The 57,671-nt window shown below is 48.7% G+C and carries 51 protein-coding genes (2 of these 51 only partly in view); 31 read left to right on the top strand and 20 right to left on the bottom strand.

Features of this window, described 5'->3' with window-relative positions; translation table 11 throughout:
* Positions 1 to 1,010 carry the 3' portion of a methyl-accepting chemotaxis protein gene (locus tag ACKU41_RS13670; protein ID WP_319777943.1) on the top strand. It extends 574 nt beyond the left edge of the window, so only the last 1,010 of its 1,584 coding nucleotides appear in the window; the start codon falls outside the window, past its left edge; its stop codon occupies positions 1,008 to 1,010.
* Between the two features lie 258 nt (positions 1,011 to 1,268).
* Here ACKU41_RS13670 and ACKU41_RS13675 read toward each other — a convergent pair whose 3' ends face one another.
* The 3 genes from ACKU41_RS13675 to ACKU41_RS13685 all read right to left on the bottom strand — a co-directional run bounded on the left by ACKU41_RS13675 (position 1,269) and on the right by ACKU41_RS13685 (position 6,009).
* Positions 1,269 to 2,588 carry a histone deacetylase gene (locus ACKU41_RS13675; protein ID WP_319777944.1) on the bottom strand — a complete coding sequence of 440 codons (1,320 nt, stop codon included), beginning with the start codon at positions 2,586 to 2,588 and terminating at the stop codon, positions 1,269 to 1,271.
* Between the two features lie 12 nt (positions 2,589 to 2,600).
* Positions 2,601 to 4,265: a hydantoinase/oxoprolinase family protein gene (locus tag ACKU41_RS13680; RefSeq protein ID WP_321401546.1), complete on the bottom strand. Its 1,665-nt coding sequence runs from the start codon at positions 4,263 to 4,265 to the stop codon at positions 2,601 to 2,603.
* 211 nt (positions 4,266 to 4,476) lie between these two features.
* Positions 4,477 to 6,009: a sigma-54-dependent Fis family transcriptional regulator gene (locus ACKU41_RS13685; RefSeq protein ID WP_321401548.1), complete on the bottom strand. Its 1,533-nt coding sequence runs from the start codon at positions 6,007 to 6,009 to the stop codon at positions 4,477 to 4,479.
* Positions 6,010 to 6,333: 324 nt separating this feature from the next.
* Here ACKU41_RS13685 and ACKU41_RS13690 point away from each other — a divergent pair, with 324 nt between their 5' ends.
* On the top strand, positions 6,334 to 6,567 hold the full coding sequence (locus tag ACKU41_RS13690; RefSeq protein ID WP_321401550.1) for a hypothetical protein: 234 nt from the start codon (positions 6,334 to 6,336) through the stop codon (positions 6,565 to 6,567).
* Positions 6,568 to 6,649: 82 nt separating this feature from the next.
* On the opposite strand, the gene ACKU41_RS13695 is transcribed toward ACKU41_RS13690, so the two are convergent.
* The gene (locus tag ACKU41_RS13695) at positions 6,650 to 7,546 is read right to left on the bottom strand and encodes a metal ABC transporter solute-binding protein, Zn/Mn family (protein WP_321401551.1); all 897 of its coding nucleotides are present in this window, start codon (positions 7,544 to 7,546) and stop codon (positions 6,650 to 6,652) included.
* 414 nt (positions 7,547 to 7,960) lie between these two features.
* On the opposite strand from ACKU41_RS13695, the gene ACKU41_RS13700 reads away from it, so the two are divergent.
* From ACKU41_RS13700 to ACKU41_RS13730, 7 genes are all read left to right on the top strand, one after another.
* Positions 7,961 to 9,163, top strand: coding sequence for an ammonium transporter (locus ACKU41_RS13700; RefSeq protein ID WP_319777950.1), 1,203 nt, complete (start codon positions 7,961 to 7,963; stop codon positions 9,161 to 9,163).
* A gap of 166 nt (positions 9,164 to 9,329) precedes the next feature.
* Entirely contained in the window at positions 9,330 to 9,668 is a 339-nt protein-coding gene (locus ACKU41_RS13705) for a P-II family nitrogen regulator (protein WP_319777951.1), read from the top strand.
* Positions 9,669 to 12,206, top strand: a complete 2,538-nt coding sequence (locus ACKU41_RS13710; RefSeq protein ID WP_321401554.1) for an ACT domain-containing protein — start codon at positions 9,669 to 9,671, stop codon at positions 12,204 to 12,206.
* Positions 12,207 to 12,264: 58 nt separating this feature from the next.
* Positions 12,265 to 13,941: a methyl-accepting chemotaxis protein gene (locus tag ACKU41_RS13715; protein WP_321401556.1), complete on the top strand. Its 1,677-nt coding sequence runs from the start codon at positions 12,265 to 12,267 to the stop codon at positions 13,939 to 13,941.
* Positions 13,942 to 14,071: 130 nt separating this feature from the next.
* Entirely contained in the window at positions 14,072 to 15,343 is a 1,272-nt protein-coding gene (purD, locus tag ACKU41_RS13720) for a phosphoribosylamine--glycine ligase (protein ID WP_321401558.1), read from the top strand.
* Positions 15,340 to 15,831: a 5-(carboxyamino)imidazole ribonucleotide mutase gene (gene purE / locus ACKU41_RS13725; protein ID WP_321401560.1), complete on the top strand. Its 492-nt coding sequence runs from the start codon at positions 15,340 to 15,342 to the stop codon at positions 15,829 to 15,831. Before purD ends, purE begins: the two co-directional genes overlap by 4 nt.
* Positions 15,832 to 15,909: 78 nt before the next feature.
* Complete coding sequence (locus ACKU41_RS13730) at positions 15,910 to 16,536, top strand: LysE family translocator (protein WP_321401562.1); 627 nt, start codon at positions 15,910 to 15,912, stop codon at positions 16,534 to 16,536.
* 20 nt (positions 16,537 to 16,556) lie between these two features.
* Here ACKU41_RS13730 and ACKU41_RS13735 read toward each other — a convergent pair whose 3' ends face one another.
* The 4 genes from ACKU41_RS13735 to ACKU41_RS13750 form a co-directional block, all read right to left on the bottom strand.
* A complete protein-coding gene (locus ACKU41_RS13735) occupies positions 16,557 to 16,922 on the bottom strand; it encodes a response regulator (RefSeq protein WP_319777957.1) in 366 nt (121 codons plus the stop codon).
* A gap of 95 nt (positions 16,923 to 17,017) precedes the next feature.
* Positions 17,018 to 17,383, bottom strand: a complete 366-nt coding sequence (locus ACKU41_RS13740) for an Hpt domain-containing protein (protein WP_321401564.1) — start codon at positions 17,381 to 17,383, stop codon at positions 17,018 to 17,020.
* A 151-nt stretch (positions 17,384 to 17,534) separates the two neighbouring features.
* The gene (gene htpG / locus ACKU41_RS13745) at positions 17,535 to 19,433 is read right to left on the bottom strand and encodes a molecular chaperone HtpG (protein WP_321401566.1); all 1,899 of its coding nucleotides are present in this window, start codon (positions 19,431 to 19,433) and stop codon (positions 17,535 to 17,537) included.
* A 103-nt stretch (positions 19,434 to 19,536) separates the two neighbouring features.
* Positions 19,537 to 20,151, bottom strand: a complete 615-nt coding sequence (locus ACKU41_RS13750) for a MerR family transcriptional regulator (RefSeq protein ID WP_321401568.1) — start codon at positions 20,149 to 20,151, stop codon at positions 19,537 to 19,539.
* Between the two features lie 369 nt (positions 20,152 to 20,520).
* Between ACKU41_RS13750 and ACKU41_RS13755 the strand changes: the two genes are divergently transcribed.
* From ACKU41_RS13755 to folD, 3 genes are all read left to right on the top strand, one after another.
* Complete coding sequence (locus tag ACKU41_RS13755) at positions 20,521 to 21,306, top strand: type III pantothenate kinase (protein WP_319777961.1); 786 nt, start codon at positions 20,521 to 20,523, stop codon at positions 21,304 to 21,306.
* Positions 21,307 to 21,388: 82 nt separating this feature from the next.
* Entirely contained in the window at positions 21,389 to 22,681 is a 1,293-nt protein-coding gene (gene eno / locus ACKU41_RS13760) for a phosphopyruvate hydratase (protein WP_319777962.1), read from the top strand.
* A 179-nt stretch (positions 22,682 to 22,860) separates the two neighbouring features.
* The gene (folD, locus tag ACKU41_RS13765; RefSeq protein ID WP_321401572.1) at positions 22,861 to 23,721 is read left to right on the top strand and encodes a bifunctional methylenetetrahydrofolate dehydrogenase/methenyltetrahydrofolate cyclohydrolase FolD; all 861 of its coding nucleotides are present in this window, start codon (positions 22,861 to 22,863) and stop codon (positions 23,719 to 23,721) included.
* Between the two features lie 105 nt (positions 23,722 to 23,826).
* Here folD and ACKU41_RS13770 read toward each other — a convergent pair whose 3' ends face one another.
* The gene (locus ACKU41_RS13770; protein WP_321401574.1) at positions 23,827 to 24,489 is read right to left on the bottom strand and encodes a hypothetical protein; all 663 of its coding nucleotides are present in this window, start codon (positions 24,487 to 24,489) and stop codon (positions 23,827 to 23,829) included.
* Between the two features lie 333 nt (positions 24,490 to 24,822).
* Here ACKU41_RS13770 and ACKU41_RS13775 point away from each other — a divergent pair, with 333 nt between their 5' ends.
* Positions 24,823 to 25,641 (top strand): HD domain-containing phosphohydrolase, encoded by an 819-nt coding sequence (locus ACKU41_RS13775; RefSeq protein ID WP_321401576.1) that lies wholly within the window; start codon positions 24,823 to 24,825, stop codon positions 25,639 to 25,641.
* A gap of 296 nt (positions 25,642 to 25,937) precedes the next feature.
* Positions 25,938 to 28,685: an excinuclease ABC subunit UvrA gene (gene uvrA / locus ACKU41_RS13780; RefSeq protein ID WP_321401577.1), complete on the top strand. Its 2,748-nt coding sequence runs from the start codon at positions 25,938 to 25,940 to the stop codon at positions 28,683 to 28,685.
* Between the two features lie 38 nt (positions 28,686 to 28,723).
* On the opposite strand, the gene ACKU41_RS13785 is transcribed toward uvrA, so the two are convergent.
* The 6 genes from ACKU41_RS13785 to ACKU41_RS13810 form a co-directional block, all read right to left on the bottom strand.
* Positions 28,724 to 29,038 (bottom strand): Hpt domain-containing protein, encoded by a 315-nt coding sequence (locus ACKU41_RS13785; protein WP_319777967.1) that lies wholly within the window; start codon positions 29,036 to 29,038, stop codon positions 28,724 to 28,726.
* 62 nt (positions 29,039 to 29,100) lie between these two features.
* Positions 29,101 to 29,898 carry an acetolactate decarboxylase gene (budA, locus tag ACKU41_RS13790; RefSeq protein WP_321401579.1) on the bottom strand — a complete coding sequence of 266 codons (798 nt, stop codon included), beginning with the start codon at positions 29,896 to 29,898 and terminating at the stop codon, positions 29,101 to 29,103.
* A 5-nt stretch (positions 29,899 to 29,903) separates the two neighbouring features.
* A complete protein-coding gene (locus tag ACKU41_RS13795) occupies positions 29,904 to 30,416 on the bottom strand; it encodes a chemotaxis protein CheD (protein ID WP_321401581.1) in 513 nt (170 codons plus the stop codon).
* 141 nt (positions 30,417 to 30,557) lie between these two features.
* The gene (locus ACKU41_RS13800) at positions 30,558 to 31,334 is read right to left on the bottom strand and encodes a thioredoxin domain-containing protein (protein ID WP_321401583.1); all 777 of its coding nucleotides are present in this window, start codon (positions 31,332 to 31,334) and stop codon (positions 30,558 to 30,560) included.
* Positions 31,335 to 31,341: 7 nt separating this feature from the next.
* Entirely contained in the window at positions 31,342 to 31,677 is a 336-nt protein-coding gene (locus ACKU41_RS13805; protein ID WP_319777974.1) for an STAS domain-containing protein, read from the bottom strand.
* A 114-nt stretch (positions 31,678 to 31,791) separates the two neighbouring features.
* A complete protein-coding gene (locus ACKU41_RS13810; RefSeq protein WP_321401586.1) occupies positions 31,792 to 32,508 on the bottom strand; it encodes a SprT family zinc-dependent metalloprotease in 717 nt (238 codons plus the stop codon).
* Between the two features lie 107 nt (positions 32,509 to 32,615).
* On the opposite strand from ACKU41_RS13810, the gene ACKU41_RS13815 reads away from it, so the two are divergent.
* Positions 32,616 to 33,773 (top strand): MFS transporter, encoded by a 1,158-nt coding sequence (locus ACKU41_RS13815; RefSeq protein ID WP_321401588.1) that lies wholly within the window; start codon positions 32,616 to 32,618, stop codon positions 33,771 to 33,773.
* 284 nt (positions 33,774 to 34,057) lie between these two features.
* Here ACKU41_RS13815 and ACKU41_RS13820 read toward each other — a convergent pair whose 3' ends face one another.
* Positions 34,058 to 35,248, bottom strand: a complete 1,191-nt coding sequence (locus ACKU41_RS13820) for a pyridoxal phosphate-dependent aminotransferase (RefSeq protein WP_321401590.1) — start codon at positions 35,246 to 35,248, stop codon at positions 34,058 to 34,060.
* Positions 35,249 to 35,266: 18 nt separating this feature from the next.
* Positions 35,267 to 36,808, bottom strand: coding sequence for a DEAD/DEAH box helicase (locus tag ACKU41_RS13825; protein WP_321401592.1), 1,542 nt, complete (start codon positions 36,806 to 36,808; stop codon positions 35,267 to 35,269).
* A gap of 203 nt (positions 36,809 to 37,011) precedes the next feature.
* Here ACKU41_RS13825 and ACKU41_RS13830 point away from each other — a divergent pair, with 203 nt between their 5' ends.
* Together ACKU41_RS13830 and ACKU41_RS13835 are read left to right on the top strand one after the other, a co-directional pair.
* Positions 37,012 to 37,491, top strand: a complete 480-nt coding sequence (locus ACKU41_RS13830) for a MauE/DoxX family redox-associated membrane protein (RefSeq protein ID WP_321401594.1) — start codon at positions 37,012 to 37,014, stop codon at positions 37,489 to 37,491.
* 17 nt (positions 37,492 to 37,508) lie between these two features.
* Entirely contained in the window at positions 37,509 to 38,036 is a 528-nt protein-coding gene (locus ACKU41_RS13835) for a rhodanese-like domain-containing protein (protein ID WP_319777980.1), read from the top strand.
* Positions 38,037 to 38,101: 65 nt separating this feature from the next.
* Here ACKU41_RS13835 and ACKU41_RS13840 read toward each other — a convergent pair whose 3' ends face one another.
* Positions 38,102 to 39,181 carry a response regulator gene (locus ACKU41_RS13840; protein ID WP_319777981.1) on the bottom strand — a complete coding sequence of 360 codons (1,080 nt, stop codon included), beginning with the start codon at positions 39,179 to 39,181 and terminating at the stop codon, positions 38,102 to 38,104.
* A 189-nt stretch (positions 39,182 to 39,370) separates the two neighbouring features.
* Here ACKU41_RS13840 and ald point away from each other — a divergent pair, with 189 nt between their 5' ends.
* From ald to ACKU41_RS13860, 4 genes are all read left to right on the top strand, one after another.
* Entirely contained in the window at positions 39,371 to 40,477 is a 1,107-nt protein-coding gene (ald, locus tag ACKU41_RS13845; RefSeq protein WP_321401596.1) for an alanine dehydrogenase, read from the top strand.
* A 377-nt stretch (positions 40,478 to 40,854) separates the two neighbouring features.
* Complete coding sequence (locus ACKU41_RS13850; protein ID WP_321401598.1) at positions 40,855 to 42,663, top strand: PAS domain S-box protein; 1,809 nt, start codon at positions 40,855 to 40,857, stop codon at positions 42,661 to 42,663.
* A gap of 2 nt (positions 42,664 to 42,665) precedes the next feature.
* A complete protein-coding gene (locus tag ACKU41_RS13855) occupies positions 42,666 to 43,034 on the top strand; it encodes a response regulator (protein WP_319777984.1) in 369 nt (122 codons plus the stop codon).
* Positions 43,035 to 43,109: 75 nt separating this feature from the next.
* Entirely contained in the window at positions 43,110 to 43,862 is a 753-nt protein-coding gene (locus ACKU41_RS13860) for an OmpA family protein (protein ID WP_321401600.1), read from the top strand.
* Between the two features lie 97 nt (positions 43,863 to 43,959).
* Here ACKU41_RS13860 and ACKU41_RS13865 read toward each other — a convergent pair whose 3' ends face one another.
* On the bottom strand, positions 43,960 to 44,355 hold the full coding sequence (locus ACKU41_RS13865; protein ID WP_319777987.1) for a MucR family transcriptional regulator: 396 nt from the start codon (positions 44,353 to 44,355) through the stop codon (positions 43,960 to 43,962).
* A gap of 462 nt (positions 44,356 to 44,817) precedes the next feature.
* Here ACKU41_RS13865 and ACKU41_RS13870 point away from each other — a divergent pair, with 462 nt between their 5' ends.
* The 10 genes from ACKU41_RS13870 to ACKU41_RS13915 all read left to right on the top strand — a co-directional run bounded on the left by ACKU41_RS13870 (position 44,818) and on the right by ACKU41_RS13915 (position 55,697).
* Positions 44,818 to 47,295: a glycogen/starch/alpha-glucan phosphorylase gene (locus tag ACKU41_RS13870; RefSeq protein ID WP_321401602.1), complete on the top strand. Its 2,478-nt coding sequence runs from the start codon at positions 44,818 to 44,820 to the stop codon at positions 47,293 to 47,295.
* A 175-nt stretch (positions 47,296 to 47,470) separates the two neighbouring features.
* Positions 47,471 to 48,208: an AMIN domain-containing protein gene (locus ACKU41_RS13875; RefSeq protein WP_321401604.1), complete on the top strand. Its 738-nt coding sequence runs from the start codon at positions 47,471 to 47,473 to the stop codon at positions 48,206 to 48,208.
* Between the two features lie 297 nt (positions 48,209 to 48,505).
* Entirely contained in the window at positions 48,506 to 49,267 is a 762-nt protein-coding gene (gene pstB, locus ACKU41_RS13880) for a phosphate ABC transporter ATP-binding protein PstB (RefSeq protein WP_319777992.1), read from the top strand.
* 62 nt (positions 49,268 to 49,329) lie between these two features.
* On the top strand, positions 49,330 to 49,995 hold the full coding sequence (phoU, locus tag ACKU41_RS13885) for a phosphate signaling complex protein PhoU (RefSeq protein WP_321401606.1): 666 nt from the start codon (positions 49,330 to 49,332) through the stop codon (positions 49,993 to 49,995).
* A gap of 407 nt (positions 49,996 to 50,402) precedes the next feature.
* Complete coding sequence (locus tag ACKU41_RS13890) at positions 50,403 to 52,130, top strand: 30S ribosomal protein S1 (protein WP_321401608.1); 1,728 nt, start codon at positions 50,403 to 50,405, stop codon at positions 52,128 to 52,130.
* Positions 52,117 to 52,998 carry a signal peptide peptidase SppA gene (sppA, locus tag ACKU41_RS13895; RefSeq protein WP_319777995.1) on the top strand — a complete coding sequence of 294 codons (882 nt, stop codon included), beginning with the start codon at positions 52,117 to 52,119 and terminating at the stop codon, positions 52,996 to 52,998. Before ACKU41_RS13890 ends, sppA begins: the two co-directional genes overlap by 14 nt.
* Before the next feature lies 1 nt (position 52,999).
* Positions 53,000 to 53,752 (top strand): MBL fold metallo-hydrolase, encoded by a 753-nt coding sequence (locus ACKU41_RS13900; protein ID WP_321401611.1) that lies wholly within the window; start codon positions 53,000 to 53,002, stop codon positions 53,750 to 53,752.
* 43 nt (positions 53,753 to 53,795) lie between these two features.
* Positions 53,796 to 55,133: a tetratricopeptide repeat protein gene (locus tag ACKU41_RS13905; protein ID WP_321401613.1), complete on the top strand. Its 1,338-nt coding sequence runs from the start codon at positions 53,796 to 53,798 to the stop codon at positions 55,131 to 55,133.
* Between the two features lie 76 nt (positions 55,134 to 55,209).
* Positions 55,210 to 55,455: a hypothetical protein gene (locus ACKU41_RS13910; protein WP_319777998.1), complete on the top strand. Its 246-nt coding sequence runs from the start codon at positions 55,210 to 55,212 to the stop codon at positions 55,453 to 55,455.
* Positions 55,452 to 55,697: a hypothetical protein gene (locus tag ACKU41_RS13915; protein WP_319777999.1), complete on the top strand. Its 246-nt coding sequence runs from the start codon at positions 55,452 to 55,454 to the stop codon at positions 55,695 to 55,697. Before ACKU41_RS13910 ends, ACKU41_RS13915 begins: the two co-directional genes overlap by 4 nt.
* Before the next feature lie 59 nt (positions 55,698 to 55,756).
* Here ACKU41_RS13915 and ACKU41_RS13920 read toward each other — a convergent pair whose 3' ends face one another.
* Positions 55,757 to 57,671: the final stretch of a FecR domain-containing protein gene (locus tag ACKU41_RS13920; RefSeq protein WP_321401617.1), read on the bottom strand. The gene runs 2,582 nt beyond the window's last position; 1,915 of the gene's 4,497 nt are visible here — the last part of the coding sequence; its start codon lies beyond the right edge, outside the window; it ends in the stop codon at positions 55,757 to 55,759.

Consider the following 57,671-nt stretch of genomic DNA (forward strand, 5'->3'; position numbering starts at 1 on the left):
TTTTCAAGCATGTTGATGAATCTGATGTAAATATTCTGGCCAACCTTTTTCCCCTGCACGATGTGGTCGGCAATGTCATCGGCGGCTGTTGCCTCTACATCAACACCACCGAGCTTAAGCAGCGCGAAGCGCATATTCTTGAGCAGAATGAACTTATCGCCAGAGCTGCGGAGCAGGCCGATACTGTTGTCTACGAACTCAGCAGCGCCGCCGAGCAATTACGCGGACTGGTCGATGAGGCCCGCAAGGGCGCCATGGTCCAGAGCGAGGAAGCAGGGCAGGCCGCTACCGCCATGGAAGAAATGAATGCTACTGTACTCGAAGTTGCTCGCCATGCTCAGGAAGCAGCAAGTGATGCCGATAAGGCAAAGGCTGATGCTGAAAAAGGTGAAGATATTGTAGCCGGTGTAGTCAGTGCTATTGATGAGGTTTCCGGTCAGGCAAGTTCACTGAAAGCATCCATGGAAGATCTGGATGTGAAAGCCGAAGCTATCGGTAATGTCTTGAGCGTGATTGAAGATATTGCAGACCAGACAAACCTGCTGGCCCTGAATGCGGCAATTGAGGCTGCCCGGGCTGGTGAAGCCGGGCGCGGATTTGCCGTTGTTGCCGATGAAGTGCGTAAACTTGCGGAAAAAACTGTTCAGGCAACAACCGAGGTTCATCAGGCTGTCTCCAATATTCAACAGGGGGCCAAGGCCAACGTGCAGGCCACTGAGGTTGCTGTTGATTCTGTAAACCGCAGCACTCGTCTTGCCGGGGAGTCCGGTGATGCTCTGGCCCGCATTGTATCCATGTCCGAAGAGACCGCTGACCGGATTAGATCTATTGCCACCGCCGCAGAACAGCAGGCTGCCGCAAGCGAACAGATCAACCGTTCAACTGAAACGGTGAACCGTATTTCAAACGAAACTGAGCAGGCCATGGTGGAATCTTCCTCAGCGATTGAAAAGCTGGCCCGTCTGGCCGGGGATCTTTCCGACATTATTCATGGTATGCATAATAAATAATAAAATTAAGCAAGCTAAAATTAAAGCGGGCAAATCCAACTGGATTTGCCCGCTTTTTTTATTAACAAAACATCAAAATGAACAATAAAACGGCGAAGCCTCATTAAAATTTACGGGATTCTTAAAACATTTTAATAAATCCGTATGAAAGCGGATTTGTCAGGTGCCTGAACGCACCGCAATAAAAAAGATTTAAGCCCCCGGAGGTTCCTCCGCCAGGCATTCCCCTCACAACCTGAGGAGTTTACGTTTCTTCGGTCAAAATCCGTAACGCAGGTAATCCTTTTCCCTGCGGTTGATAAGCTGGATGTAGCGGTAGCGGCTCTTTACCTGCGCTTCTTCCAGTAAAGAATAGCCCTGATTACGGCATGAATCGCAGGCGTTGGCGGGAATTTCAAGGCCGAAACCCATGGGACCGCCTTCGCGCTGGCTTTCCACTTTGAGCAATCCCCGGCAGTCTTCGCAGAGCAGCAGGGATTCGGTCTGTGATTCGGTAATGCCTTCTGTATCGTAGAAAATATTGCGGTGCCGTATGGACCATTCCCCGCTGATGACACCTTCGCTGCTTTCTGCCGGAGGATTGAAATAAATATCCTTCACGCCTTCGCAGACAGTAGCGATGTAGTTCATGATTTCATCGGATTCGCGCAGGGTTTCGGGGTTGAAACCCGGTTCTCGCACGTGGGAATAGTCAATCCCGGCCATGGCAAGGCTGATACCGAGGTTTACGTAGGGCAGGGCACCCTGAATGGCATAGCCTCCTTCCAATACTGCTATATCCGGTTTGAGCATGGAGTTGAGTGCTGCATACCCCTGTGCCGAGAAATTCATGTTGGTGATAGGATCGGTGAAATGGTTGTCCTGTCCGGCTGAGTTGATGATCAGGTCCGGCTTGAAATCTTCAAGAATCGGCATAACCGCTTTTTCCATGACCATCATGAATCCGGCGTCTGAAGTTCCGGGGGGCAGGGGGATATTCACAGTGCGTCCGAGGGCCTTGGGACCACCGGATTCTCGGGGGAAACCTGTTCCGGGATAGAGGGTGCGCCCGTCCTGATGCAGGGAGATGAACAGGGTGTCCGGGTCATGCCAGTAGACGTCTTGAGTTCCGTCGCCGTGGTGACAGTCGGTATCGACAATGGCGATACGTTTGGGGCCGTAGTTTTCACGGATGTACTCGCACATAATAGCTTCGATGTTGATGGCGCAGAATCCGCGTGAGCCCTGCACGGTCTTCATGGCGTGGTGGCCCGGAGGACGCACGAGGGCAAAAGCTCGTTCCCTTTCCCCTTCCATGATCAGTTTTGCCGCTTTGATGGCGCCGCCTGCGGAAATGCAGTGTGAGCGGGTGGCAACGGCCGCAGCTTCCGGAAAGCAGAAATGGACCCGTTCAATATCTTCGCTGGAGGCAACTTCCGGTTTATATTCGCGAATGCCTTCTATGTCGAAGAGGCCTTCTTCTCGCAGTTGGTCCTGTGTATAGAGCAGTCTCTCTTCCCTCTCCGGGTGGGTGGGGGATATGGCCCAGTCAAAGGCGGGGAAAAATATTATTCCCAGACTGTTTTCAGCCTTGAGCATTGTTAACTCCGTTTATGAATATGTCCGGTCCACGCCGGGTTTGATCTGGCATTTAACCCTGATGTTGCGTCCGACAGTGCTGGCTCCGTTGACCATATTGAAGGATGAGGAACTTGTGATCTGGGCATTGGAACCGTCTGAAGCCACATGCATTTCGCCAAGGTGGGCCAGCAGGTGGTTCATGGCATCTTTTTCAGCATCTTCGATATTGTAGCTTCGGGGAATGTTTTCGCGGTGGCCGAGGGAGGGAATGAACATGAGTCCTCGCTCGGTGTCGGCGAAAAGTTCCAGCTCGGTGGTGGTGCGGGTCAAGGCTGCGCCGATGGCGTTGGCGACATCGTAGTTCTGCGGCACCTCGGTGGAAAGACGGAATTTGCGGAAAATATCCATCTTCATAGCTTGTGCCGGTCCGCCCATGATGTAAATTTTGCGGGGGATGATTTTCCTGTTATCCAGCAGCTCATGTATTGTATAGACCGGCTGCTGGTTGATTTCATCCACCAGTTCTCGGGTGGAATCGTGAATTTTGTCCACCGCGTATCCGATGGCTTGATTTGCGAGTTGATCCATATCTAGGCCATGTTTCGCGGCAAAAGCGGAAAATCCTGATCTGGATCGTTCGGTATTGCCGCAATCGCAGGAATCTTTCCAGATCAACGCATCCGTCAGAGTCGGGATCTCGCCGCCGAACGCAATGGATGGGCCGAGGCGGTTGGGCCCGACCCGGACTTTGCCATCCAGTATTGAAATAGCAGAATCCCCGCCGATACCGATGGAATGGACTTTCAATGCCCGCACAAGGGTAGGATGGGAGCCGATATTGATGCCTTCCTGTTCAATTAGAGGGCTGCCTCCAGCGAAAATTGCGATGTCGGTGGTGGTCCCGCCGATGTCGTATATGATTGAATCATGGGTAATGTTGCACAAGGCAATAATACCCATAACACTGGCGGCCGGGCCGGAAAAAATAGATTGCACCGGAACTCTGCGTGACAGATCGAGAGGCATGGTCCCCCCGTCTGCTTTGAGAATATTTACTTTGATTTTTCTCAGTCCAGTCTCAGCCAGAGTTTCTGATATGGCATCGGCGAATTTATTGAAAACCCGCCAGACCGCGCAATTGTAGAATGCGGTGGAAATGCGGCGGGGAAAATTCAACCGTCCGGTGAGCTGGTGCCCCAGAGTGATGAAATCTGCATTGTCGCCGACAGCCAGTTCTATTTCTTTTTCATGGGCCGGATTGCGGGGGGAAAATTTTGTAACCGCAGCGTATACTTTAATCCCTGCATTGCGGCAGGAAACAATTGCTTCTTCAAGAGAAAGGTTATCCAGCCGTTTGGTTTCCGAACCGCGATGGTCCAGCGAACCGGGGATGACATGGAAATCCTTACATATCATGAACGAATGGGGGTCCAGTCCGGGGCCGGCGGAGACTATGACACCCACATCTTCGTAATTGCCTTCCACAATGGAGTTGGTGGAGAGGGTCGTACTCAGATTGAGCTGCTTTATGCGTGCCGGGTCAGTGTGGCGGAGAATTTCCCCAAGACTGTTCCTGATAGAAGACAGCAGGTTATCATGTTCAGTGGCGACCTTGACCTGTGCTTCCAGACCGTTAGGGCCTATGGCAACGGCGTCCGTATGGGTCCCGCCGACATCAATTCCGAGAAGGAGCATCTGGTAAATCCTTGAACTGTTCTCCCGCCATGGCGGAAGGCTGGTGAGAATTTAAATGGAGTAATCCGTTTCAGCTATACAAAAGAGCCTGTTTTCGGATTTTAAGCTATCCATTTTTCTAGCACCGGGCCAAGGCCGGAGTCCAGAGGTTTTACCGTCAGCGGTTTAATGCTTCCCGTGAGCGGTTTCTGCTTTCCTGTTTATGGAAGTTTTATCCTTGCTTGTTGATTCCCAGCTTTTTCATGCGTGAATCAAAGGTGGAGCGGTTGATATCTGCAGCGCGGGCGGCCCGGCTTATATTCCAGCGGTATCTTTCCAGCAGCTTCATTACATATGAATACTCCACTTCCTTCCAGGTCATGGAAGTCAGGTCGTGAGCGGAAGGGGGATGCTCCTGCGATGCCGGGGAACTGTTCTGCTGCGTTTTTTGCGGCGGAGTAGTGCCTGGATGTATAATGTGCAGGGGAAGGTCTCTGCCGGTGATGGTGTCTCCCGGAACCATGGCCTGAAATTGTTTGACCATGTTTTCAAGTTCACGGATGTTGCCCGGCCAGTTGTAGGCTCCCATTACCTTCATGGCTTCTGCTGACATTTTTTTAGGCAGCATGTGGCTATGCGCTGCTTCGCGGTTCAGGAAGTGTTCGGTGAGCAGGTTGATGTCCTCTTTGCGTTCACGCAGAGCAGGCAGTTTCAAGGGCAGTACATTCAGCCGATAGTATAGGTCTTCCCTGAATCTTCCGGAGCGCACTTCTTCTTCAAGGTTGCGGTTGGTGGCGGAAATGATGCGGATGTCGATTTTTTTGGTTTGTGTTCCGCCAAGAGGTTTAATCTCGTTTTCCTGCAGTACTCGCAGCAGTTTGGCCTGCAGGTTGATGTCCATGTCGCCGATTTCATCAAGGAATACTGTGCCTCCGTCTGCTGCCTCAAACAGGCCGGACTTATTGGTGGTGGCTCCGGTGAAAGCTCCTTTTACATAACCGAAAAGTTCACTTTCCAGCAGGTTTTCAGGAATTGCGCTGCAGTTCTGGGTCAGGAACGGCTTTTGTGCCCGTGAACTCTGGGCATGAATTGCCTCGGCAAATAATTCTTTACCAGTTCCGGATTCCCCATAGAGCAGTACCGGATAATTCGTGGCTCCGTAATTTTCGACCAGTTTCAAGGCTTTGTTTACGGATTGGCTTTTACCTACAATGGATTTGTTGTCCCTGATGCTGCTCAGGGTGCGGCTGAGCTCTGCATATTCAATGCGTTGTTTCTGGAATTCAAGTGAGTTGCGTAGTGAGATTGATCCGATATCCACCATGTCCTGCAGCATGGTCAGATAAGCTGGGTCTAGATTGAGCTGTTCCCCGCTTGTGCTGGTATCAATTACCTGCACCGCCCCGTACACTTCCTGTCCTTTAAAATGCAGAGGAAAGCATAGGATCAATTTGCTTTTTATTTTGAAATTCCGTTCAATGGAGCTGAAATGGCGTGAGTCTCCGGCTTCAGCGACGGTCATTTTCCCGTTTTTGATGACCCAGCCTACAATGCTTTGTTCCTGCGGGGATATCTGCACTCCTTTTATCTTTTCACTCTTGTTCCCCATGGCTTCAACGCATTCGTACATGTTGTCGCGCTTGAGCCATAGCGATCCTCTTTCAACATTTTGGAGTTTCAAGAGCAGGGCCAGGATCTTGGTTTGCAGCTTTTCCGGGTCCAGTTCTTGTGAAAGAGCTTTATAGTCATTGATGGATATCGTCATAGATGTTGTCTTTGGGTTGGGTTCTTCGATGGTGTTATTTGGTTATTTTTGTGAAATATCGTTAAATTAATGATGAGTCAAGATTTTATACTGTAGGAATGATTATCACTAACAAAGGATATGGAGGGGCAGCCCTTTAGTATAGCACGATTTCAGGTTTAAGGAAAGTTTTGGCACGGAAGGTGCTATGAGGTGGGTAGCTTGTTAGTCAAGTATGGACCGGAGAGCCCACTCCACCTCCCCGACCCCTCCGGGCTTTCCGGTCCATAACCTTTTCAGGAACAAATCCGATTCTATTTCTTTCAAATATACGGAGATGGTGTGATGAGTAGTGTAGAATCTTTAGTATCCATGCATCGTAAGGATATGGTTCTTTTACGTACTGAGGCAAAGCAGGCCAGAAAGCAGAGGCACGGCAGTGAGCGCGAACTGGATCAGGCGTTCAAAGAGTTGCGTAGCAAGCTTTCTTCTGAAATGCCGGTAGCAAGCTCTTTTCCAATGAAACTTTGTGCTCCCATTGCTTTGATGGTTACTTTAGTGGGAGTGTTCAGTATTTAAGATTTTTTGTGTCCGACTGTAGTAGTCGGTAATCGCCGACAAAAAGCCCGTTTACTTTTAAGTAAACGGGCTTTTTGTCGTTTTAATGTCTGGTTGCAAAGGCTCCGGCTGTGCGGCGCAGGTTGGCGGTCCAATCTTCCGCCAGCGGGTCGGCTGTCAGTATCTTAGCTCCGATGGAGTCTGCAATTGCCTGTGCGCTCTTTTTTGAAAACTGAGGCTGAATAAAAATTGCTTTGACGGAATTCTTTTTTGCAAGATTTATAAGTTGAGCCAGTTTCTTGGGGCTGGGTTCTTTGCCTTCAAGTTCGATGGGGATTTGGGTCAGTCCGTAGGCACGGGCGAAATATCCCCATGAGGGGTGGTAGACCATGAAACTGAAGCCTGTTTTATTTTTGGAGAATGTCTTCAGCAGTTCGGAATCCAGCTCATTTATTTCTTCGGCAAAGCCAAGGTAGTTGTGAATGTATGCCTGTTTATTGGCCGGGTCATGTTCGATCAGGGTGTCTCTGATCTGTTGACTTATGATGCGTACCAGTTGCGGGGCCAGCCATACATGCGGGTCCATTATCCTTTTTGTGGTCTGGTGGTCTTCATGTTTACTTTGTTCATGCTGCCCGTCTTCATGGACATGAGCCCTCATAGCGTGGTGAGCTACCCCGGACCCCAGATTTATAATTTCAAGGTGGCTGTTGGCGGATTTGAACCTCGGCAGCCACGCCCTTTCAAATGGGACTCCGATGGCAAAGTAGATTTCCGATTTACTTAACTCGGCCATTTGCCTTGGCTGCGGTTCGTAGGTTGCGGGGCTGCTGCCCGCTTTTACCATGATGTTTGCCTTTACGAGTTCTCCTCCGATTTTTTCTACAAAATATTTTAGCGGCGGGATTGAAACTGTGGTTTGTAATTGGCCGGCTGTGGCTGCAGTGCTGCTGATGAGGATAGTCAGTGCCAGTAATAGTGCTATTTTAAGTTTTGTCATGGAGTTCTCTTTTGTTTTTTTGATATTGATTTTCATTTATAGTTATATGGCCATATATTAAATGATGTCAATCCGGCTTGTCATCTAATCAGCGGAAAATGTTTTTTCTTTATTGACCCAGTTTGCCGAATTATCTCATGCAAGAGCTAAGCGTATATTTGTCTTATTGTTTAAATATGGCAACTGTTGAAATAATTTTTAGTACTAATTTTCCAAATATGTTTTTTGGGTGTATTTTTCTCTGGTTTGTGAGTATGAAGTTCCCTGTTTTGGCACAAGGTGTGCTTAATAAGTCACTAAAGTGCATTTTTGAAGGCTGGATTTTCTAAAATTGTTAAAAAAGAAGCGATAAGAACGATTTTAGAGACATAATTGTAAAACTAGGTGAATGAAATCAACGGGGGTTGATCAAAAATGAATTCGGCGGATACTTCATTTATTCTTGTTTGTGCGGCTCTGGTCATGTTCATGACTCCGGGGCTGGCTCTTTTTTACGGCGGCATGGTGCGCAGCAAAAACGTACTGGCCACCATCATGCAGAGTTTTATCATGCTTGGACTGGTTTCAATTGTCTGGGCTGTTATCGGTTATACCCTCTCCTTCGGAACCGACATCGGCGGCATTATCGGCGGCATGGATTTTTTTGCTCTTAACGGCGTCGGCATGGATACGGTCAACAGTCCTGCCGACAATCTGCCCCATCTTCTTTTCATGATTTTTCAGTGTATGTTTGCGGTTATCACCCCCGCACTTATCACCGGAGCTTTTGCCGAGCGCATGAAGTTTGGTGCTTTGCTGATTTTCAGTTCTCTTTGGGTCATATTTGTCTACGCTCCCATGTGTCATTGGGTCTGGGGAGGCGGCTGGATGGGCGATCACGGTGCTCTCGACTTCGCGGGCGGTGCGGTTGTTCATATGAGTTCCGCAGCAGCAGCCCTTGCCGGTTGCCTGATTATGGGTAAACGCAAAGGATACGGTAAAGAACCTTTTATCCCTCACAACCTGCCTATGACTCTGCTTGGTGCCGGGATGCTCTGGTTCGGCTGGTTCGGTTTTAATGCCGGGTCCGCCCTTGCAGCCGACGGTCTGGCTGCCAACGCTTTTGTTACCACCCATCTTGCTGCGGCTGCAGCGGTTCTCGGCTGGCTGCTTGTTGAAGCCATGCATGCAGGCAAACCGACTACGCTCGGTGCTGCCTCCGGTGCTGTAGCCGGCTTGGTCGCCATCACACCGGCAGCAGGTTTTGTTACCCCTATGGCCTCTATTGTTATCGGATTCGGCGGAGGTATGGTTTGTTACGGCGGTGTCCTCATGAAATCCAAGTTCGGTTATGATGACTCTCTCGACGTTGTAGGTATTCACGGTCTTGGCGGAACATACGGTGCAATTGTGACCGGTCTTTTTGCCAGCATCGGTGCCGAAGGTCTTTTCTACGGCAATGCTTCCCAGCTCTGGATTCAGATCGAATCATGTCTTGCCACATGGGCATACTGCTTTGCGGTCAGCTGGGTGCTTTTCAAGGTTATCGACAAGTTCTACGGCCTGCGCCCCTCCGAAGAAGAGGAAGTTTCCGGGATGGACGTTTCCGAGCACAGTGAGGCCGGGTACCAGATTTAGCAACAGGTTATTGATGCGCTTCGCGCTTTTGTCAGATGATTTCGCCTTCGGCGACCAAAGGCCTATAACCCTTGGTTAAGAAGCTTTGCTTCGAATCATGGTGATATAGAGAGCTGATATGCTTAGCCCCTTTGGAATTCATAATCGCTAAGACAGGATAATTCCAATGAGAAAAGTTGAAATAATTGTAAGACCTTTCAAGGTCGATGATGTGAAAGATGCCATAGCCGCTCTCGGCCTCAAGGGTATGACAGTTACTGACGTGAAAGGTTTCGGACGTCAGGGTGGACACAAGGAAGTTTATCGTGGTGCCGAGTATCAGGTGGATTTTATCGCCAAGACCAAGGTTGAGATTGTGGTTGATGCTGACCGGGTTCCTGAAGTTATAGAAGCCGTCAGTGAAGCAGCCAAGACCGGAAAGGTCGGTGACGGCAAGATATTCGTTATCCCGGTTGAAGAAGTGGTACGTATACGTACCGGTGAAACCGGTCCGGAAGCCATTTAAATGAATGCTGAAAATTCCCCCGGATCGTCCTCCGGCCTATCCGTAGACAATCTGTTGGCGGGGCGTGAAATACTCCTCGCGGCATGCTCCAAGAGCATGCCGCGGGATTTTCCGCAGCAGTTGTGCGGATTGGTGGATGATTATTTCAGGTCGAGAGTCAGGGAGGCTGTATCGGAGGGCATTCTCTCTTCTTATGAAGATCTTTCCATCGTAGCCGTAGGAGGTTACGGACGCGGACAGCTGGCCCCTTTTTCGGATATCGATGTTCTGATCCTTACCGATCTCTCGGCTCAAGATGATCTTGAAGATCTTGCCTCCTTTCTTTTTCATCCCTTATGGGATCTCAAGTTTGATGTAGGCCACGGCGTGCGCACTGTGGAGCAGAATCTTGAGCTGGCGAAGTCTGATTTCAAGGTACTGGCTTCACTTTTGGATTTGCGCTTCATTGCCGGGCGTGAGGAGCCTTTCCGCAGGCTGGTCAATGATTTCAGATCCGGGGTGCTTCCTGTTGCGGGGGACGAATTCTGCCGTATCCTTTGGGAGAATCGTTCCAAGACCGGGCAGGGGATGGACTCTGTAGTTCTTGAACCGGATCTGAAAAATGGCTGGGGAACCCTGCGTGACGTCCAGTTTATTCGCTGGTGCGCCGACATTAAGGGGAATTACTATCCCCTGAATAAAGTCGATCTTATTGATCTATGCAAAGCCGAAGCCCTGCTCATGCAGGCCCGCAGTGCAGTGCATCTGTCGCGAAAGCGTAAACAGGATAAGCTGATAATTGAAGTCCTGCCTGATGTAGCATTGTTATGCGGGGTCAAGGGCTATGATCCGGCAAAGCGCGGTAATGACCTGCTCACATCCATCCATCAGGCCATGGTCAGGGTTCGTTCCATGGGGGACGCTCTTTTCCGTGAATCCTTTGATGTCCAGTCCCGTTCCTTTATTGATCACCGGGGCATTGCCGGTCTGAGAGCCGGGCTGGAGGTTTTCGGTATCAAGTCCCGGACCGGGGCGCCGTTGACCCGTGAAGCCCGCCGTGCGGTTTCCTCTATTAATTCTGCAGAAGGCATCAACCTGACCCGCGCTTTGAAGATGCTTATCGACATATTTAAAGGTGAATTCGGCTGGCGTGCATCAGTGGAAATGCTCGACAGTGGTGTTTTCAAATCATTTCTTCCGGAATTTTCAAAGGTTGCAGACCTGGTGCCTTATGACGGCTACCATCAGTACCCTCCGGGACGTCATTCCCTGCTGACTGTCCACAAGTGCTGCGATATTTTTCGTGATGAATTTTCCGAGGGCGGTAAATGCATTTCCGGTGCGGATTTTGATGCCTTGGTTCTTGGAGCTTTTTTTCATGATATCGGCAAAGGGAAGCGCAACCACAGTGAGCGCGGCGCCGAGATTGCCGCGGATATTCTTGCTCGAACTGATTTTCCGGCCCGTTTTAAGGACGATGTAATCTTTCTTGTGCGTGAACATCTTCTTTTGATCCGCTCTTCGCGCTCAATTGATTTAAGTTCTGTTGAAGCGTTGGGTAAAATTGCGGAAAAAGTCGGATCTCTGCGCAAACTGCGCATGCTGTTCATTCTTTCTATGGCCGATTCCATGGCAACCGGGCCGCGAGTCTGGAATTCGTGGAGTGAATCTTTGCTGCGGGAGATTTATGCCGGGCTGGAACTGGTTCTTACAGATGATCCGTTAATTGATATGGCGCCGGAAGCACAGCTGACCGACACCATGCGCCGGGTCCGTGAATGCGCAGAAGGTGTGGTCGAATCCGGGATGGTTGAGTCCCTGATCAACTGCATGCCGGAACGTTACCTCAGTGTGGAAGATCCGGATGAGATTGTAGAGCATATGCGGCAGGTGCTTGAATTCAATCGGGCTTATGAACGGGATATGGTTCGTAAACCTTCGGGTAAGGGGGGACGGGGGTTGAGTCTGGTGCGACCCTTTGAAACCGAGGATGATAAACGGGTCAAGCTGGTCATAACTGCCAAGGATCAGGATTTTCTTTTCGCCGCCCAGAGCGGGGTGCTGGCCCTGCATTCGGTGAATATCCTTTCTGCTGAAATTTTTTCATGGGCTGACGGGACCGCAGTAAATATTTTCATTGTAGAGGCCCCTTCTGAGAATTGTCCTGATGATATCTGGGGCAGGGTGGAGCGGTCTATCATGTATGCCCTGACCGGAAGGCTGGCTCTTGATTACCGGCTGCATAAGAAACAGAATTCCCTTATTGCGCGATCTGTCCCCACCCGGGTACCCACCCGGATCAGCATTGATAACGAATCCAGTGAGGATTGTACTCTTATTGAGGTTATTACTCAGGACCGTTCCGGTATCCTGTACGATATGGCGGCGTTTTTTTCCCGTATGAACATAAATCTGCGCATGGCCCGTATCTCAACCACAGGGCAATCCGTATTTGATGTTTTCCATGTAGAAGGTGCGGAAGGTGGGCGGATTGAAGATAAAATCCATCTGAAAGAACTGGTGGGTGCCCTCGAGTATACCCTGACCGGAAGCATTTAACTGTCTTTCGGCCTTTTCCCCGGAATATGTATTATTCCATACCCGTAAGGAGTTGTTTATGTCTGGCAGAATGATTTTTCATATTGTGGTGGATGTGCTGGTCCTGCTGGGACTTTTCCTCTTGCTGTTTTTTTACCCTGATTTATTTACTGGAGAAAGCGTTCTTCCATTGCTGGGTCTTTTTGGAGGAGCTCTGGTTTTGGTCTGTGTTTCCGGATTCTTAACCGGGGTCAAGGTCAATGACCGTTATGCCGAGGTTGACCGTTGGATCGATTCCCTTGCTTCCGGTTCCGAGTTTAAAGATGATAAGCAGCCCATTTATTCCATTCTGCCTTCAGCTGCCGGCCTTGAAGGATATATTCAGAACCTTTCCGGTAAACTTGAAGATGCGGATAAACAGTGTAAAATTGAAATTTCGCGTCAGTTGGAAGCCTATAAAATGGCAGACGAAGCACGTGTTCGTGGAGAACAGGCCCGCAGTAAGGGATTGCTTTCTGCTGCCGGAACTCTTGAGATTGCTGTTGATGGAATACGTTCCAGTTCCGCCATGCTGGGGGAATCCTCTTCAAAGGCCAGCGATGGGGCTGAAAAACAGCTCCAGTTTCTTTCGTCCGTTGTAGCGTCTATGGAACAGATTGACGTTTCCATCAAGCATTCCGTGGACCGGGCCGAATCCGCTGCAGTCGATGCTGAGTCCGCTGCAGACCGGGCAAGATCCGGGGAGACTGTACTTGAAAAGACTATTGAATCCATCAATACGGTCATGAGCAATACCAATGAACTTAACGGCAGGGTAGAGACGCTCGGTAAGCAGGCCGAAGGAATCGGCAGTATCATGTCTGTGATTTCCGATATTGCCGACCAGACCAACCTGTTGGCACTTAATGCCGCCATTGAAGCCGCGCGTGCAGGAGATGCCGGGCGGGGTTTTGCTGTCGTCGCCGATGAAGTGCGTAACCTTGCGGAAAAGACCATGGAAGCTACCCGCGATGTAGGTACTGAGATCGGCAGGATTCAGGAACATGTGGAAATGACGGTGGCCGGGGTAAATCATATCAACGAGCTGGCCGGCAATGCTTCCGGACTGGCCACCAGTTCCGGGGAAGCCCTTGGTGAGATTGTGACTCTGGCTGAAAAAAGTTCTCAAGGAGTGCGTCTTATTGCCGAAGAGGCCGTGCAGCAGGCCGAGGCCAGCGACAGTGTGCGTGAGGCTGTCACCGAGGTTCATTCCATTTCCAACGAAACCGGAAAAGCCATGTCCGGAGCCAGTGATGCCGTTTCCGTTCTTGGTGGACGCGTGGCTGACCTTGATGATATGATCGGTGTGTTTAAGTTGGTCGGTAACGGAAAGGTACAGGAAGTAATTGATTCTCTGGCTAAATCTTCCGATGTGCGCTCCCTTGACAGGGGATTGCAGGAACGGGCCATGCGCGCTGCGTTGAGAAAAAATAGTTTTCTTGAGCTTCTGTACATTACCGATAACAGTGGAATTCAGACGGTCAGCAATATCAGCGGTCAGGGGCAGAGTTTTGCCGAGGACGGTTCTGCTTGCGGAAAGGATTGGTCCACGCGGGAGTGGTTCAGTGGAGCAGTTGAGGACCAGACCTTGTATGTGTCCGAAGTTTATGAATCTTCTGCCACCGGAGAAAACTGCATCACGGTTTCCGGTCCTTTTTTCGATTCCAAAGGCAGGATTCTGGGCGTTATTGCCGCTGATGTAAGAGTTAACGGATAATTATTTCAGGCTGCCGCATTCTCTTGCCAAATCTGCAATATTTATCTAAGTGATGCTTGCTGCCAAACTAACAGTTTGGGACGTTAATACCCACAGGTCACATCAGCTCAATCCCAAGAGGAATTATTTCATGAAAATACTTGTTGTAGGTTCAGGCGGAAGAGAACACGCTCTGGCTTGGAAGATCAGTCAGAGCCCCAAGGTTTCTGAAATTTTTATCGCACCCGGTAACGGCGGTACCCGTCTGCACGGCACCAATGTGCCCATCAAGGATGACGACCTGCCCGGCCTTGTCAACTTTGCCAAGGACAACAAGATTGATCTTGTTGTGGCAGGCCCGGAACTGCCACTGGTGCTGGGCATCAAGGAAGCCCTTTCCAAGGAAGGTATTCCCTGCTTCGGTCCCGGAGCATATGCTGCAAACCTTGAAGGCAGTAAGGCTTTCTCCAAGATTACCATGCGTGATTCCGGTGTGCCTACCGCACCTTTTCAGGTTTTTGATGAATACGAACAGGCTAAAAAGTTCGTAGAAGGAAAAGGCGCGCCCATCGTGGTCAAGGCGGATGGCCTTGCCGCAGGCAAGGGTGTGGTTGTGGCCGGAACAGTAGAAGAGGCCGTTGAAGCTCTTGAAGATATGATGGTCAAAAAAATCTTCGGCACTGCCGGTGAACGTGTAGTTGTGGAAGAAGCTCTCAAGGGTGAAGAAGCTTCCTTCCTCGCTTTCTGCGCCGGTGAAGATTACGCCCTGCTTCCTTCAGCACAGGATCACAAAGCTGTCGGTGAAGGTGACACCGGTCCTAACACCGGAGGAATGGGCGCATACAGCCCTGCTCCCATCCTGCCCCGTGAAAAGTATGCCGAAACCGCAGAACTGGTCATCAAGCCCATTCTCAAGCTGCTTGCCGAACGAGGCGAGCCTTTTACAGGCATCCTGTATGCCGGACTTATGTACACAGAAGACGGTCCTTCCGTTCTTGAATATAATGTCCGTTTCGGTGACCCCGAATGTCAGCCCCTCTTAATGCGTCTGGATTGTGATCTGGTCGAAATCATGCTGGCCTGTGTTGAGAACCGCCTCCCCGAAGTGGAAGTGAAGCTCAAAGATGAAACCACCCTTTGTGTGGTGATGGCTGCCGGAGGGTATCCCGGTTCCTATGAAAAGGGAGCGGAGATCCGCGGTTTCGAGGAAGCTGAAAAGATTGAAGGCGTAAAGGTCTTTCAGGCCGGGACAAAATTTGAAGATGGTAAAACAGTAACCAGCGGCGGACGCGTGCTGGGTGTTACCGCTCTGGGGGCGGATCTCGGAGCAGCCCAGAAAAAAGCTTATGAGGCTGTGGAAAAACTCAGCTTCGATAAAGCTTACTTTCGTCGCGACATAGGTGACAAGGGTCTTAAAAAATGAGTGCAAAAGTAGCTATTTTCATGGGGTCCATTTCGGATAAGGACACAATGCAGCCTTGCTCCGATCTGCTGACCAAGCTTGGTATTCCCCACGTGTTCACGGTTTCTTCGGCTCATCGTACTCCGGAAAGGACTGCGAAGCTGGTCAAGGAATTTGAAGAAAACGGTTGTGAAGTCTTTATCTGCGCTGCCGGACTTGCCGCACATCTTGCCGGAGCTGTGGCTGCCAAGACCATCCGTCCTGTGCTGGGCGTACCCATCTGCGGTTCCGCCCTCGGTGGTATGGATGCCCTGCTGGCAACCGTGCAGATGCCTCCGGGATTCCCCGTAGGAACCGTGGCACTTGATAAGGTCGGAGCAAAGAACTCTGCATGGATGGCCGCCCAGATTCTGGCCCTCCATGATGAAGACCTGGCCGGAAAGATCAGGGAAGCCCGTCAGGGATTTATTGATTCCGTTGAGAAGGCTGCCGCTGAGCTGGAAGGCTAAGGGGCTATATCTCTGTTAATATTATAGAGGCCGTGCCCGATTTATATCGGGCACGGCCTGTTTTTTGGGAGTGGATATATGTCCATTGAATTCTGGTCCGTTTACATAATGACGGTTTTTCTGGCTTCCATAATTCCGGGTCCGAGTATGATTTTAGCCTTGAGCCACGGAATTAAATTCGGAGCAAAGCGCGCAATTTATACCGCCTTGGGTAATTCTGTTGCTTCGTTTTTGCAGGCCGTAGTCTCAATAGCCGGATTGGGTGCTCTGCTCGCTGCGTCTGAAACAGCTTTCATGGTGGTCAAGTATGCCGGGGCTGCTTATCTGCTCTGGCTTGGTATCGTTGTACTTTTGTCCGGTGAGTTCTCTTTTGAAGATGAGAGTGCTGATGCCTTTAAGAACACTTCAAACAAAAAACTTTTTTTACAGGGCTTTTGGGTGGCGGCAGGTAATCCCAAGGCAATTGTCTTTTTCAGCGCTTTGTTTCCTCAGTTTATCAGTAGCGGGCAGGCTTCCGTAGAGCATTTTGCGGTGCTTTTGATTCTGCTTACCGCCATCGCCTTTGGGTGTATGATGATTTATGCCTGCGGCGGCGAAAAGGTGAAGGAAATTATTAAGGGAACTGCGGTTTGCAGATATATCAATAAAGTGCTGGGAATAACGTTTGTAGGGTTGGGGGTAAGTCTGGCCTGTTCAAGGCGCTAATTTTCAGGAGAGGGAAGGGATTAAGCCAGCATTCCTTGTACTGTGGCCAGTAAATCTTTTTCGGTGAACGGCTTGACCAGTGCTTCCTTTGCACCAAGTGCCTTGGCCTGTTTCAGGTATTCAAGTCCGGTAAATTCCCCGCCTCCGGATATAACCAGAATGCTGCATTCCGGCTTCTTCTGTTTCAGTTCCATGATGGTTTGAATGCCGTCCATGTTGGGCATGAAAATATCAATTATGACCAGATCCACAACCGAACCTTCAAATAAGGACAAGCCTTCCTCGCCATCCGAAGCGGTGAGGACCTTGACCTCTTCATTTCTGAGGTAATGCTTGAGCAGTTCAAGCATTCTTGCGTCATCGTCAATAATCAGGATCGTTTTCATGTAGATATAAGCCTTTTGGATTTATAGCTGCATAACCTATGACCGATAAAAAGAAAAGACGTGGGATTATTAGCGTTTTTATAAACAGGTTGATTTTACTGGTCCGCCTCCATCGTTGATTCCGGAAGAGTCTCAATTGCCTGAATAACCATTTTTTCCAATTGCGGGTACAATTCTATGGCCTCAGAAATGTGACCTTTTCCTGTTGTTCTTTCCATAGTAAGGCTCACAGATTGCGCTTTTACCGCTCCAACCGCCCCGCATTCACTTTTTAAAGTGTGGGCAGAAGTCGAAGCTTCTTTCAGCGCGTTTTTCTCTAGGGCTGTCTTTATTCCTTCCAAATGCTTGGGCGCTTCTTCCTTGAAAATAGCGATTGCTTCATCAAGCAGTTCGTGATCCTGCGAGAATCTGGCCAGTGCGCTTTTCAGGTCGAAATTTTCCGAATCATCTATTGAAGGCATTTGGTGCTCCGCATGCAAAGGTTGCAGACTTCTGATTGAGTAATTAGAAACTATACTACCGTAAGCCGGAAGCAGCGGCAACATCGTTTTGTATAATGTTAAAAAAAAACGGGAGCATTGGCCCCCGTTTTTTGTCATTTGTCAGTTTATCCTAGTCTTTTTTTTCGAGTTCGGCGTACCATCCTCCGGCCTTTGTCAGCAGGCTCTGAATGCGGCCTACAAGAGCGTGGGGGTCGTTCAGGTAGCCTTCCAGCAGCAGGGCGGATTCAAGTAACTGGTTGGATGAAAGGGCGATAAATTCGTCATCCGGGTTGACCTTGAAGATTTCCAGCATGGAGCGCAGCAGCGGATGGTCGGCATTCACTTCCATGGTTTTAGTGGGTATGGAGCTGTCCTTGTTCATGGCTTTCATCAGCTTTTCCATGGAAGATGTCATGGCTCCGTCCGGGTTGACCAGACGGCAGGGAGAATCGGAAAGGCGTTCGGAAATTTTTACTTCCGCGACCTGTTCTCCGAGGACTTCCTTCATCTTGGCGATGAGTGCGTCCATGTCTTTTTCCTGCTCTTCGGAAAGCGGTTCCGGCTCGTCTTCTTTTTTTGCAGATTCAAATTTGTCCAGCTTTTCAAGGTCGGCGTACTCGGCGGCTACGAAGTCGAAACCCTCATGTTCACGGATTGATTCCATAACGAATTCGTCGATGGGTTCGTAGAGATAGAGTACCTCGATATCTTTGTTGCGGAAAATTTCGAGGTGCGGGTTAAGGTTTGCTGCTTCACGGCTGGCAACAAAAGAGTAGTAGATTTCCTTCTGGTCTTCCTTGGCCCGCTCAATGTAATCGGCAAAAGATACAAGGGTGTTTTCTTCGGCCTTGGACGAATCAAAGCGGAGCAGTTTGGCGTATTTGTCGCGGTTAACGAAATCCATATGTCCGGCTTTGAATATCTTGGAGTGGGCTTTCCAGAACTTTGCGTATTTTTCCGCATCGTCTTTGGAAAGTTTTTCCAACTGGCCGAGGATCTGCTTGGTCAGGGTCGCGCTGATCTTGCCGATGAGCAGGTTGTCCTGCAGGGTTTCGCGGGAGATATTCAGGGGAAGGTCTTCGGTATCGACCACACCTTTGATGAAGCTCAGATATTCGGGAAGCAGGTTCTTGTTCTGCTTTTCAATGAGCACGCGGCGTACATAGAGGTCCAGTCCCCAATTGTCGCGGTCCATGCCGAAGATGTCGAGATCTTTTTCCGGAATGAAGAGCAGGGAGTTGAACTGAACCGGAGCATCAACGGAAAAGTGCAGGGTATCGATGGGGGGCTGCACATCGTAGGTCAGGAATTTGTAGAATTCCTCGTACTGCTCTTGTTTGATCTGGAATTTTGGTTCACGCCAGAGAGCGGAAACTGTGTTGACGCGTTCGCCGCCGATCATGATCGGGAAGGAAACGAAATTGGAGTGGCGTTTAACTATGTCTCTCAGTTTGTCCTCGGAACCGAAACGTTCGGCATTGTCTTCATTGAGCTGAATTTCAATGATGGTCCCGTGATCCATTTCCGGCTCTATTTCAGTCAGCTCGTAAGCATTTTTGCCGTCAGAAACCCACTGGATTGCGGGTTCGTCTTTCAGGTAGGATTTGGTACGCACTACAACGTGGTCGGAAACCATGAAAATGGAGTAGAAGCCGACACCGAAACGGCCGATGAGAGAATCGAGGCTATCTTTGGATTCTGCAGCCTGCTTGACGAATTCTGCGGAACCGGAATGGGCGATGGTACCGATATTGGCCATGACTTCTTCACGGGTCATGCCGATACCTGTATCAGTCACGGTTACGGTCTTTTTTTCCTCATCGTAAGCTATGAGAATCTCGGGGTCCACGTCATCATCCAGCTCGGGATTGCTGTTAATGGCGAAACGCATTTTATCGAGGGCGTCAGATGCGTTGGAAACCAACTCGCGCAGGAAAATTTCGCGGTTGGTGTAGAGGGAGTGGACCAGAATGTCCAACAGTTGGTTTACTTCAGCCTTGAATTCGAATTTTTCTGTCTGTGCAGTCATTTGATTCCTCCGTAAACATAAAATTCCTTCCGGCTATGCGAGACAGCCGGAAGGTTCTTGATTGTATTTTGGGATGTTCCTTCTGGAACGAAAAAGGCAAGGATTACTTAGTAATGTTTTTCAGCTTGTCAAGGAGGAATTTTTCCATTTCACGGCGGTCTTTGCGCAAGCGGACCAACTCAGCCTCCATGATGGAAAGTTTTTCCTTGAGCTGGTCATTTTCATTTCGTAAACCCTCGATACTTTCATTCTGGGCATTAAGGTCCGCTGTGGCTTTGTCCATGCAGGCTTTTACGTCTTCAGTTACCGCTCCGGCGGGCATGCAGGAGAGCATTCCTTTCAGGCCTTCATTGATAGACTTGGCTATTTCTGTTCCCATTGCTGCTGCCAGTTGGATGGCCGGTTCAAGGTTGGCCTGCTGTATCTGGACCGGGGCTACCGGTGTAGCTGGTTGATGATTTTGCGGGTCAAGAGCTACATTTACGGGGTATTTTCGGGACAATTTAGCCATGACATCTTCAGCCGTATGCCCCTGCTTAAGCATGGACGCGATAATTTTAAAAATTTCAACTGCTTCGGATTTGAACCTTTTCTGCCTGTTGCGGCCTGTGCTGGGCAGATACTGGGCGAAACGGTTTTTCCAGTAATGAAGAGTTGATTCGGGGACTTCCAGCAACCGGGAAATTTCCGCAATGGAGAGAAGTTTTTTGTCTGGCACGGCATGCTCCGCATTGGGGTTCATTGAAAATTGAAACTTTTCTGATGATTAATTTTTTTTAATTTTTAATGCAACCCAAGTCAATAAACTATCAGATTATTACAAAAATGTTGCTTTTCGAACATATTTGTGTTCACTTCCGATCAGAAAACCCTATTGATTCCTTTCAAAGAATGGAGTAGGCGGTCACCAGACAGGTCTTAAAAGACTGGACCGAAAGAGAAATCAATTGCGATTTTCGTTTTTCGAACGGTCTTTGAAAATCGGTCCCGGGTTGTACCATAATTGTATCTTAATCATGTTTTTAGTTTTTACGGATTATGGTATTAGGTTTTGGAGTATGAATCCAGTAAGCAGCGGAGTCCTCTTTTGAGTTCGGAAACTATTTTACTTTTTGATGTAGGGAACACCAATACAAAAATCGGTTTTTCCACCCGTGATAAAATCGGGCCTTCATTCACCCTGCCGACTGATCCCGGCGGCACTGCTGATTCATGGGGGCTGAAGCTGCTCGAAATATGCCGTGTGGCCGGTTTTTCCCATGAGGATATCCTCGGCGGGGCCGTATCCTCGGTTGTTCCGCCCATGAATCCGATCCTGAAGCGGGCCGTGGAAAGGTTCTTTCCCTGCGAACTGCGCTTTGCTCCGGATACCATCCCGCTATCCCTTAACAACAGGTACGAAAGGCCTTGGGAAGTTGGCGCGGACAGGTTGGTCACCGCTTTTGCCGGCCGCCAGATCAGCGACAGTGAGAAACTCATAGTAGTTGATTTCGGCACAGCTACCACTTTCGACTGCGTGGTGGGCATGGATTACATGGGCGGGCTGATCTGCCCCGGAGTGCTTTCGTCCACAAAGGCGCTGGCATCCGGTACTGCGAAGCTGCCGCATATTTCTTTGGAGCTTGAGTCCGAGACCATCAGGCCGGGCAAGTCTACCACCGACAGCCTTAATCAGGGGCTGATTTTCGGGTTCGCAGCCATGGTCGAAGGATTGAGCGAACGCTTGAGCAAGACCCTCGGCGGTGAGGTCGAGCTTATCGCTACCGGTGGTTTTGCCTCCAAGATAGATGAAGTCTGCCGGGCCATTGACCGTGTGGAACCGACGCTCCTGTTGGACGGGTTGCGCATGGCTTGGTTTGGCAGTGAAAAATAGTTTAGTGTAGGTTTTTTGACCGGGAATGTGCCCGGTAGTTCAGTAACCGGAAAGTGTTGATTTATTTTTAAGGAGTATTGTTATGAGCACTATTACCGCAGTATGGGCAAGAGAAATTCTTGATTCCAGAGGTAACCCCACCGTAGAAGTAGAAGTAGTTCTCGAATCCGGGGCTACCGGCCGTGCAGCTGTTCCCTCCGGAGCATCCACCGGTACCCGTGAAGCCCTTGAACTGCGTGACGGCGACAAAGACCGTTACAAAGGTAAAGGTGTACAGGTTGCTGTTGCCAACGTTCGTGAAGAAATCGCTGAAGCTCTGGTTGGTCAGGATGCCCTGCGTCAGGTTACCATCGATAATATCCTTATCGAACTCGACGGAACCGAAAACAAGGAACGACTCGGTGCCAACGCAATGCTCGGCGTTTCCATGGCTGTTGCCCGCGCTGGTGCAAATCTGCTCGGCATTCCCCTTTACCAGTATCTCGGCGGCGTAAACGGTAAGCTTCTGCCCGTTCCCATGATGAATATCATCAATGGTGGTGAGCATGCTCCCAACAACCTCGATATTCAGGAATTCATGATTATGCCCATCGGCGCTGAGACTTTTGCTGAAGCTCTGCGCATGGGTGCTGAAATTTTCCATACTCTCAAAGGCCTGCTGGCTGCAGACGGTCACAACACCGCAGTTGGTGACGAAGGTGGCTTCGCGCCTAACCTCGAGTCCCACGCACAGGCTTTCGAATACATCATGAAGGCTATTGAAGCCGCAGGCTACCGCCCCGGTGCTGACGTAGCTCTCGCTATCGATGCTGCTGCTTCCGAATTCTACAAAGACGGCAAGTACGTACTGGCCGGTGAAAACAAGGAATTCGACGCTCAGGGTATGATCGATTTCTACTCTGATTTCGTAGAGCGTTTCCCGCTCATCTCCATTGAAGACGGCCTTGCAGAAGGCGACTGGGACGGCTGGGAAAAGATGACTGCAGATCTGGGTGAAAAAATCCAGCTCGTTGGTGACGACCTCTTCGTAACCAACCCCGATATTCTTGCTGAAGGTATCGAGCGCGGCGCTTGCAACTCCATTCTGATCAAGCTGAACCAGATCGGAACCCTGACCGAAACCCTCGACACCATGGAACTTGCCAAGACCGCCGGTTACACCAACGTTGTATCCCACCGTTCCGGTGAAACCAGCGACCATTTTATCGCCGACCTCGCAGTAGGTCTGAACGCAGGACAGATCAAGACCGGCTCCCTGTGCCGCTCCGACCGTCTTGCCAAGTACAACCAGCTGCTGCGCATTGAAGAAGATCTCGATGATGATGGAATCTACTACGGTCCCGCTCTGAAGGAAGCTTTTTTCGGCGAAGACTAGGAGAAAGTCTGATTGTTTGGTTTATTGCAGGGCTGCGGAGTTATCTTCGCAGCCCTTTTTATGTATATGGCAGGTAGTTGTTGTGTCGGTGAGGGAATAGGATATTGTCTTCTTGCCAGTGGGAGAAAATTACAATATGGCTTTTTCACCCACAGGCCAAAAACAGCGGAGAAATTTCAATGCAGATTTTGAATGGTAAAGAAACAGCCCTTACTATTCGTGAAGAGCTGAAAGTAGAGATAGACGGACTCAAGGACAAACACGGTAGAGCGCCCGGTCTGGCCGTTATTCTGGTCGGCGAGGACCCCGCTTCTCAGGTATACGTGCGCAACAAGGAAATTGCCTGCGAAAAAGCTGGTATTGTTTCCTCTGCCCATCGTATTGATGCGTCCGTTTCTCAGGAAGAGCTTGAAGCCCTGATCCAGAAGCTCAATGCAGACGACACCATCGACGGTATTCTTTTGCAACTGCCCCTGCCCAAGGGACTGGACAGCCAGCGCTGTCTCGAACTCATCGATCCCGGTAAGGATGTAGACGGTTTCCACCCCATGAACGTAGGCAAGCTCATGCTCGGCCTGCCCGGTTTCCGGTCCTGCACTCCCGCAGGCATCATGACCCTGCTGGAACGCTACAACCTGCCCACCTCAGGCAAAAAAGCCGTGGTCGTAGGACGTTCCAACATCGTAGGCAAGCCCCTTGCCATGATGCTCATGCAGTACGGTGATTTCGCAAACGCCACCGTAACCGTCTGCCATTCCCGCACTGACAACCTCGCCGAGGAAGTCAAAGGCGCAGATTTCGTTTTCGCCGCCATCGGCATTCCCAAGTTCATCAAGAAAGAGATGGTCAAAGACGGCGCAGTTGTAGTTGACGTAGGCATCAACCGCACTGACGAAGGTCTGGTCGGTGACTGCGACTACGCAGCACTGGAAGGCGTAGCGTCCGCTATGACTCCCGTTCCCGGCGGAGTAGGTCCCATGACTATTGCGCAGCTTTTGATCAACACCGTACAGGCTTATAAGGAGCATGTAGGGGCTTAATAAGCTGCAGGTGAATAAGTTTTCCAAAATTAACGGGCCGTTGTTCTTTTACAGCGGCCCGTTAATTTTGGTCTCGTAAGCACTATGTTTAAATATGATGGTTTATTAGTAAATTGTTGGTGGGATGGGTGTTGTTCTAATTTTGTCTTTTGAGTTGTAAAAAAAGTCAACAATTGTCACTATTTTGGGCTCTAGGAGCTTGCCTATAGATACTAGGTCGGTAGCGGTTTTTTTATGCCAGTTATTAGGCAGCAAAGCTGATGTAAGTTTATTTTTGTTTTTTTCTAGCTTTTTTGAATAAAAGTTTAGGAAGGAATCTTCTATGAGATACAGCCTATAGTCTTGATTTAGGCGAGGGAGTTTTTCGTCATGTAGTGTTTCGTGTATCATCGAATATAGAGTTATATTTTGTTTTCCCTTAAATAATATTTCAGCTGTTGCTTGCATAAATTTCATTGACACGCCCATAAGTAGCTTTGTCCTAAGGCTATCGAGTACAAGGTTTGCATTTTGCTCATCTTGTTTCTGTATCGTTTGTTTTTGTAATTTAGCTTTTTGGGCAAGCTCTTTAAGTTTAGAACTGATAGCGTTTTTTTCATTTATTAAGTAGTTAATATCGTCTTTAAGTTTTGCCTTGTCTTCAGTGAGTTGTTTGTTCTCATAGATTGGTATGACTGTATAAAAATATCCACCTATAACAACAGCAGCCATTAAAATTTGAAAAACTATATTGATTCTAGAAAGATATCTGTCAATCGTATGTTTCATCTGCTTCTCCTATATGAAGTTTATGATAATATATATCAAGGTTGAAAGTCGGTGTGAAGTATTAATCGTTACTTCCCTCGAAACCGCGAGAAAGGGGAATCCTATCTTGTTTTCTTAGAACCCCAAAATTGTTCCCAGAGAATAATATTTTTTATTCTACTAGAATTATTCCAACAGAATATTTTTTGATGCTCTACTGGAATAATTTAATCCTATCCCATTGCCTTTCCCATATATTTTAAAACCAATTCTTCCCCCTATCCCCCACCAGACAATTTCAGTATAAAGTCGGAATAAATTTACCCCAGCCCAGATTAAATAACGGATACCCACATGAAAGGACTCACTGAACTTCTGACCTGTATTCAGGAAATTTCCGGCGGCAATTATTCCAATGACATTATGGATCTGACTACGGATAAATATGATCCTTATGTGCGGGAACTGGCGGAGTCAGTAGGTTTGATGATGGTTCGTATTGAGGCGAGGGAGTTTGCCCTTGAGCAGGCCAATGATGAACTCAGGTGCAATATTGTGGCGACCATCAAGGCCGTGGCAAGGGGGTTGAGCCTGCGCGACCCGTATACCCGCGGGCATGCGGAGCGGGTGGGGAATTATTGTGAACGGCTGGCGCGGCGCATGGGACTGCCGGATGACGAAATATGGACCGTGCATGTGGCCGGAACCCTGCATGATATAGGCAAGATCGGGTTCAGTGATCGTTTGATTCAGAATGTGGATACCAAAGTTGACGCGGATATGCTGGCGGAGATCAAGCAGCACCCGGAATGGGGTTTCAGGATGCTGCGCGGGCTGGAATTTCTCGGTCCTGCGTTGGATTATGTGCGTTCACATCATGAGCGGCTGGATGGCACCGGATACCCCAATGGTCTGCAGGGTGATGAAATCAAGACCGGATCGCGCATTCTGTCCATTGCCGATGTTTTTGACGCGGTAACCACTACCCGCAGTTATCAGGAAGCCATGGATCTTGATAAGGCTTTCTCCATCCTGCGCAAGCTTGCAGGGCCTGCCCTTGACCCTGAGTTGGTTGAGCTTTTCATCGCTGATATCAAAGAAAAAGGTCTTGAGGATGTGGAAGAAAATTTTATGACCTGTGCAATGGGAAATAGCCTTTCTGAAAAGATATAAAAAATAGTTGAGAATTCTTCCTAATAAGCTTGCCTTCTTTTTATAAGTGCTTATTATTTTACTTCGCGTTAAGCATATCTTAACAATCGTATAGCACAGTGAAGACCTAATAAAAGGTTTTGATTTGCCTCTTCCCGAGGCTTACTCCTCCGGAATGTTGCCTTTTAGGCCATTTTAAATCTATTTTTCTGTAGATTTGTAGCTTTTTTAAACTCTTTTTACGAAGATGGTTTAAGGCGCCGGAGGTAAATTTTAATAAACTAAAAGCGCTAAGCGCATCAAATCAGCCTCTTATCATGAATACAAAAACTATACATATCGAAGGTGCGCGTCAGCACAACCTCAAGAATTTGAACCTTGATATCCCGCGTGATCAGCTTGTGGTGGTCTGCGGTCCTTCGGGGTCCGGTAAATCCACATTGTCCTTCGACATTGTTTATGCCGAGGGCCAGCGACGTTATGTGGAATCCCTTTCCGCCTACGCCCGTCAGTTTCTGCCGCAGTTGGACAAGCCGAAAGTGGATAAGATTGAGGGCTTGTCCCCGGCGATTTCTCTGGAACAGCAATCAACATCACGCAACCCGCGTTCGACCGTGGGTACGGTGACTGAAATTTACGACTTTTTGCGTGTATTCTTTGCTCGGCTGGGCAAATTCCATTGCCCGGAATGCGGCATTCCCATCGCGGCTCAGACTTCGGACGAAATTCTGGAACGGATCATGGGGTTGGGCGAAGGAACCAAATTCATGCTGCTGGCCCCCATGGTGGATCACCAGAAAGGAACCCATAAAGATCTGTTTAAAAAATTGAAAAAAGAAGGTTTCGTGCGTGTGCGCGTGGACGGACAGGTCTATGGAATTGATGATGTGCCGGACCTTGAGAAGAATAAGAAACACAACATTGATCTGGTTGTGGACCGCCTTGTAATCAAAGGCGACATGAAAAAGCGACTGGGCGATTCCCTGGAACTTGCTTTGCGCTACGGTGATGAATCCATCGTAGTTTCCATTATAGGTGGTGAAGATGTTTATCTCTCAACCATGTCCACCTGCCCCTCATGCAAGATCAGTATGCCCAAACTTTCCCCGCAGCTGTTTTCGTTCAACAGTCCGCAGGGGGCCTGTACGCTTTGTTCCGGCATCGGCAGTGTGGAATATTACGAACCTGAACTGCTGGCCCCTAACAAAGGGCTTTCCCTCAAGGCCGGGGCGGTCATCCCGTGGAAATCTCCGAAAATGTTTGAGCGCTATGAGGCTGATTTTCGTGCATTGGGCAAAGAATACGGTTTCAAGGTCGATACTCCGCTCAGTGACTTTTCTGAAGCCGCGCACAAGGCTTTGTTCTACGGCGATAAAAAAATTGGTTGGGAAGGAGTGGTTGACCTGCTCGAAGTCGGACACAACCTCGGGCGTATCTGGCGTGATGAACTTTCCAGATTCCGTCAGTCAAGACCGTGTCCTGCGTGTGAGGGGGCGAGACTTCGCCCTGAATCCCTTGCTGTCAAAGTAGAGGGCGTATCAATTTTTGATTTCTGTTCCATGTCCATCAAGCGGGCACTGGACTGGCTGCAGGAACTTGAGTTTTCAGGTCATGAGATGCTCATTGCCGAACCGCTTTTGAAGGAATTGACCCACCGTCTCGGTTTTATGGTCAATGTAGGGCTTGATTACCTGAACCTTGGCCGGAACATGGCGACACTTTCCGGCGGAGAGGCTCAGCGCATCAGGCTGGCTGGGCAGCTCGGTTCCGGGCTGGTGGGGGTCACTTACGTGCTTGATGAACCTTCCATAGGTCTGCATCCGCGCGATAACGAGCGGCTGATCAAGACCCTGCGTTCTTTGCAGGCCCGAGGTAACACCGTATTGGTTGTGGAACATGATGAATCCACCATTCGCAACGCCGACCACGTGATTGAGATTGGTCCCGGTTCGGGCATGCTTGGCGGGGAGATTGTTTTTCAGGGCAGTGTGAAAAAGCTGCTTGATAAAGCTCAGACCCTGACCGCCAAGTACCTGCGCGGGGAGCTGGCTCTGGACAAACCCGAAGAGCGGCGTATTCCCAAGGACTGGATCAGGATGAAGGGGGTTAAGACCAATAACCTTAAAAATCTTGATGTGGATATTCCGCTTGGTGTGCTTTGTTGTTTTACCGGGGTTTCCGGCTCGGGCAAAAGTTCGCTGGTAGTGGATTCCCTGTACAAGCACATAGCTTTGTCCCGCGGGGTGAAAGTCGACCAGCCGGGCCGTATTTCCGGTATTGAAGGCATTGAAAAAGTGGAGAAGATTATTTCCATCGATCAGTCGCCTATCGGCAGGACTCCACGCTCCAATCCGGCTACCTATACCAAGATTTTTGATGAAATACGCAAGATTTTCTGCGCTACCAAGGAAGCAAAAAAACGTGGCTACAAGCCCGGACGTTTCAGTTTTAACGTGCGCGGTGGACGCTGCGAGGCCTGCCGCGGTGACGGGCAGATCAGGGTGGAGATGCATTTCCTGCCCGATGTGTACGTGACTTGTGATGTCTGCAAGGGCAAACGTTACAACAGCCAGACTCTGGAAGTTGACTACAAGGGCAAGAATATCGCGGAAGTGCTGGATTTGACCGTGCGTCAGGCCAAGGCTTTCTTTGAGAACCATCCGACACTGAAGCGCAGGCTTGAGGTGCTGGAGCAGGTCGGTCTTGAGTACGTGCAGCTGGGCCAGCCGGCCACGACACTTTCCGGGGGAGAAGCGCAGCGGATCAAGATTTCCCGTGAACTTGGCAAGCGCAGCCTGCCCGGAACTTTATATATTCTTGATGAACCGACCACCGGACTGCACATGCACGAGGTGGGCAAGCTGATTAAAGTTCTGCAGCAATTGGTGGATAAGGGGGCCACGGTCATAGTCATTGAACATAACACAGACGTTATCCGTGCTTCTGATTATGTCTTTGATTTAGGGCCCGGAGGCGGGGAGTCCGGCGGAGAGATTGTGGCTCAGGGAACGCCTGAGGAAATTATCGCCAATCCTGATTCGGTGACCGGCAGTTTTTTGGTTTAAAAGTGAAAGGCCGGAAGTTGTATGACTTCCGGCCTTTTTTATTCGGTTATTTCAACGTATTCAATGTCCAGATGTTCAAGAAAATATCTGAGTCCGGCTGTGTGCTCCGGAACTTCAGACATATCCTCGTCCATTGCTTTGTCTTCAATAAGGGTTCCCAGTCTGGTTAGTTCATCCAGTCCGTATGATGAACCGGTTCCTTTCAGGCGGTGTCCCAGCAGCCGAATGGTTTCGAAATTTTTCTGGTCAACAGCTTCTTCAAGCTCAGCAAGTTCTTTTTGCCTTATTTCCAGATAGCGCGGCATTATGGCTTCAAGGTCTTCATCAACTTGAATTACAATACGATCTTTCATGTCAATATTCTCCGGGCTGAGAAGTTTCAGTTCTAACAGACGTCAGGGGCTTGGGGCTAATTTTACTTCTTCTTGGAATCTTTTTCCACTGCTTTTAATTCATTTTGCTTATCTTGCTTGAATTCAGTTTCCAGAAAATTTTTGGTCTCCGGCAACTGCAGGAAGAAATCGTTGTAAGAGCCTACCTTTGCTGCCATGTCGGTGAAAACGCAATCAAGGACATGGCCCCCGGCAGTGCGGTCCTTGGTGATGAAATGCCAGTGGAATCCGGGGACACCTACCCCCTTGAAATAAGACGGTGTTTTTATGCCGACCAGTGATCCTTCAATATCCTTGAATCTGAAGATGCTCTGTTTTTTTACCGCTTTCACCAGCGGCACGTAGGGCTTGGTCTGGGCCGGGATGCTGCGGGTCCGCATTTGGCTGAACTTCCCGTCGATGCGGATTACGTAAAAAATATTTTCGGAACCGATAGCGGACGAAATCTTGTTGTTGAGTTCAGCAAGCGATTTTGCGGAATCAACCTTGATGATTTTATCTGTTTTGAAAAAAGCCGCCGTAGCAAAAGGAGTGCGTTCGGTATCTTCTATTTTAACCGCTTTTCCTTTCGAGCTTATTTTGTAAACCTCGCCATCAATGAAGACCATTTCGCCGTCAAGACGGTTGAAGGTCCCGAGTCCGGTATTGCCGTATTTTTTAAGATTGCCGATCGTCAGTTCGCCGTTATAGTTTCCAGCCAGAAGCGAGTCGATGATCGAGTACTGGTAAATGGTTCCTTCCGCCGCAGAAAATCCGGGCATACAGATAATTGCCAGAGCAATAAAAAGTAGGACAGAGTAAAGCTTGCTAGTTATTTTCATGATATTTAAAACATCTTTTTTTCAAGCCGTTTGATCCAGACATCTCCCGTGTAGGTGCAGAAAAGCAGCTTGCGGCCCACATTGCCACCCACATCCATGCTGCGTGGTTTTAAATCCTGTTCTTTCAGATGCTTAAGGGCCGCGTCAACATTCCTGTTGCCGATACCCAGTGCACATGAAGGTCGCACCTGCGAATATGTCAGTCCGGTCGCTCCTCCGAAGAGTTTGACTTCCAGTTCATTCTTTTTGACCCCCAGACGGTTCATACTCTTTAGCAAATGGGTCACTGCTGTGTCCACATATCTGCATATCTGCACGGAAGGTTCGTTAACATTTTTAATTTCCGAACGCGAAGGCAGGAAAGCATGGCAGATTGCGCCTTGTCTTGTACGGGGTGAAAACATGGAAATTGCTACACAGGATCCCAGTACTGTTGATACTATGGTAGGTTTTACGCCGATATATGCATCTCCGGTATGAAGAAAGACCCGGCTTATATCAGAATTGCTCAGTGACATTGTGTTAATTTTATCCGTGGATTGTGACCGTTGATACGTCTTGTGACAATATATTACTATTGTGTTGCTGCCCAGTATTATTGTACAGTTTTTGTTTTGGCGGGTATAAAAAATAACACGGCTGGGCGCCTGTGAAAAGAATCAGTTGTTGCGGATCATCCGGAATACTTCTTCAAATTCTTCCAGGGGAGCGGCTCCGGTAACAGTTACTCCGTTGACCAGGAAAACCGGCGAAGCTGTAAAACCGAATTTGCGTGCTTCTTTGATGTCTGCATCAATGCGTGCTTTTATCTGTCCGGAATTAAGGGTTTTCCTGAGTTGTGTCATATCCGCACCACATTTTTCTGCCAGTTCATCTAGTTTTTTTGTCCCGTTTTTCTTTACGGCAATTCTGTTACTCAGAATGAGGCTGTTCAGTCTTTTGGCTTTGGCATGATCCTGCATGGCAAGTGCTTCGTAATAGCGGGCGGCAGGCAGGGACATTTTATGCAGACCGAGCGGACTGTGTCGGAAACGATAACTTATTTCAGGATATTTTTTCAGAAGTTTTTGAATTGTCTTATCTGCTTTGGAGCAGCTGGCGCTCTGAAAATCTGCAAAAACAACGATTCTGATATCCCCTTCGGGATTTCCCCAGACCGGACGGTCCGGGTGCAGCGCTGGAATTTTAGGATTTTTGAGTTGTTTGAGTCTGCCTTCCCTGATGCGGGATTTGTTCTTTTTTTCCAACCCGACCTGTAAAAGGTCATAAAGCTGTTCCTCATGCCCTTCCAGTGCTTCGAAAATAAGTTGCGGATTCTTTTTAAGAACGGCCCGAAGTTCTTCTTTGGAAATAGAATTTGCGGCTCCGGCTTTTACCGGGACGCAACTCAGCGCTAGGAGAGCGGTAAGTAGCAGGACGGGCAGAATTCGTAGCATGTGCTGCTCAGGATATTTTTTCCGCAGCGGCAAGGGCGGAATTGTAGATATTGAACATTGTTCCGAATCCAGAGATTTCAAAAACTTCGCTGATCATTCCGGTTATGTTGGCGAAAGCAATGGTGCCGTCAGTGGCTTTGAGTTTTTTGGCACAGAATAGTATGGCTCGCAGTCCTGCACTGGAAATATATTCCAGATCTCCGAGGTCAAAAACAATTTTTGTTTCTCCGTCTTCAATGCGTCTGCACATTTCGCCTTCGAGTTCAGAGGAAGTTAGGGCGTCGAGACGGCCTTTAATGCCCATAATCAGTACGTTGCCGACTTTTTTGCTGCTGATTTCCATTGCGAGTCCTTAAAAAATGGTGTGCTTTCGCTGTATAATAATAAAATAGTAAGAGACAAACTTCATCCATTTGAGGCGGTTTGTAAAGGGTAGATAAAAAACGGCGATAGATCTTTACTGGAAATTGATCCATGCCGGGACCAGTCGTCCGGCTTCGGAAAGTTCTTTTTCCAATTGCTCAATATCCGGCTCCACCTTTTTTACAAGGCGCCAGTATTTTGCCGAATGATTAAGGTGTACTGTATGGCATAGCTCGTGGATAAGTACGTAGCGGGCCAGATGGTAAGGCAGGAACATCAATTTCATATTCAGGTTGATATTACCTTTGGCGGAGCAGCTCCCCCAGCGTTTCCGCTGAGCGCGGATGAAAACCTTGCTGAAGGGCAGGTTCAGTTTTTCTGAAATTCTTTTCAGTTCCGGCACAAGGAATTGCCGCGCTTCGCTACGTACAAAATTGGTCAGCACTTTAAGTTCTTCATCCGGGGACCAGCCCGCTCCGCTCAACAGCAGTCTGTCCACATTGCGACGCATGCGCAGGCCCGGTTTCGGGTTTCTGACTCTCCTTACGGTGAAGACTTTCCCACTTGCTGCAAAACATATTTCATCAGGCAGGACCAGTTCCGGCGGGTTCAGGGAAAGTCCTTTGCCCTCCAGTCTACGGATGTTGTGGTTAATCCATTCGCGCCGCTTTTCCAGAAAGTAGGGAACATCCCTGCGGTTAACTCCCTTGGGCAGCACGACTTCAATTCCCTTGTCGGGGATAAGTTTGATAATAACGTTTTTTGCCCTCGGGCTGACCCGTACTGTATAGGGTGGAGGAAAGTCAGCCATTTGATGCCTGCTAAATTTTGACTTGTTTTATGAACGATGGAAGATTACTTTTTCCATCCCTGCCGTTGCAACGGTTTATCATAATCTCACCATTTTAAGGATTTCACGTGTCTACAAAAAGCTTCACTTCCCGTAAGATGTATATATTTTTGCTGGTTCTTACCATTGCCACCACCATCGGTTTTCAAGGATGGCGGACCCTGCTCAACAACTTTGCGGTGGAGGTTGCCGGACTGGACGGTGGACAGTTCGGGATGATCGGTTCCATCCGTGAAATTCCGGGTTTCCTTGCCCTGCTTGTAATCTACGTGCTCATGTTCATCAAGGAGCACCGTCTGGCTGCACTTTCCGTAATCGTAATGGGTTTTGGGATCTGCTTGACCGGATACCTGCCTTCCTTTGCAGGGCTGGCTTTTTCTACTCTTATCATGTCTTTTGGATTTCATTATTACGAAACCCTCAATCAGTCCCTGACCCTGCAATATTTCGGCTATACAGAGGCCCCGCTGGTTATGGGCCGTCTACGCAGTCTCGGGGCGGCAACAAATATCTGCGTGGGCGTGGTGGTTATCTCCATCTCCGGCTTAGTGGATTATCAGGGTATTTTTCTCGGAGCGGGGTTGATTGCAATTCTTGCCGGGTTTTATTGCCTGACCCGTGACCCCTCTTCCCCGGATCTGCCACCGCAGCATAAAAAGATGATTTTCCGCTCCAAGTACTGGCTCTTCTATGCTTTGACTTTTATTGCCGGGGCTCGCAGACAGATTTTTGTGGCTTTTGCTGTTTTCCTGCTGGTCAAAAAGTTCGGATTTTCATTGCAGCACATCGCAATTTTGTTCGTGGTCAATAATATTATCAATTACTTTGTAAATCCGATGATTGCCAGATGTGTAAACAAATTCGGTGAACGTAAGGTTCTGACAGTGGAGTACGCCAGCCTGTTTTTTATTTTTACAGCCTATGCATTTACCGAAAGTCCTTTTGTAGCGGCGCTGCTCTACATTCTGGATAATATTTTTTACAACTTTACGATGTCTATCAAGACCTTCTTTCAGAAGATTGCGGACAAGCCGGACATTGCACCCAGTATGGCGGTAAGTTTCACTATCAACCATGTTGCTGCTGTTTTTGTGCCCGCGCTTGGCGGGATTGCCTGGATGCAGGATTACCGTATCGTCTTTCTCGGTGCAGCGGCGATGTCGCTTGTTTCACTTGTGCTCAGCCAGTTTGTGGACCGTGAGTTACGTTTGAAGAGTCAGGTCTGATAGCGACGGCTCTTTTTCCGTTGCAGGAGAACTGGTCCGCCTGAGTGCCGGTTTTTCCTCGAACGGTGTCATTGATGAGAATTGGTTTTACGGTGCCGGGATTAGCGGTACTTCAGCTCTTGAAGAGAAGACAATAAAAAAGGCCGCAATATATTAAAATATATTGCGGCCTTTTTGTCTAAATGAATGATTCGCGAAGCGGCGAAGCCTAATAAAAGGTTTTGGGATTTTTAAACCCTTTTGCAAAAGGTTTTAAAGCTCCCGGCAGGGCCGCCTGAGGCATCTTATTTAAAAGGTGCGATAGCTTTTTTGAAACCTTCGCGGGATCTTTCGATTACTTCGGTTCCTACGCAGAAGGCGAGGCGGAAGTAGCCGGGGAAGCCGAATCCTGTTCCGGGTACGGCGAGTATTTTTTCTTCCTGCAGTGCGGCGCAGAATTTTACGTCATCACCGCCGGGTGCTTCGGGGAAGAAGTAAAAAGCGCCCTTGGGCATGGTGTAGGAATATCCGGCATCTTTTAGAACTGAATCCATGGCATTGCGGCGTTCAAGGTAGATGTTTTTATCAACCTGAGAGCCGAGGGCTTTTTCAAGCAGCTTCTGGCCTACTGCCGGTGCGTTTACAAAGCCGAGGATGCGGTTGGTGAGCACCAGACCGGCCATGAGTTTTTCTTTGCCCGGCATGTCGGGATTGAGCAGGCCGTAGCCTACACGTTCTCCGGCAAGGGAAAGGTTTTTGGAAAAGGAACTTACCACCACGCTGTAGGGGTAGAGCGGCAGTACGGAGGGTACTTCCACGTCATCGAAAGCGAGGAAACGGTATGGTTCGTCCGCAACGAGAAAGATAGGACGTTCACGGCCTTCGTTTGCTTTTTTAAGCACTGCGGCCAGACCTTCAAGTTCTGCTTTGGTGTAAATAGCCCCGGTGGGGTTGTTGGGGGAGTTGATGAGCAGCACTCGTGTTTTTTCGTTGATGGCGGCTTCAATGGCATCGAGGTCCAGCTCAAATGTCAGCGGCTTGGAGGGCACAGTAACCAGTTCGCCGCCGGAGTTCTGGGCATAGAAGCCGTATTCAACGAAATATGGGGCGGGGCAGAGAATCTGGTCGCCCGGTTCGAGGATGGCCCGGTACAGGGCGTTGATGGCACCGGCAGCACCGCAGGTGATGATCAGATCGGAACCGGATACCTCTACACCCTGTTCTTCAGAGACAGTCTTCGCCAGCTTCTCACGTACACTGGGGTAGCCGAAGTTGGGCATGTAGCCGAAAGCAAAGGGCTTGTCTGCAGTTTCGGCCAGCTCTTTGAGTCCTTCACCTACTGCCGCAGGTGCAGGGACATCCGGGTTTCCCAGTGAAAAATCACAGACTGCGTCTTCACCGTATTTTTTCTTAAGTTCTATGCCTGTTTCGAACATTTTGCGAATCCAGGATGAACATTCGATGTAACCTTCCACTTGGGTTGAAAGAAGTTTCATTTAAAATCTCCACTTTTATTATCTGCGGTTTTTATTGGAATTCCCGCTGCTGCCCTTATTCTGATAGTGTCCGCCTTTCGGCTTGCCACTGTAGTTCTTTGTGCGGGGGCGGGATCTTCTCTGGGGTCTGGGCTTTGGTGCCGGAGGCTGTTCTGGACGGGCATGCAGGGATTTCTGGTATAAACCGTCCAGAAGCATGCCCACAAGGATGCACTGTTCATCATCGTCGGCCAGTTGCCGGACCAGATTTTTATAGCGTCCGATACGTTCTTTTTCAAGAATGGTTTTTGATCGGAACTGTCCTTCAAGGATAGTGGTCAGCCTTTCGTTGATGGTTTCCAGAACCTGCTTGTCATCCGGAAGTTCGCGGACTTCAAAATTGATATTGTAGGCTGTGGCAATGCGTTGCAGCTCGATTTTCTGGATGACGTCCACAAGGGATATTGCCACTCCTGAAGAACCTGCGCGACCTGTTCTGCCTGCGCGGTGGATGTAGGATTCCTTGTCTTCCGGAGGCTCGTACATGATTACGTGGGAGAGATCCGGCACATCAATGCCGCGAGCGGCGATATCGGTGGCCACGAGGAAGCGCACTTCCCCGGTTCGCAATTGGGCCAATACCCGTTCACGTTTTGATTGCGAGAGGTCCGAGGTCAGATCTGCGGCATTGAAGCCGAAGTTGTTGAGCACGGCGCTGACGAATTCAACATTCGCTTTGGTATTACAGAAAATGATGGCCGAGGTGGGGTTTTCCATTTCAAGGATGCGCATGAGCTGGCGTTCCTTGCCCATGGAAGGCACCTCGTAATAGGCATGATCTATCTCGGTTACATGGACCTGCTTGCTGCTCAGGCTGAGCATCTGCGGTTTGTACATAAATTCTTTGGAGAGCCGGATGACGTGTTCCGGGAAAGTCGCTGAAAACATGTATGTGGAGATGGGCCTGCGCGGCAGGTAGGATTTCACTTCGCGCATATCCGGGTAGAACCCGATGGAAAGCATGCGGTCCGCTTCATCGAAAATAAGGGTTTCGAGATCTTCAAGGTCAAAGGTGCGCCGCAGCAGGTGGTCGAGGATCCTGCCCGGTGTTCCCACAACCATGTGAGCGCCTTTTTCCAGTTCTTCGCGCTGATGTCCGTAGCCGACCCCGCCGTAAACAGAGAGAACCCGCAGGCCGGAGCCTGCAAAAATCTTTTCGGCTTCACGTTCCACCTGCCGGGCCAGTTCGCGGGTAGGCACAAGGATCAGGGCCTGAGTGTAATTAATGTTGGGGTCAAGTTTCTCCAGCAGGGGCAGGACGAAAGCGCCTGTCTTTCCACTGCCTGTTTTAGCCTGTACCATGAGGTCGCGGTGGGAGAGCTGATAAGGGAGAGATTTGGATTGGACCGGGGTTAGTTTTTCCCAGCCCGTCTGGTCAAGGGCGTTCAGTATGGATGGGGGGAGTTCTTCTTTGGTGATTTCCGGAAGAGCCTCTTCTGGCTCCACTACTTTATCCGGTTCATCATGAACGCTTTCGTTTTGCATTTTCTGAGTGTCTTGGTCGTCTTTTGAATTGGTCATAAATGTTTTTCCTGTATAAACTTGAAATATCCGCTAAACACTACGCTATAAGCATTGGATTTTGCAAAGGGTATTTTGTTATGTAATTGATGTTATCGATAATTTAAATAAAAAGCTGCTCATGTAATTTACTTTAACTATTTGATCTCAATGTAAAATTGCAGGTAATCCTGAAATGTTTAAATCTGTGTCCGGGTGTTGAAATGATAGAAAAAATGATGTCCAGAAAGGTGTATTTTGTCCTCAGATGTATTCTGGCTGCCGTGTTTTTATACGCAGGAGCCGGGAAAATCATGGATGTACAAGGTTTTGCCACGGTCATCAGCGGTTATGGCCTGCTGCCCGGACAATTGAATTATGTTGCTGCGGTTGTGCTGCCTCTTGCGGAGATAGTTATCGCTCTCGGATTGCTTTTGGATGTAAAAGGAGCCCTCTCATCATATTCAGTATTGTTGCTAGTGTTCATGGCAGTGCTGGCTCATGGCATCAATATGGGGCTGGATGTTGATTGCGGTTGTTTTGCTGCCGGGGATCCGGAAGGGGAAGCTTACCATTCTCTGCGTGAAGCACTTCTGCGCGATGCGTTCCTGTTGTTGGGGTGCGGATATCTTTACCTGCTGCGCCTGGTGAAAGGGTTTCGTGCCCGGCCTGTGCAGGCTTTTGTTACTAGTCAGGAATTTTAAATTTGGAGGATGATGGAATGAAGATGGTTAAGAATATTTCTGTAATCGCTGCATTGTGCGCGCTGATGTTTGCCATGACCGGCTGCCTCGGTTCAGACAAATTCGCACAGGAAGTGGAAAAGGAAAAGGGTGCGGTCAAGCTGGTTAAGGAAGTACAGCGTGGCGGTTACGACATTATCACTACTCCCGAGCTGAAGGCTCTCCTGGATAAGAAAGAGGACATGATCATCATCGATACCATGCCCTATGAAGCCAGCTACAAAAAAGAGCATGTCCCCGGCGCCAAGCAGTTCCTGTTCCCCATTCCCGACATGGTTGAGTGGGATGTAAAGGAAACTGACGGAAAGACCAAAGAGCAGTTCATCGAATTGCTCGGACCGGATAAGGATAAGCTCATTGTGGTTTACTGCGGTTTCGTAAAATGCACCCGCAGCCACAACGGTGCCGCATGGGCCAAGAAGCTCGGCTACACCAACGTTAAGAGATACCCCGGCGGCATCTTTGCATGGAAAGGTGCTAAATATCCCGTCGGTTCCGTAAAATAAGCAATAAGAACCGGATTCCGGTTCTCTCTCCCGGCCCCGGTGCGCTGTGCTCCGGGGCTTTTTTTTTACCGTTCTATCCCCACTAGAATCCCATCAGCTTCACTGCCTTTTAAAAAAGCCTTGCCGATAGCCCTGCATGCGCTTTCCATCTTTTCTTCGGAAAAGCGGCGGCATGTTTCCAGCAATTCTCTGATGCCTTCCCCTTCCCTTTCGAATGCCCCCAGCAACCCCCGGCTGGAGATGAAAATCCGGTCCCCTTTGTGAATTTTATAAGTTGAGCAGGGTAGTAGGCCGAGGCCTAGGCTTCCTAGATTTCCGCTCTGCCTTTCAATCAGGGTGTGGCTTTTGTCTGCCCGCATCAGGATCATCGGCAATGCCCCGGCATTGACAGCGGTCAGCTTCTCCGCATCACGGTTGAAATGGACATAGCTTGCTGAAAAATCGTTTTCGCCATTGCAATCCTCCAACTGCAACCCGACGTTTCGCAGGGTTTCAGAGGGATTGAAGAGAGGACCGCTGTTTGCTGCCAGTATGGTCCGAACCTTGTTGCGTATTTTTTCAGTACTGCCCGGGGGGGTGTTCAGGAGCAGGTGGTTTTCGTTACTGTCATCCATGACGATAGCTTCATGCATGGCCGAAGCACACGGTGCAGCTGAGGAATAGAAAACAGCCCTTGCTCCGGTTGCGGGAAAAGGTGTTTCGTTTATCCGGGATGCTTCAGCTTTTTTTGCAGGTAGTTTCAGTTGCTTATCGCAGTTGTTGAGTTTGAGATGCAGCCTGATACGGTTGATGACATCTTTGTAGATGAAAGGTTTAACTATAAAGTCTACGGCCCCGGCGTCATATCCCCTTGAGGTGTTGCTGTCGTCGTCCAGCGCACTCAAAAATATTATAGGAATTTCAGATGTTTCTGGGGATAACCGTAGTACTGTTGCACATTCGAAGCCCGTTTCATCCGGCATCATTATGTCCAGCAGTATGAGGTCCGGTTTTTTTTGCTCGGCCAGTTTTCTTCCGCTGCGGCCATTTGTTGCTGTAAGGATATTGTAGCCCTGCTGGAGCAATACAATTTCAAGGAATTCCAAGTTGAAAGGCTCATCATCTACAATGAGTATGGTCGGAATATTATTTGGATAGATGGGCATTTTCTGACTCCTCTGCGTGAGTGCGTAAGGGTTATGTGCCTGTCAAAAAAGGTTCAAGCCTGTAAAAAATTTTGGGTCTGTTGAAAAAGGTGTATTTTATTCGTATTTTGTCGTTGCTAAGAAAGTTGCTGTTGCGTTAGATTGTGCCTTATTTTGATCATACAACTTTTATCAGCAGGAGTTGATAACATGCTTATTGGTATCCCTAAAGAGGTTAAGACCATGGAGAACAGAGTCTCCATGACTCCCGGAGGTGTGGAAACACTTGTGCGCCGCGGTCATGCCGTTGTGGTGGAAAAAGGCGCGGGATTGGGTTCCGGTCTTTCCGATGATGAATACATTGCCGCAGGTGCCAGAATAGGTTCTGTGGATGATGCATGGGCTGCGGACATGGTTATCAAGGTTAAAGAACCTATTGCTTCGGAATACAAATACCTGCGTGAAAACCTCCTGCTGTTTACCTATCTGCACCTTGCTGCGGACGAAGCCCTGACCAAAGTCCTGCTTGAGTCCGGTACTGCCGGGGTTGCTTATGAAACAGTCCAGCTGCCCGACGGTTCCCTGCCCCTGCTTACTCCCATGAGTGAGGTGGCAGGCCGCATGGCTGCGCAGGAAGGAGCCCTGCATCTTGAAAAGCCCAAAGGCGGGCGCGGCATCCTTGTGGGCGGTGTGCCCGGTGTTGCCCCTGCAAAAGTTATGGTGCTCGGTGGCGGCGTGGTCGGCACCAATGCGGCTAAAATAGCCGCAGGCATGGGGGCGAATGTTACCATTTTTGATGTTAACCATGCCCGTCTGCAATATCTTGACGATATTTTTAATGGCCGGGTAAACACCATGACTTCCACCGAGCCCAATATCCGTGCCGCTGTAGCTGAAGCTGATCTGGTCATTGGTGCTGTGCTCATTCCCGGTGCCAAGGCTCCCAATCTGGTTACCCGCGGCATGCTTTCCACTATGAAGGAAGGCGCGGTAATTGTCGATGTCGCCGTTGATCAGGGGGGGTGTGTTGAAACCATCAAGCCCACCACCCATACCGATCCGACCTATGTTGTGGACGGCGTAGTTCATTATGGAGTTGCCAATATGCCCGGTGCGGTTCCCAGAACATCTACTTTTGCACTTGTAAACCAGACCCTGCCTTACGCTCTGCAGCTTGCGGATAAAGGACTGGACGCCCTGCGTGACAATCCTTCCCTCAAGCTCGGACTGAACACCATGAACGGTAAGCTGACCTGTTCCGCTGTGGGGGACGCTTTCGGCATTGAGTCTATAACTCCTGAAGAAGCTCTGGCCTGATTTTAAAGTATAAATTCGGCTGTTATGAGGGATGGAGGCTACGGCTTTCATCCCTTTTTTTGGGAGTTATTTTTCAATTTCCGCAAATTTTAATTTTATAAGTGATAAAAACTATTGTTTGGAATATAATTAAAGATGAGATCAATTGTGTTTGAAGGAGTTATGATGTCTGACGTCGGACGTTTTGTTGTAGAAAATATAACTATGGACGAGGCTTACCGTCTTATACCTTGTCTGAATTGGTTTGTGCCAGCAGCGTGGAGAGGGGCCTGTGATGTTGACTGCCGCCTTGTTTCGAGTCCTGTCCACAACCCATGCCTTGGGGACAGGACTCGTTGCAGTTCCCTATCGTGTATGGATAGAAATCAGGATGAATTATGAACCGTAGGCATAGTCCGGGTAGATTGATGCTGTTGTGCTTTGTGCTTTATGCAGCAGTCCTGTGGGGGGTGGATACATTATTCGAATTCCTCTGGTTCAATGAATCAAATGAAGGGTTCCTGGATCTGTTGTTTGCTTTTGGAGATCAGCATGAACTGCTTATGCGTTTTATGATGATCAGTTCCCTTGTTTTAGGTGGAGCAGTGGTTTCAGTCCTGTATACCAGAGTTTCACGTTCAGAGGGGGCGGCTCGAGAAAGCAAGGAAGAGCTTAAAACTTTATTCAATTCCATCGGAGATGCGGTGATTGCTACCGACGCTCAGGGGCGGGTTACACGCATGAATCCTGTTGCCGAGCAACTCACCGGCTGGGCTATTGCAGATGCGAAGGGGCTTGATCTGACTCAGGTCTTCAAAATTATCAATTCCGTCACCCAGCACCCGTGTGCGAATCCGGTTGATAAGGTTTTGAAATCAAGGTCAGTGGTCGGTCTTGCCAATCATACTACACTTGTTTCTCTCCAAGGGGATGAATACCAGATTGCCGATTCTGCTGCCCCCGTGTTTGATGAAGACGGTGAAGTTGCCGGAACTGTTCTTGTTTTCAGAGATGTCAGTGAGGAGTACCTCCGCAGGGAGGAACTGCGTAGATTGCGTAATTACCTGTCCAATATAATTGATTCCATGCCGTCCATTCTTGTGGGCGTTGATTCTGAAGGCAAGGTTACGCAGTGGAATATGACTGCTGAAAAGGTAACCGGTATTTCTTCCGGTGATGCGTTCGGTAAATCCCTTGTCTCAGTTTTTCCACGCATGGCTGCCGAAATGGACAAGGTCCGTGAGAGCATACGTACCCGCAAACCCTGCACTGAGGAGCGTAAGTCCCGGCAGGGTGAGGGAGGGGTGTGTTATGAGGATGTGACTATTTTTCCGCTTATCGCCAACGGTGTTGATGGAGCAGTCATCCAGATTGATGATGTTACTGAACGCTGCAATCTGGAACAGATGATGATCCAGACTGAAAAAATGATGTCCGTGGGCGGATTGGCTGCCGGCATGGCTCATGAAATCAATAATCCTTTGGCGGCCATATCCGGTAACACCCAAAATATACTTAACCGTATTTACAAGGACTTGAATAAGAACCGTGAGGTGGCAATGGAATGCAACGTGGAGCTTGATAGTATGCGTGAATATCTTTCACGCAGAGAGATTCCAAAAATGCTCTCCGGCATTACCGATTCATGCAATCGGGCGGCAACCATTGTCAGCAATATGCTGCGGTTCAGCCGTAAGAGCCGACGTGTTTTTAAGCATTGTAACTTGGCTGAATTGATGAATAATACCATTGAACTGGCAGCCAACGATTATGATATCAAACGAAAGTATGATTTCAGGAAAATAGAAATAGTTAAAAAATACAGTCCCGAACTTACAGAAGTCCTTTGCGAAGAGAACGAAATTCAACAGGTGTTTCTCAATCTTCTTAAAAATGGCGCTCAGGCCATGATGGAAAAGGAATATATTGATGATAGCCCATGTTTTACCCTAAGATTGAAAAAGGAAGGTCACATGGCTGTTGTGGAAGTCGAAGACAACGGTCCGGGCATGCTCGAGGATGTACGTAAAAGGGTCTTCGAACCGTTCTTCTCCACTAAACGTGTCGGTTATGGGACCGGATTGGGATTGTCGGTTTCCTACTTCATTATTACCGATCAGCATAAGGGATCAATGGAAGTTAACTCTGTTCCGGGCAGTTGGACCCGGTTTGGACTTAAGATACCGATTTCAGGGCAGGAGGCGTAGTTGTGTCACACTCAATACTTATTCTCGATGATGATTTGCATGTAAGGGAAAGTCTTGCGATAAGCCTTGAAGATGAGGAGTTCAATGTATATGAAGTCGGCAGTTCCGAAGAAGCCTTGAGTTTTCTTGATGGCCGGAGAGTGGATATGGTGGTGGTGGATTTAAGGCTTCCGGGAATGAGCGGCACTGACTTTATCAATGAGGCCCGGCAGAAATGGCCGGAGCTGAAGTATATAATTTATACCGGTTCCCCTGAATTCAGTATTCCGGTGGATCTGGCTGAAGTCCCCAGTGTCTCAAACTCCATATTTCTGAAACCATTGCCGAGCTGCGAGGTCATGATTAACGAAATAAGGCGCATGCTGGGTTAGGTTGATGATAGATTTGCAATAATGAGTGGTTGCCGTTATCAGATAGCCTGAAACGGTTTTCCCGGAGTGTTTTTTGTGCCCCCGAAAAAAGAAGAAATAATATACGTTGTAGCCAAGGCCCCGGCTGAACCTCCGCCGGAGGAAGGGCTGCCGCCATGGATGGCCACCTTTGCGGATATGGTCACACTGCTGTTGTGCTTTTTTGTCCTGCTGCTTTCTTTCGCCAACCAGGATGTTGCTAACTTTGAGACATTGAAAGGTTCCATGCGTGATGCATTCGGTATGCAGACTCATGACCGGACCGGAAAGCACATGGCTTTTTCCAGCAGTCCCCATTCTGCCTCTTCTGCCAGTGCGCAGGCCAAGAAAAATTTAGAAGCCCTTGAAGTTGATATCAGGGCCTTTATTTCCGCCGGCAAAATGCAGAAATTGATGTCAGTCAATACCGACCAGCAGGGCGTGTTGGTCAGGGTGCCTACGCGGGCCATATTTATGCCCGGAACAGCCCAGATCAACCCTAATGCAACAAAACTGCTGGATAAGGTTGCCGGGATCATGAAAAAAAAGAATTTTAATCTGGTTGTCCGCGGGCATACGGATGACCGGGCTACAAAAAATAATATATACAGCTCCAACTGGGAACTCTCAGCTGCAAGAGCTGCGTCTTGTCTGCGTTATATTCTCAAGAAGTCCGGAGTGTCTTCAAAGAGGGTCAAAGCCGTTGGGTATGCCGGAACCAAACCGCTGGTACCGAACACTTCCAACCGGAACAGGGCAATCAACCGTAGAGTTGAATTTTATTACGAGCCACCATCAGATAAGTGGTAGTTCCTGCTGACAGGAAAACTTGTCCGCTGATAACTGAAAATCCCGGCATTTACATATGTAAATGCCGGGATTTTCAGTTGTTATTTGGGGGATCGGTTTATTGTTTTTTGCGTTTTTCCCAGAGCTTCATTTCCTTCATCTTTTTGCGCCGTTCCCGCTGCAGTGATTTACAGACCAGCGGAGTCTTTTTGGCGTAGCCCCATTTTTCACGATATTCATCCGGAGTCAGGCCGTATTTGGCCAGATGGCGTTTGGTCAGAACCTTGAAGGATTTGCCTGATTCCAGACAGATAATGCTCTTTTCCCTGATGGCTTTTTTGGGATCAACCGGAGGATTCGGTTCTGGGGAACCGTTATCCAGCATACCTTCGCTTATTGTTTTGATTCCGGAAGCCAGTTTCTGAACCATGGAGGTTATCTCTTCCTCGGTCATGGTTCTCACGCTGGCTTGGGCTTTTACAATTTCAAGCGCTTCTTTAAGATGGTCTTCCATATGTTCTCCCTTATAATTTTAAAATTATTTGTTTTGTATGGTTTGCTTGATTTAACACTATAATGTTTCGTGTTGTGTTTACATATTATAATTCAGCAAGATATCTTGCTGAGAAGCTGTGAGCTTATTGAATGTCGACTTGATAATGATCCTTCTCAATAACATTATCTGTGTATAAAGGTGAAGTAGAATATTAAAAAAGTTTCTCCTTTCTTGTGATTGATGCTTTGCGTTGCATGATATCTCCGCTGATTCTGTAGATCTGGATTGTAGGCTTTGGAAGAAGAGCTGTTGAATGGAACTGTTATGTCCACCTTTAACTTTGAGTTGTAATTAAAAATGTATGTTTGCGTTACTTTTTTCCGCCAGTTGATGTATAACTTTGCTGTGAATCATTTTTGTGAGACGGTTTTTTTGGGTTTTTATTGAATTAAATCATTTCCTGTAGATAGTGAGGTTTTTATGCCCAAAGATATCAATGAGTTCCTTGATGAAATCGGTGGAATGGATATTGATTCCCTTGTTAATTGTGTTTGCCGTCACCATCTTTCAAATCTTGGTCGTGATTACGGTCGCACGGATCTTTTTTCTCTTTATCAGGCTTTGGCTTATACTTTGCGTGATCGCCTTGTGGGTAACTGGATTAAGACCCAGAGGTCTTACTATAGCCAACGGGCTAAAAGTGTTTACTACCTTTCTCTTGAGTTCCTTACCGGTAAATCTCTGGTCAGCAACACTTTGAGTCTTGGTGTGGAGAAGGAAGTTGCTGAGGTGCTTGAAAAATTCGGAGCTACTCTTGAGGAAGCAGAGAGTGCTGAAGCCGATGCCGGGCTTGGTAACGGCGGTCTGGGCCGTCTGGCCTCTTGTTTTTTGGATTCCATGGCCAGTCTGGGGATTCCCGGTTACGGCTACGGGATCAGGTATGAGTACGGGATTTTCAAACAGGCCATTGAAAACGGGGAGCAGGTTGAGGCCCCGGATGATTGGCTGCACAGCGGAAATCCTTGGGAGTTCAACCGTAAGGGCTTTATGTTTACGGTCCGCCTTTACGGACGCGAAGAGCAGTACACTCATGAGGACGGTTCTATCCGTCATCGCTGGGCGGACAGCGCAAAAGTAATGGCCGTGCCTGTGGATATGCTTATTCCAGGTTATAAAAACGGTAATGTAATCAATATGCGTCTCTGGGAGGCTCAGCCCGCACGGCGATTCAATTTCGATCTCTTCAACAGCGGAGACTACATTCGTTCCATGGAAGATGCGGTCCGCTCCCAGACCATCTCCAAAGTCCTTTATCCTAATGACCGTCTCAGCGAGGGGCGTGAACTGCGTCTTGTGCAGCAGTATTTCTTTGTCTCGGCAACCATTCAGGATATGATGCGCCGTTTTCTTAAGCTGAAGCTTGATTTTTCCGAATTGCCCAACCGGGCCGTGGTTCAGCTCAATGAAACCCATCCGGCCATTGCTATTCCTGAACTGATGCGGATCCTGATTGATGAGCATATGCTCAACTGGGATGAAGCATGGCGTATCTGCCGTCGGACTTTTGCCTATACCAACCATACGGTGATGCCCGAGGCCCTTGAAAAATGGTCTCTGGATATGATGCGAAAAGTTTTGCCCCGGCATGTTTCCATCATCTTTGAAATCAACCGCCGTTTCATGGAGGATGTAAAGGCCAGTTTTCCCGGCGACGAAGGCCGGTTGAAGCGCATGTCCATCATTGAAGACTGCGAACATCCGCAGGTGCGTATGGCGTGGCTGGCCGTGGTGGGCAGCTTTACCGTGAATGGTGTCTCCGCCCTTCACGGCGAATTGATCAAGAAAAGCATTTTCCATGATTTTGTGGAAATGTTTCCCGGCAGATTCACCTCGGTAACGAACGGAATCACTCCGCGCAGGTGGCTCCGGCAATGCAACCAGCCGCTTTCCGAGCTGATTACCGAAAAAATAGGCGATGAATGGGTTACTGATCTGGACCAGCTCAGAAAGCTGGAAGCGCTGGCTGACGACCCTGATTTTCAGGATCGCTGGTATGAATGCAAACTCAAGGAAAAGAAGCGGCTGGTGGATTATGCCCGCAATGAGTACGGGATTTATCTGCCTGCGGACTGGATGTATGATGTGCACGTAAAGCGTATTCATGAATATAAGCGCCAACTGCTTAATATTTTGCACGCGGTAACCCTTTATTGCCGTTTGAAAAAGAATCCTGACAGCGTGTCTGTCCCAAGGCTGAAAATATTCGCCGGAAAGGCTGCCCCCGGTTACTTTTTAGCTAAACGCATCATCAGGCTGATTAATTCTGTAGGCGCAGCTGTCAATTCCGATCCCGCAGTGAACCACAAACTGCGTATCGCTTTTCTGCCTAATTACCGGGTTTCTCAGGCTGAACGGATAATCCCGGCCACAGACCTTTCTGAGCAGATTTCCCTTGCCGGAACAGAGGCTTCCGGTACCGGAAATATGAAATTTGCCCTGAACGGCGCACTTACCATCGGAACACTCGACGGTGCCAATATCGAGATTATGGAAGAAGTGGGCCGTGAGCATATGTTTATTTTCGGTATGGATGCTGACGAAGTCGGGCGGCGCCGTAACAACGGGTATAATCCTTCTGAGGTGGCTTCCGCAGATCAGGAGTTGGGCGAGGTCCTGCACTACTTGGGTGATGGTACTTTTTCCGAAGGAGACCGGGAGTTGTTCCGGCCCATACTTAATGCCCTGTTTGACGGAGGAGACCAGTATATGGTCCTTGCTGATTACCGGGATTATGTGAATGAGCAGGACCGGGTGGATGAAATGTGGTTGGACCGCAGAAGCTGGCAGCGAAGTTCAATTCTGAATACTGCCGGGTCCGGGCATTTTTCCAGTGACCGGGCCATAATGGATTACGCCCGCAACATCTGGGGAATCCGGCCTATGGATATGGAAAAGTAAATAAGCTTTTAACGGAGACTTAACATAACCGCCTGTTTTTAACAGAAGCAGGCGGTTATGTTTTTTGGAATTCTTTTCAGCCCGTACATTCCGCGGGGTGGGAGTCTTTTGCTTTCATCGCGAATTTTGCATATATTGACGCTCTCAAAATGACCACAATAACGGAATGTTGATAATGAAAATGAAATTTCGTCCTTTTACAGCCCTGTTGCTAGTCCTCCTTTTGTTGGCTGGAGTCTGCGCGGTCCTTTATCATACGGGCTTTTTTAACGCTTTTTTGGTTGAAAAAGCGGAAAAAGAGCAGCTTCCGGAAGGGGATGGGCCTGTGGTGCGCAGGCCGGTAGAAAAGCTGGTCCTGCCCCTTAAGGCCTCCACTGTGGAAGATAGTCCGCTTGAAGACGGTTTGAACGAAGCGGATATAAGTGCCGGAAATAGTTCTGTGACTGCAGGACCTGTTGCAGAATCGGAGCAGAAGGAGAGTGAAACTGTCCCGGCAAAGAAGCCGCAACCGGATGAGGTAGTTGCTGAAACAGCTTCTGAATTAAAACCTGAGCCAACTGACCCCGTAAATTCTGCCGAATCAATTTCAGCCAAAGGAGCCTTGAGTGGGGTTTCGGTTTCCTGTCAAGCCCAAAAGGCAACGGTGAAGATAGCACTGTCTGCTGCTGCGGGTAAAATCAGTTGGTTTAATCTCGATAAACCGCGCCGTCTGGTGGTGGATCTGCATGGGCAATGGGCAAATAAAGCGAAGTCTTTATACAAATTCAAGGATTGTCCGTTGCAGAAAGTCGTACTCGGTGAACATCCCGGTAAGCTTCGGCTGGTATTGTATCTGGACCAAAAAGTTCCATCAAAAATTAAACCTGTTATGCGCAGGAATGACAAAGGAATTTCTTTGGAACTTGATTTTTAATTCTTTGTTTTTAAATTTGTTGACTCAAAACACCCTGAATCAATTTTCGGTTTCAGGGTGTTTTTATTTTTATGAGTGTTTCGAAATATATGTTGATTTTATTGATTTTTATGGTGCTAAATTTCACGTAACAGAAATGTAACAGCCGGGTCATTGCTCTGTAACCCGTGCCGGATAGTTAGTCATTGTCAGCTTGAGAAGGCTGGCAATTTTTTTCGGCGCGAATCTAGTAAGATCAGGGATCTGTTGAACCTGATCAGACTTTATTTTTATATAATTACTTATGGAGACAATGTGATGGGGCAAGCTGTTAAAATCGCTTCCAAGAATCTTGACTTTTACTATGGAAACTTCAAGGCTCTTGAAGGTATTTCTATGGATTTTGAAGAGAACAGGGTTACTGCGCTGATTGGACCTTCCGGTTGCGGTAAAAGTACTTTTCTTCGTTGTCTGAACAGGATGAACGACCTCATTCCCGGAACCCGCGTCGATGGGGATCTTACCCTTGATGATGAGGATATCTATGCTCAGGGACTTGATGTTGTTACCCTCAGAAGGCGTGTAGGCATGGTTTTTCAGAAGCCAAACCCTTTTCCAAAATCCATTTTTGAAAACGTTGCTTACGGTTTGCGTGTAAACGGTATCAAAGATAAGGAATTTGTTGCCCATAAGGTGGAAGAAAGCCTCAAGGGAGGAGCTCTCTGGGATGAGGTCAAGGATCGTCTCCATACTTCCGCTCTCGGACTTTCCGGCGGTCAGCAGCAGAGACTGTGCATTGCCCGTGCTTTGGCTGTGGAACCGGAGATCCTGCTTATGGATGAGCCTGCATCCGCACTCGACCCCATTGCCACCCAGAAGATTGAAGATCTGATTCACGAACTCAAGAAGAATTTTACAATCATCATCGTGACTCATTCCATGCAGCAGGCAGCACGCGTATCTGACCAGACCGCGTTCTTCTACATGGGGCGGCTCATTGAAACCGGTAAGACTGAAACCATGTTCACTAAGCCAAAAAATAAGCAGACAGAAGATTATATTACCGGTAGATTCGGTTAGGTCTCTTTACATATTAAGTTTACAGGTCCGGGTGCCGGGCCGCAATCATCCGGAGATTTTAGATGGAGCAGCGTGCTCATTTTACAAAAAAAATGGATGACCTGAAGGTTCAGGTCCTCAGAATGTCCAGCATGGCCGAAACAGCCTTGAATAATTCAATCAAGGCTTTGACTGAGTGTAATGCCGAGCTTGCTGAAGACATCATTATGAATGATATCAAGATCAACGAGCTTGAGTGTGAGCTTGATGAGTACAATCTCGGGCTGCTTGCCCTTGATCAGCCAATGGCCCGGGACCTGCGTTTTATTGTAGGCTCCATGCGTATCGCCAACAATCTTGAGCGCATCGGCGATCAGGCGGTTAATCTGTCCCACAGGGCTGTTTTCCTGAGCACCCGTCCTCCCTTGCCTTTTAACCAGAAGCTGGAGCAGATGTGTACCGTTGCCCAGAATATGGTCGCCAAGGCGGTGAAGGCTTTTGCTGATGAGGATCATGCTCTGGCTGCGGAAGTTTGCAGCATGGATAACGATGCGGACAGCCTGAATGTGCGAATCCTTAAAGGCCTTATTGAAAATATGGTTTCTGAGACAAGGATCGTTGAACGCGGGGTGCATCTGATCATGGCTGCCGCTCATCTGGAGCGTGTTGCGGATCAGGCCACCAATATAGCTGAGTCGGTCATCTTCATCACTCAAGGGGTTAATATCAAGCATCAGTGCAAGGGGTAGCTGAGCGCTTACCCTGTTAATTTTTTTGGGGAAGGAGCCGGTTTTTTCCGGCTCTTTTTTTTATTTAAAGCTTTGAATGCAAACGATTCCGGGGAGCAGGGACTGATTTAATTTGGTTTACAGATGATCTTTTTTAGGATAGAAGCAGTTCTCTTAATCTCAAGCTGGAGTTCTTTCTCCGGCGGTATTGAAAATCGCTGGTGGATGATTAAATTATTAGTCTTGAGGTTTTCCCGTAACGGGCATTAGGGACGAAGTACGGCCTCCGGGCCAACGGTCAATCTGGGCATCGGCTGCCTCGGAACGCGTGAGCAGGTTGCTTCCAATGTACTTATCCCATAATATATATGCCGAAATTTTGTCCGAGGACATCGTTGTTGGAGGTAACCCATGGAAAACAATGAAACATGAACGCCGAAATGGAAATGGACTTCGAGGCTGCCCTTGAAGATTATCTAAATGCCGATTTCGGAAATCTGGACGAAGGAAGCATCGTTTCCGGTGAAGTAGTTAAAGTTGATAAAGATTTCGTTCTTATCGACGTTAACTTCAAGTCTGAAGGCCAGATTGCAGTATCCGAATTTCTGGATGCTGATGGTGAAATGACTGTTGCAGTCGGTGACAAAGTAGACGTTTTTGTTGCTAACAAAAACGAAAACGAAGGCACCATTCACCTTTCCCGCGACAAAGCCAAACGCATGCAGCTCTTCGACAAGCTTGAAGAAGTGCAGGAAAAAGAAGGCGTTGTCGAAGGCAGAATCATCCGCCGCATCAAAGGTGGTTATACCGTTGATCTCGGTGGCGTGGAAGCATTCCTGCCCGGTTCTCACGTCGATCTTCGTCCCGTTCCCGATATGGACGCACTCGTTGATCAGACTTACGAATTCAAAATCCTCAAAATCAACCGTCGTCGCAGCAACGTTATCGTTTCCCGTCGTGTTCTTCTCGAAGAACAGCGCAACGAAATGCGTTCCCAGCTGCTTGAAACTCTTGAAGAAGAGCAGACCGTTAAAGGTAAAGTCAAAAACATCACCGAATACGGTGTGTTCATTGACCTTGGCGGTCTCGACGGACTTCTGCATATCACAGACATGTCCTGGAAGCGCATCAAGCATCCCAAGGAAATGGTTGCACTCGGTGATGAGCTCGAACTGAAAGTTCTGAACTTCGACAAAGAAGGCCAGAAAGTTTCTCTCGGCCTCAAACAGCTCGTTCCCGATCCGTGGGAAGACATCTCCGGCAAATACCCCGAAGGTGCCAAGTACACCGGTAAGGTTACCAACCTCGCTGATTACGGTGCATTCGTCGAGCTGGAAGCTGGTGTCGAAGGTCTGGTTCACATTTCTGAAATGTCCTGGACCCGCAAACTTCGCCATCCCTCCCAGATGGTTCGCGTTGGCGACGAAGTCGACGTAGTTGTTCTGGGTGTTGATCCCGACAAGAAGCGCATCTCCCTCGGTATGAAACAGGTTAAGCCGAACCCATGGGATGTTGTTGCTGAGAAATTCCCCGAAGGTACTATCCTTGAAGGCCAGATCAAAAACATCACCGAATTCGGTGTGTTCATCGGCATCGAAGACGGCATTGACGGCCTGATTCACGTTTCCGATATCTCCTGGACCCGCAAGGTTCGCCATCCTTCAGAAGTATACGCTGTGGGTGACTCCGTACAGGCTAAAGTCCTCACCGTTGATAAAGAAAACGAGAAATTCACCCTCGGTGTTAAACAGCTTTCCGAAGACCCCTGGTCTCAGGTACCCACTAAGTACCCCGTTGGCTGCACCCTTGAAGGTCTCGTTACCAACATCACCGACTTCGGCCTCTTCGTAGAAGTTGAAGAAGGTATTGAAGGTCTGGTTCACGTTTCTGAAATCTCTCACAAGAAGATCAAGAATCCTTCCGAGATGTTCAAAGAAGGCGTTACCATCCAGGCTAAAGTCATCCACGTATCTGCTGATGAGCGTCGCCTCGGCCTCTCCATCAAGCAGCTCAAGGAAGACACTGAAAAACGTCAGCCCAAAGAATTCCGTTCCGGTCCTGCCGACAGCGGTAACACCCTGGGCGAACTGCTGAAGCAGAAACTTGCTGACGCAGCTGATGCAGCTGCTGCAGAGACTGAGGATGAAGAATCCTAAGAACAGTTTCTCTGTCAGACATCCGTTTCTATTCGGTTTCAGTCTGCTATTAATGGCTGTGGCTCTCCTATGGGGAGCCGCAGCCTTTTTTCATGGCAAAGTGGACTTCATGACCGGAGGAAAAATCGGGGTTGTCAATGTACAGGGAACCATCACCAACTCATTGCCTACGGTAAAATTCCTGCGTGACCTGCGTAGGGATGATTCTGTTAAGGGCGTGTTGCTGCGGGTTAACTCACCCGGAGGGACAATTGCCCCCTCACAGGAATTGTATCATGCGGTAAAGCGTGTTGCCGAGGTTAAGCCCATTGTGGCTTCCTTTGGTACTGTTGCCGCTTCCGGCGGATATTACGCTGCAGCACCGGCCACCCAGATCATAGCCAGCTCAGGTTCCATAACGGGTTCCATCGGGGTCAAGGCGGAATATGCAAATTTCCATCAGCTCATGGATAAGCTCGGGGTCAAGCCGATAATCATTACCAGCGGCAAGATGAAGGCTGCCGGATCCCCCTTTGCCGAGCTGACCCCGGAACAGCGTGAATATCTGACTAACCTGATCATGGATATGCATGACCAGTTCGTTTCCGATGTCGCATCAGCCCGCAAGCTAGACCTCGCTCAGGTGGAGAAAATAGCCGATGGCAGGGCCATTACCGGACGCAAGGCAAAAGAACTGGGATTGGTAGACCGTATCGGCGGATTTGAGGATTCCGTGACCGTGCTCAAGGCTCTTTGCGGACTTGAAGGTGATGTTAACGTTATCGAAGGACCGGAAGAAGAAAAGCCGCTGATCAAACAAATTCTGGGCTATCTGGGAATTATCCCGGAAGGTTCAGCCACCGGTGACGGGCTGATTTTTTCCTATTGATATGAGGTGTACATTCCTAGGCACAGGCTCATCCTTTGACGCCGGACTGACCAATGTTTCCATGCTGGTGGAGGGCGGAGATAAGCGCATCCTGCTCGATTGCGGATTCAACGCAGCGCATGCCTGCATAGGGATGGTCCCGGATGCACAAAATATTGATGCCCTCTGGATTTCGCATTTCCATGGGGATCATTTTTTTGGGGTACCTTTTCTGCTGGGTGCTTTTTTCTCAGCCGGCCGAACCAAGGATTTACATGTCTGCGGCCCAGTTGGAGTTGAAGAAAAGATCGGGCAGGTTGTTGATCTGGCTTACCCTAACCTGCGGGCTAAGATCGACTTCAAGCTTGTTTTTCATGAATTCAGTCCGGGGGATCAGCACCATGTCTCCGGTTTTAACCTGAAAACCTGTTCTATCGATCATTCTGCCTCCGCATTGGCGTTGCGGCTTGACTGTGCCGGAAAGATGCTCTTTTATACTGGGGACGGGCAGCTTACGGATGATTGCCGGAAACTGGCGGAAGGCGTTGATCTTGCCATCCTTGAGGCTTATGGGCTGGATGATTCCGTAAAAGGTCATTCCTGCGTCCGGGAGAACCTTGATTTTGTGATTTCCGCAGGGATTCGCAATGCGGCACTTGTGCATATAGAGCCTCTTGTGCGAATCTGCTGCATTGATGAGATTGAAGCATTGCTGTCCCCGATCTCCTCAGCAAGAGTTTTTTTGCCCGAACAAGGGCAGTGCATCGAGGTTTGATAATTTCTACTTTTTTTGATGACTCAGTGTAAGCGAGGCTTTAGTGGCAACCAGATACGACAACATAGTGCGTGAGTTTTATGAGGAACAGGCCGGATTTACCGTCCTGCTCAGTGATGAGCCTTCCTTTTATAAACTGCTGCGCGGCACTCTGCATAAGATTCTGGCTATTCGCCGGGATTGTTTGGCTTATTTCCAGGATCAGGCCCCATGTCTTTCTGAAATCAAGGACAAGGTAGGGGCTAACGAGCCTGTGCTGGTTTTTGTGGAAAGATTGATTAAGGGCAGGCCTTCCGCTGACTTTATCCTGAATATCCGCCGGGTTTTTCCCGAAGTAAAGGTTGTTGTCCTTACTGATGAGACCAGTCAGGAAGAGCTTATTTTTCTGCATGAACTGGGTGCCAACAATATAATCACCAAGCCTGTTTCTGTGGACAGTCTGGTCCAGAAGCTTGCTTTTACCATTAAGCCTCAGGGAAAACTTGCCCAGCTTGTTGAAGCTGGTAAAAAGCTCCTGCGTAACGGCGAACTGGATAAAGTCCTGCTGGTCAGTTCCAAAATTCTCGATATGAAGCCGGACAGCCCCGCAGCATTGATGTTGCAGGGTGATGCTTTGTCCGGGATGGGCCAGCGCGAAGAGGCGCTGAAATCGTATATTCAGGCCCATGAGCAGTCTAAAGTTTTCATGGAGCCGATTAAGAAGCTGGCTGATTTCTACAAAGATAATGACGATGATCAGTATCTTCATTACCTGAAAAAACTTGATTCCATCAGTCCGCTTAATACCGAGCGCAAATGTGAGATAGGTAAGGTCCATCTCAGCCGGGAGGAGATTGAAGATGCGGAAAGGTACTTTGACCAGGCTGTTCGGTGTGCGGTAAAGGAAGCTCACGAGTATCTTTCGCAGGTAATGAGCGGTATTGCAGAATCCCTATTTGATGTAGCCCCGGATAAAGCCGAAAAATATTATGCAAAGTTATTGAAGGTTAAATCTTCAAGCTTGAGCTCGGATGATCTGGAAACATATAACCGGCTGGGTATTGCCCTTCGCAAGCAGGGAAAGTGGCAGCAGGCAGTAGAAAACTATCAGGCTGCGCTGAAGGTTGCCCCCAATGAGCCCGGACTTTTCTATAATATCGGTCTGGCCTATAGTGATGGCAAGGAATACGCTAAGTGTGCTAAATATTTTAAAAAAGCTGTACGTTCGGACGGAATGATCCACAAATCTGCAGTTTCTGTGGCCCGGAATATGGCCGGTATTTTTCTTAAAGTCGGTATGACCGCGGAAGCCCGTGTTGTTCTTGAGGATGCGCTGGCCGACTTCCCGGACGACGCCAAGCTGAAAGCTTTGCTCCAAAAGAGCGCGTCGGAGCAGAGGTAGTTTGATGTAAGCTGGTGATGAATTTTACGTAGGTGTGTGCCTAGTTGAAGCTGCGTTGTTTTATCAAGGACTGATCATGTATTTTTTAGTCTCAGTTGTTTTTGGCCTTCTTCTTTTTATGATTCTTTATGGACGCTATATGAATGTTAGCGGAAATATAGGGCAACGACGGCTTCAGATAGATAATTTGCGTGACGAGGTGGAATTTAAGGTGGGCAAGCTTCAGAAGGGGACACTCCAGATCAATCGCGAAATAGCTGATGCCGCAAGCAGCCTTGAGAGTTTGAAAAAGGATTTGGACAATGCGAGGGGAAAAGAATGATTCTCATGTTCGGCATTTGCGCAACAGTCATTCTTTTAACTTTGTTCATCAACAGAATGATTACCAGCTGGCATAGAGACACAATCAAAGCCTTTAAACGTGAGGAAGCATCCTTGCGCGGTCGTCATGCAAAGGCCATGGAAGAGCAGAAGAAAGCTCTGCTTAAGTTGCGGCGGGTGAAGATCCAGATAACCAACTATGAGCGGATGGTCATTGACCGGCGGATGAAAAAGGGCGAGTAGAGATTTGAATTTAACACCCCGGCACCTTAAGGTGCCGGGGTGTTTTGTGTCTGTTGGATTCAGGAAGATACTTCAATATCGTCAGCAGTGAGCGGGTCGCTGTTTGTCATATGGGCGATCAGGGTCTCGCCGCCACTGGTGTCCCCGTTTGAGTCATACCAGAGTTGATTGTTGTTATCGAATACAAAGTAGGCCTCGGTCGTTCCTGCTTCGGCATCTCCTGTGTAGGCTCCTGCGCTATAGGTTTCAAATCCTGCATTGCTGTCAAAATCTGAACCGCTAAAGAGCAGCTTGTCGTTGAGGGCCTCTGTGGGATTTGTATTTTCAAAATAGTTTATGAAGTCACCACCATCTGAAAGCGAAGTATATGATATTTTTGTAGATAATCCGTCGTCATGTCCGAGAGTTATACTGTCAGCCCCTCCGCCGCCTTGAATGGTTGATTCACCTACAGTACTGGCCGTAATGCAGTCTGCACTTCTTGAACCTATGACGCCTTCAATGTTTGTGAAGGTTAGGTTCGCTCCCGAAGAGACTGTTTTGGTTACTCCGTCTGCGTTATCTGCAAGGTCTATTGTTATCCCGCTTAATTTGTTGGCGAAGCTGACAAAGTCGGTTCCGCCGCCGCCGTCAACGCTGTCTATCCCGGAATTGCCTTGAAATGTCTGGTCTATGTCACCCGAACCACCTATAAAAGTATCGCCTGTCCAGGAACCGAAAAAGCTATCAATATGATCGAAGGTGTCGGTTTCGGATGTTCCGTCAACAGTTCGTGTGGCTGTTCCGGTACCGTCTGTGGCGACTGTGATTGTTACTCCGGTCTCAAAATCGCTGAAGTCGATGGTATCATGTCCGCCGTGACCATCCATGACATCATTTCCCTTGCCACCCATGAATGTCTCATTTCCTGAGCTGCCGTTGAAAGTGTCGTCGTGGGTTGAACCTATGAAGGATTCGATGTTCGCAATAGTGTCGGTCTGTTCTTCCGTATTGTCGGAATTCATATGACTTACCGTGCCACCGGATGAGGTAAGGTTGACGGTGATGCCGCTGTTTGCAAATGCATAGCTCAGCTGGTCGGATCCTGCTCCGCCGTCAATGCTGTTCTCCCCCCAGCCTCCACTGAGGATATCATCCCCTGCTCCGCCGTCCAGAGTGTTGCCCTCTGTTCCCCCGGTAATAATGTCACTGCCGGATGTCCCGACCAGATTCTCTATGCTGTTTAGCGTTATTTTATTTTTTTCAGTCTCCCCTTCACAGATGGAAACATATCCGTTGTTTATATCGGCATAGATGTAATACTGGGAGGCCAGATCATCAAAAAGTATCCAGTCCGAACCTCCGTTGCCGGTTACTATTTCGGCATCACTGTCATAGGCATCTTCAACATATGGGTCGTTGAGTCCGGGCCTAAAATAGTTGGCATAATCGTCCCCTTCAAGGTTGTCCTGATATCCGGAGCCGATAAGACCTTCAATATTGGTAATGGTGTCTCCCGTATCGGTAGTAGCTGCGGAAGAGCCATTGAGTTTTACGGAAACACCTGTCGAGGAGCCGAAGTATGAGGCATAGTCAATCCCCTCACCGTTTCCGCCGTCTATGGTGTCGTTACCGTTGCCACCCCTGAAAGTTTCACTTCTGGAACTGCCGATGAAGGAGTCGTCGTGAGAGCTGCCGATAAATGATTCTACATCGCTGAAAATATCTATAGTTCCGGAATGGGTTACGGTGGTATTGCCTGTTTCCTGAACCGTAACAGTTACTCCGGTCCCGGCATCTTCAAAGGACATGGTGTCATGGCCTTCTCCGCCGCTAAAGGAGTTGAGTCCCTCGTAACCGTTAAAGGTGTCGTTTCCTTTTCCGCCTGTAAAGGTTTCATCGGCACTACTGCCTTTAAAACTATCGTTTCCGTTAGACCCGATGTAATTGCTGAAATTATGGAGGTCGTCCACATAGGATGTTCCACCTATGGTG

Origin of the sequence: Maridesulfovibrio sp., assembly GCF_963678865.1 — a bacterium.
Classification (GTDB): Bacteria; Desulfobacterota; Desulfovibrionia; order Desulfovibrionales; family Desulfovibrionaceae; genus Maridesulfovibrio.

Coding starts and splice junctions, on each gene's coding strand:
- ACKU41_RS13825 (WP_321401592.1), bottom strand. CDS start 36,808: ATGACCAATTCAAAAGACGACCAAGACACTCAGAAAATGCAAAACGAA.
- ACKU41_RS13795 (WP_321401581.1), bottom strand. CDS start 30,416: ATGTCACTGAGCAATTCTGATATAAGCCGGGTCTTTCTTCATACCGGA.
- sppA (WP_319777995.1), top strand. CDS start 52,117: ATGAAGAATCCTAAGAACAGTTTCTCTGTCAGACATCCGTTTCTATTC.
- ACKU41_RS13770 (WP_321401574.1), bottom strand. CDS start 24,489: ATGAAACATACGATTGACAGATATCTTTCTAGAATCAATATAGTTTTT.
- ACKU41_RS13685 (WP_321401548.1), bottom strand. CDS start 6,009: ATGACGATATCCATCAATGACTATAAAGCTCTTTCACAAGAACTGGAC.
- ACKU41_RS13690 (WP_321401550.1), top strand. CDS start 6,334: ATGAGTAGTGTAGAATCTTTAGTATCCATGCATCGTAAGGATATGGTT.
- ACKU41_RS13730 (WP_321401562.1), top strand. CDS start 15,910: ATGTCCATTGAATTCTGGTCCGTTTACATAATGACGGTTTTTCTGGCT.
- ACKU41_RS13875 (WP_321401604.1), top strand. CDS start 47,471: ATGAAAATGAAATTTCGTCCTTTTACAGCCCTGTTGCTAGTCCTCCTT.
- uvrA (WP_321401577.1), top strand. CDS start 25,938: ATGAATACAAAAACTATACATATCGAAGGTGCGCGTCAGCACAACCTC.
- ACKU41_RS13680 (WP_321401546.1), bottom strand. CDS start 4,265: ATGCTCCTTCTCGGAATTGATGTCGGCGGGACCCATACGGACGCCGTT.
- ACKU41_RS13910 (WP_319777998.1), top strand. CDS start 55,210: ATGTATTTTTTAGTCTCAGTTGTTTTTGGCCTTCTTCTTTTTATGATT.
- ACKU41_RS13735 (WP_319777957.1), bottom strand. CDS start 16,922: ATGAAAACGATCCTGATTATTGACGATGACGCAAGAATGCTTGAACTG.
- ACKU41_RS13775 (WP_321401576.1), top strand. CDS start 24,823: ATGAAAGGACTCACTGAACTTCTGACCTGTATTCAGGAAATTTCCGGC.
- ald (WP_321401596.1), top strand. CDS start 39,371: ATGCTTATTGGTATCCCTAAAGAGGTTAAGACCATGGAGAACAGAGTC.
- eno (WP_319777962.1), top strand. CDS start 21,389: ATGAGCACTATTACCGCAGTATGGGCAAGAGAAATTCTTGATTCCAGA.
- ACKU41_RS13870 (WP_321401602.1), top strand. CDS start 44,818: ATGCCCAAAGATATCAATGAGTTCCTTGATGAAATCGGTGGAATGGAT.
- ACKU41_RS13700 (WP_319777950.1), top strand. CDS start 7,961: ATGAATTCGGCGGATACTTCATTTATTCTTGTTTGTGCGGCTCTGGTC.
- ACKU41_RS13835 (WP_319777980.1), top strand. CDS start 37,509: ATGAAGATGGTTAAGAATATTTCTGTAATCGCTGCATTGTGCGCGCTG.
- ACKU41_RS13675 (WP_319777944.1), bottom strand. CDS start 2,588: ATGCTCAAGGCTGAAAACAGTCTGGGAATAATATTTTTCCCCGCCTTT.
- ACKU41_RS13840 (WP_319777981.1), bottom strand. CDS start 39,181: ATGCCCATCTATCCAAATAATATTCCGACCATACTCATTGTAGATGAT.
- ACKU41_RS13710 (WP_321401554.1), top strand. CDS start 9,669: ATGAATGCTGAAAATTCCCCCGGATCGTCCTCCGGCCTATCCGTAGAC.
- purD (WP_321401558.1), top strand. CDS start 14,072: ATGAAAATACTTGTTGTAGGTTCAGGCGGAAGAGAACACGCTCTGGCT.
- ACKU41_RS13865 (WP_319777987.1), bottom strand. CDS start 44,355: ATGGAAGACCATCTTAAAGAAGCGCTTGAAATTGTAAAAGCCCAAGCC.
- ACKU41_RS13890 (WP_321401608.1), top strand. CDS start 50,403: ATGAACGCCGAAATGGAAATGGACTTCGAGGCTGCCCTTGAAGATTAT.
- htpG (WP_321401566.1), bottom strand. CDS start 19,433: ATGACTGCACAGACAGAAAAATTCGAATTCAAGGCTGAAGTAAACCAA.
- budA (WP_321401579.1), bottom strand. CDS start 29,898: ATGAAAATAACTAGCAAGCTTTACTCTGTCCTACTTTTTATTGCTCTG.
- ACKU41_RS13850 (WP_321401598.1), top strand. CDS start 40,855: ATGAACCGTAGGCATAGTCCGGGTAGATTGATGCTGTTGTGCTTTGTG.
- phoU (WP_321401606.1), top strand. CDS start 49,330: ATGGAGCAGCGTGCTCATTTTACAAAAAAAATGGATGACCTGAAGGTT.
- ACKU41_RS13900 (WP_321401611.1), top strand. CDS start 53,000: ATGAGGTGTACATTCCTAGGCACAGGCTCATCCTTTGACGCCGGACTG.
- ACKU41_RS13805 (WP_319777974.1), bottom strand. CDS start 31,677: ATGGAAATCAGCAGCAAAAAAGTCGGCAACGTACTGATTATGGGCATT.
- ACKU41_RS13800 (WP_321401583.1), bottom strand. CDS start 31,334: ATGCTACGAATTCTGCCCGTCCTGCTACTTACCGCTCTCCTAGCGCTG.
- purE (WP_321401560.1), top strand. CDS start 15,340: ATGAGTGCAAAAGTAGCTATTTTCATGGGGTCCATTTCGGATAAGGAC.
- ACKU41_RS13740 (WP_321401564.1), bottom strand. CDS start 17,383: ATGCCTTCAATAGATGATTCGGAAAATTTCGACCTGAAAAGCGCACTG.
- ACKU41_RS13695 (WP_321401551.1), bottom strand. CDS start 7,546: ATGACAAAACTTAAAATAGCACTATTACTGGCACTGACTATCCTCATC.
- ACKU41_RS13820 (WP_321401590.1), bottom strand. CDS start 35,248: ATGAAACTTCTTTCAACCCAAGTGGAAGGTTACATCGAATGTTCATCC.
- ACKU41_RS13705 (WP_319777951.1), top strand. CDS start 9,330: ATGAGAAAAGTTGAAATAATTGTAAGACCTTTCAAGGTCGATGATGTG.
- ACKU41_RS13830 (WP_321401594.1), top strand. CDS start 37,012: ATGATAGAAAAAATGATGTCCAGAAAGGTGTATTTTGTCCTCAGATGT.
- ACKU41_RS13915 (WP_319777999.1), top strand. CDS start 55,452: ATGATTCTCATGTTCGGCATTTGCGCAACAGTCATTCTTTTAACTTTG.
- folD (WP_321401572.1), top strand. CDS start 22,861: ATGCAGATTTTGAATGGTAAAGAAACAGCCCTTACTATTCGTGAAGAG.
- ACKU41_RS13715 (WP_321401556.1), top strand. CDS start 12,265: ATGTCTGGCAGAATGATTTTTCATATTGTGGTGGATGTGCTGGTCCTG.
- ACKU41_RS13785 (WP_319777967.1), bottom strand. CDS start 29,038: ATGAAAGATCGTATTGTAATTCAAGTTGATGAAGACCTTGAAGCCATA.
- ACKU41_RS13810 (WP_321401586.1), bottom strand. CDS start 32,508: ATGGCTGACTTTCCTCCACCCTATACAGTACGGGTCAGCCCGAGGGCA.
- pstB (WP_319777992.1), top strand. CDS start 48,506: ATGGGGCAAGCTGTTAAAATCGCTTCCAAGAATCTTGACTTTTACTAT.